Genomic DNA, 46,465 nt, shown 5'->3' on the forward strand with positions numbered 1-46,465 from the left:
CATAGGTATGACTCTCTTTATCAGCCAAGTAATCTCTTTTTTGGCACTGCTGGACTTTCGATGAAAGGAAATACTGTGTGCGCCGTAGGCGTGAAGAACGGTACAAGCTGGGTGCTGCTGGGGCAGCGGCAGTGAGCCGTTACGCTTTAGATGGCGTATGTTAAATAGGGTCATTCCGATCATCACTTCGTTGTTGTTGCTTGCAGGAGTCATGGACTCCTGCAAGCACGATTCCCCAACGTCATCCAAAACGTGTGACACATGCTGTGATACTTGCCACCACGATACCACGTCACATTCTAACGATACCACCTCGCACAATTTCACGTGGACTGAGTTCACAAACGTGAACGGCGAGAGCAATATGACCGGGTGCTGGGTCTTTGGGCCGAATGACATATACGCGATCAATGGTGACCTTCATCGGTTCGACGGAGCCGCCTGGACTCGTATCATTGTGCATGACACGAAGGGCCTAAGCTATGAATACGGACTGAGTGGCTGTTCCATTCTTGGATTCAGCGACAATGACATGTGGTTTATTGATGGAGGTCTAGCATTACACTACATCGGCAACGCCACGGTCGTTCGATACAACACCTATGCGGTTGCTCCAGTCGCAGCTCATTCCGCTTGGGGAACGTCCTCAACCGATCTCTTTGTCGTTGGCGATTCGGGCACCATCCTTCACTTCAACGGCACGACCTGGACGAAGATGAGTTCGCCGACGAAGAAGAATCTACAAGAGATCTCTGGAACGTCGGACAAGAGTATCTGGGCCTGCGGCTACAACAGTTCAACCGGCGGTTCAGTATTACTGCACTACGATGGTTCGTCGTGGAGTATCGACCCGCTCTCGAATAAACCTGTTTCTGCAACCGGTGGATTTTTGTCCGTTTGGACTGCCGATAGTGGGAATGGGCATACCGTCTCAGCAACCAGCGGCTCGATTGTTTATCGAAAAACAGATGATGGCGCCTGGCGAAATACTGATAGTGGCAAGGTTCCGAATTATGCTCTTGGCGGCTATGTCGGTCTGGGCCTAAGAGGGAATGGCTCCAACGATCTTTTCGCCGTCGGCCCGTGGGGTCTTGTCATTCACTGGAATGGCAAGTCGTGGTATCGTTACGATCAATACTTCCAGCCTAACAATAGCTCTTATATTACGGGTGGTGCCTCGGTTCACGGCAACACTGCTTGCGTCGTGGGCGTGAAGAACGGGACAAGCTGGGTGCTGGTGGGGCAACGGCAGTGAGCGGGCATCAGAGCGCCTTGACACATTTTATTAGAATTCATCGAAAAATTGCGATGCCGCAGGTGTCGAACCTTGTTATATAGGGTGAATGGGTGTCTCTTCTTTCAATGACGAATTACGAATTCCGTATGCTTTCGGCATGTTTGCGAAACGAAAACCGTGGCTATCTAAGAGACACCGCGACCGCTTCATGAAAAACAAACAAAAAGAATAATCATAATTATTTGCGCTGTCTGAGAGCCCACGCCTACTGCGCTTCGCCCCGCAGGAAATCCTCGATGCCACGGACGTGGGCCTCGGCGAGTTCATTCAGGAAATTCGGATCGCGGAGAGCTTGCTCCTGATCGGGGAACATGAGGTAGAGCGATTCGGTCAGCACGCAGGGCATCCAGGTCGGGCGGCAAATGGCAAGGCTCTTCTGCATCGCGCCAAGATTCGGAATGCCCGTCACCTCGGCAATCTCGCGATCGAGTGCCCATGCCAACCCAGCCGATTGGGGATGATAATAGAATGTTGACGTCCCGTAGTTCAGGAAAGGATTCGTCCCATCGGGGAAAGCATTGTTGTGGACGCTGATCATCAGATCGACATCCTCGCTCACAGCAAGCGCAGCACGCGCATCCAGCTCTTCGACTTGATTGACGTCGCTGACCATCCCGCTGAGTGTCGAGTGGGTCATCAGGACTTGCGCACCCTTCTTTGTGAGCAAATCGTGCAGTCGCGTTGCCTCCGCAAGATTCGCTTCGCGCTCGGTGAGTCCCGTTGGACCAATTGCGCCGCCCGGCGGATGTCCGGGATCGATCATGATGCGAAGCCCGCGCAATGGATTGTACCGGTCAAGTTCGGGTGGCCGGCGCAACCGCAGCACGAGCGAGCCATCATCGAGATAGAACGCTTTGTAACCCCATACCGGCTTTGCGGTCTGGACATCAAAGCCCGCATTGGTGCCGGTTGTCGAACTGGTCACGGCGAGAATTGCCGGATCGACTTCGGTAAAGATTTGCGATTGGCCTTCGGGCTTGCGATAGATGGTGACGCGAAGATGATTGCCTTCGGGCCCATGCGACTCGTTTATCAAAAATGGCGCATGCCCGGCCGGCATGACAATATCGATCCATCCATCGGTGGGACGTATGGCCATCATGCCCGCCGAAGTGGGAGCAGTGGCATGCAGATCGAGATTGGTATCGGCGACCCAAGCCGTCTCGCGCTCGGAGCCAAGTTCCAGCTTGTAGTACTTGCCCATCTTGCCGAGCACACGGAGCGCGGTGCCGCGCGGGAAAAACCACCGGCGATTGCCATCCGGCTCCGGCGCGCCAGGCGCGACATCGCTGCCAGTCTGGAGTGTATCGCTGCCCCGCACGACCCGCGCCCATACCGGACTTGGATATGCGTCGTAAGCGGTCTTCGCATGCTCCTCCAAACCCGCCGGAGCAGCTTTGGCAGGACTGTAGCCCAGGTCGAGCGATTGCCGGTCACTACCGCGCTCGGCAACCAGATGATACTGTCCATCATGTGGCATCGGCAGAAACGCGAGGAACGCGCCGTTCCTGGCAAGCGGCACCTCGACGCCATTGATCGCAAGTGTTGCATTGCCATTGCCCACAGTACCGAAGATGAAATTTGAGTCAACCGCCGGACGCACCTGTCCACTCGCGGGATACGCCACGCTGAGATGCAACGGCGCCTCCGGTGCTGGAGCGGGTGGCTGCGGGAGCTTCGTGGCAGTCGGTGGCGGTGGAATGGGGGAAGGCCGAGTGGTCGTCGTCTTGCGGGAGGGCGCGCAGCCAATCAAAAATAGGAAATATGAAGCATGAAATATGAAGAGGGCACGAATGGCAATGCGCGATGCGCTGGATCGACGGTCCTTATCATATTTCATACTTCGTGTTTCAAATTTGTGTCAGAATCCCGTCGTCTTATCGATCATGCCGCGCGCTTTGGCGAGCCGCTCAATGGTTTGGTAGAAAAAGTACGCGAACGTGGCACTAAGGATACCACTCACCAGCAAGATCATCGCGAGCGTTGCGTTCGAATACGATGCCAGTATCGGACTGATCGCGCCCGAGCCATTATCCATCTGCAAGATGCCACCGGTCAGTGCGCGGCGCATGCCTTCGAGCCAGTACGTGACCGGCATGGCAAGGCTCAGCTTGCGCAACACCGAGGGCAGAATATCCGGCGGGAAATAAACCGAGCAAACGAGCAGCAACATTCCAGCAAGGATCTCGCCGATGAACTCGCCATTGCGCGGTACAAGCAGGGCGAGCCCCGCAATGATGATGCCGAACGAAATCAGCACGATCATGCCAAGCGGGAAATACACGGCGAGCCATGCCCACTGCACGCTCCCAAAGCTCAAATGCAGACCAAGCAAAAGCGACCCAACGACGAGCAGGAAGAGGCAGGTCATGATGCCGATCAGCATTCTCGCCGTGGCGCGGCCGATCAGATACCAGTAGAGGCTGATCGGCGCGGTGTAAATGTATTTCAAGGTGCGGTAATGCTCGCGGTCTTCCAGGATTGTCCAGGACATATTCGCGATCGCCTGCATCGCGATGAGGTAGAGGGCGTTCGAAATGTATATATAATCGAAGAACCCGCCGCGTTGCGGTCCCGCGATAACGACATACATCAGGAGCAGCACGAGTGCTGTCGAAATCGGTCGCATCACCGCATAGATAAAGAAGACCAGCGGATCGGCCCAATTGCTCTCGACCTTCCAACCAAGCCAAGCAGCGACGCGATACGTCCGCCAGCGAGCATCTATCGTGGAGGAATTGGAGCCAAGAGATGTAAGAGACGTCTCGCTCATTGCCACCTCAAAGAGAGCGTTGCTTCAACGCGAGCCTTGTATTCCAGCCGTTGAAGTGCCACATATGCCAGAACAAGAAACATCACCCCGAGTCCAACGAGTATGAGTAGTTCGGTGCCAGGCGAGAACACACCGGGAATGTTGCTCGGTAGCAGGAGTTGCCGCATCGCATCGAGTCCAAAGCTGATTGGAAGCAGCGCGGAAACAAAGGCGATGATGCCCGGCACCGAGGAGAAGAGCTTGGAAAGCGGGAAGTTCATTCCAGTCAGAAAAAACGCAGGCTCATGGAATGCGAGCGCGAGGTGCCACGCTTCACGACCCCAATGGATAAAAAGCGAGCTGAGCGTCATGCCGAGTCCGTAGAGTGCGACAAGCGTTACGGCAAAGATCAGGAAGACCATCGGCAACTCCGCGGTCGAAAGCTGGACCTGGAACAGGAGCAAGCCCGCCGCCAGCGTAACAATTGCTCGCGATGAAGCCATGATGATGCCGCCATAACTCATGCCGACCAGTACGGCCATAAGTGGAGCAGGGGAGAGAACATAGAGTTGCAGCATGCCCTCCTTCTTCTCCCAGTGCAACTGCATCGCCATTGCCCAGACGACGTTCAGCCAGTATGCGGAGATGACCGCGCCCAGAATCACGAAGCCAACATAAGCCTGCGGAGCATGCAACGAGCGGTAGAGATAGACGAATGCCGTTGTGCTGATGATCGGCACCATCACTTCGAGGAATACCCACGAGGGCTCGCGCTTCATGCCCCAGATGCGTGGGGCCGCACGCGCACGGGCCGTTCGGAGAAACAGAACGAGTGGGCTGACCTTCGTCATTCTGCCACCTCCTCTTTCAGGCTCCGTCCGACGAGCTTCACGAATACATCTTCGAGCGTCGGTTCGTGTTTTGCCAGAGTGACGAGTCGCCCGCCAGTTGCGGCGAGCACACCAACGATTGCCGGCAATGCGGATTCTTCCTCCAAAATAAAATTCAGGGTATGGTGCGATAATTCAGGTGCGAAGGACTCGGTCAGCCGGACGACGCCGCGCGAGGCGCGCATTTCGGCGATGCCACTGGCATCGAGTCCGCCGGCAGTGATCTCGAAGATCGGCTGCCGCTGCAACATCCGCTTGAGGCTCTGCGGCGAGTCGCACGCGATGATTCTGCCATGATCGATAATCGCAATTCGGTCGCACAGTTCGTCGGCTTCTGCCATGTAGTGCGTGGTGAGCAGAACCGTCCGGTCGGGGTGCTCCCGCATCCACTCGCGCGTGAAGGATCGCGTGATACGAGCGATATTCACGTCGAGACCGAGTGTCGGCTCATCGAGGAAGAGCACGTTCGGCTCCGTGATAAATCCGCGGCAGAAATTCATTCGTTGCCGTTCGCCGGTCGAAAGTCCCGAAACGCGCGTATCGCACATGTGGCTGAGTTCAAGTTTCTCGAGCAGCGCATCGGCGCGCCTGTAGGCCTCTTTCGTCGGTACGCCATAGAACTGACTGAACATCCAGAGGTTCTCTCGGACCGTGAGTAGTCCATAGCCACTCGTCTCGCCGCCGGAGACCATGTTAATCCGTTCGCGGACCTGCTTGGCCTGCTGCACGACATCGAAGCCTTCGACGAGAGCCGTTCCGGAGGTTGGCGTGAGCAACGTGGTCAGTACTTTGATGAGCGTGGTTTTTCCCGCGCCGTTCGGACCGAGCAAGCCAAAGAGTTCGCCCTTCGGGACTTCGAGTGTTACTCCATCCAACGCAATGAGTTCGCGCGCCGATTCCTCGCTCGCAGCCTTCCGCTTTGGCGATTTCTTTTGGTAAATGCGACCGACCTGGTCTGTCTTGATTGCAAGAGGCGTGGCATTCATAGACCTGCAATTTACGTTGTAATCGGAACCTACCCGCTGGATTTGGCATAAGGTCAGCGAATGGCTCACACGCACGATACGGGCACCGGCATCAACCGCAACTTCAAGATTGCGCTCGCGCTGAACGTGGCAATCGTTGCGCTCCAGGCGACGTATGGCTTCCTCAGCCATTCGGTTGCGCTCATTGCGGACGCCGGACACAACCTGACGGACGTATTGAGTCTCGTCTTCGCACTGGGTGCGAATATGCTTGCCGCCCGGCCGCCAACCAAGATGCGGACCTACGGCTACCGCCGCACAACGATCCTCGCGGCGCTCCTGAATGCGGTGCTATTGCTGGTGACGACTGGCGCCATCCTTTACGGTGCGATTGAGAGATTGCGCGACCCGGTCCCCGTCGATGGTGGGATCGTCTCGATTGTCGCGGGCATCAGCATCGTACTGAATGGGCTTTCAGCGATTCTCTTTGCCCGCGGGCGTCATGACCTGAATGTTCGTGCCGCTTTCCTCCACATGGCGGGCGATGCTGGCGTTTCCGCGGGAGTTGTCGTTGCGGGACTGGTGATTGTTTGGACGGGTGCGCTCTGGGTCGATCCGATCATGAGCATGATCATTTCAGTTGTGATCCTGCTCGGAACCTGGAAGATTCTGCGCGAGTCGTTCAATCTTGCGGCGGATGCAGTGCCCGAACAGATCGATCCGGTGGTGATCGAAGCCTATCTCCGAAGCGTCGAAGGCGTCCGCGATATTCACGATCTGCACATCTGGGGGATGAGCACAACCCATGTTGTGCTCACCGCGCATCTCGTCATCCCCGAACGCACGGTGGAGGATTCACTCCTCTTCGATATTTCACACGAGTTGCAAGACCGATATGGTATCGATCATGCAACGCTGCAGGTCGAGCGTGGCTCGCTCGCCTGCGAACTCGAAGCGAGCCACGTAATTTAACGCGTAATCCAAGATGCAATGCCAGTGCATGCTTCCCAAAAAATGAACTGGTAAGCACCGGTTAGCAGAATTGCCCTCACGCCAAAGAGAATCTTCTTCTTTGCCGGGATGCATAGTGTTTCGGGAAAGTGCATCCAAAAGAGATAGATCGCGTAGATCTGGCATGGCAACTGAACAGCCCATTCAAGAACAGGAGTGATCGCGACGGACATCCCGAGCCAAGCAGTGTCCCCGCAAATACATAGAGCTTCAGTGCACCAAGAGAATCATTTTGGCCAAGATTCCGGGTTGCCATACTCGGCGTTTTGATTCAGGATAATTGCCTTGGCGTTTGAAATGTGTATGGTGCTTTGTTGGTAGTATGCAATCCCACGACGAATGTTCGGGTACCAAGAATACTCAATTTAAAGCGAGTCACCCATGACGGCCTCGCATCCGATACAGCCTGCGCGCAACCGCAATTTGTCCGGCGTGCCACGCATCGTGCCGGACGGTCCCGCGCACAAGATCAGGGACCGTGCCGCCGTAATACAGCTTCTCGTCTAACTCCTCTTCTGAAAGCGTGGCGATGGTGTTTCGCAGTTCTGTTCGATCGTGCTGCAGGTTCGCAAGCGCTTCTTCGACGGAATTGCTCTCCGGTGGGTGTGGATCCTCAGGCTTGTTAGGGCGCTGGCGGATAATATCCGCGTAGTGCCGATAGCAATGCGGCAGATGGACTATGTACCAGAGCACTGTTCCGGCGGGAGGGTGACCATCTTCGAGCGGCTCCTCCGAATATGCCGGATGTTGATAGCGCGCTTCTTCTTCGGTCAGATGCTTGAGGACGCTCTGGAGCGATTCCCACTCACGGTCCCACGCCGCATCATAGGCGGTGAGTAGTTCAATTTTTCGAGTCATGTGAGAGCAAGACCAGATGCAGGAAATTGGTACGGAATCGATCGGTGTTGTAGTTTACGCATGAAGACCCGGAAAGAGCTACAGAACGAATACAAGCAGATGAAGCCCCGCATGGGGATATTTGCGATCAGGAATATCACGAGTGGGCGTATCTATGTCGCTCGCGCAACGAACCTGGATCTCATCTGGAATGCCGAACGATTCAAACTCGACTCTGGCGGTCATCCAAACCGAGAACTGCAACAAGATTGGAATGCTTGCGGGTCAGATAACTTCAATTTTGAAGTTCTTTACGAGTTGAAGCCTTCCGACGATCCGGCAGTCGACGCGCGAAGCGAGTTATTGGCACTCGAAGCATTGACGATCGAGGATCTTCAGCCATTCGGTGAGAAGGGTTACAACCGAAAGCCCGAGATCCGTTCAGCATAGCTCCGACGGACATTTCGTCCATTCAAGCAAACGGAAAAATGCCATTCAGCGTTAAGCGCACTCCTTAAGAAAGACTACATGGGAAGAGCCTTCGAATTTCGCAAAGCACGCAAGTTTAAGCGCTGGGACAAAATGTCCAAGGCGTTTACGAAAATTGGCCGAGAGATCGCGATCGCCGTCCGGTTGGGTGGACCCGATCCAGAAGGGAATTCACGTCTGCGCATGGCGATCACCAATGCCAAAGGTGTGAACATGCCGAAAGATCGAATTGAAGGAGCCATCAAGCGAGCTTCCTCCAAAGATCAGGAGGCTTTTCAGGAGGTGGTGTACGAAGGATATGGACCTTCGGGTGTTCCGATCATCGTCGAATGTGCGACGGATAATCCGACGCGGACTGTGGCAAACGTCCGAAGTGCATTTACTCGGTCGGGCGGTCAATTGGCTACGACTGGATCGTTGGATTTCATGTTCGAAAGAAAAGGTGTCTTTAAATTCCCGAAGGACGGCTTGGATCTTGATGAATTAGAACTGGAGCTCATCGACTTTGGAGTAGAAGATCTTAGTGTAGAGGAAGGCGAAGTAACGCTTATTACTTCCTTTGCGGACTTCGTCCAAATGCAACGGGCTCTCGAAGAGCGCAAAGTACCAGTCTCTAGCGCGGAACTTCAGCGCCTACCAACTGTCTTCAAAGAACTTCCCGAAGAGGCCGAAGAGGCAGTATTCGAGTTGATCGACAAGCTCGAAGAGGATGATGACGTGCAGTCGGTATATCATAACCTCAAGTAGGAATAACATACCCGGCGAAACGACGTGCATCCTGGTTGCACGTTTCAACCCTCGGCGCGTAGTTTCCTTTTCTCGAATACAGGGATTTGATCCTCTGGGGAAGGAGCCTTGCCGCTAAAAGTGCTGTTAGCCCAACTCATGAATCGACGAAGCAGCCTTTTTCTCTTATTTGCAGGTCTTTTGTCAAGTTTCACGCCCGACCTTGTGCTGGGTCAAGTGGATCTTCTTGCTGGCAAGCACGCAGCAATCGGCAAATCTGCCGATAAGTTGTTTGCGCCAACGCGGGTGTCCGAGCGCCAACTCTTCTCATTTGACATCGCGCGTACGGTAAAGCTGATGGATGCAACCCCGGATGCATCGCACTGGTATGTCGTCGATGACTTCGCCCACTGGCAGCAGATCACGATTGATAGCCAACGGGTAGAGCATCCATTCCATGAAATCCCCAAAAGTGGGATTCGGCTGAGTCCAAAAGGGGATTACGTTATTTGGACGGGCTTGATGCGCGGTTTTACGCATCTGGGCTTCGATTCCACAACGGTGTATCTCTACAAAGACATGGCGCCCATTGGGCACTACGTCGCAGATTTTCCCGCGATTGAATTCTCACGCAGTGGCGATCGATGGGCAGTGCTGCTCCCCTATGCGTATGAGATGCAGACCGGCGACCGCGATTTTGTGATCGTCGATGGACTGCTCGCGCATAAAGGTGAGGTGTATCCGCACCAGTTCTCATTCTCGCATGATGAAAAACATTGGGCGTATCGTGCTACCGATGGACTCATCGAGAAGTTGATCACAGATAAATCTGACACAAGTATTTTTCTTTACAAGCGAGCGCCAGTCATGAACGGTCAGACTTGGGATGCTAGCATTTGGCGATTCACGCCGGATGTAATCTCGCCCCATGGTTTCCTCGAAGGGCGTGATTACGATTTTGGTTTCGCACACGTCGCGAAAGAGTATCATACAGCATATTCCTCGCTCGCGGCGGATACGGCGCGTCGCTTCATCAATTTCAACGATAAGAACCAAGGTCTATATCGCTGGATTGCCGACGTCCATATTGATGATTCTGGCAATCACATTGCGTATTTCGCGGCCAATCCTGCAGTGAAGCGGGTAAGCGACAGCGTCAACGATCGCACTGCTGTCCTGGTGTATGATGGTAATGTCTTCGCAGGGCCGCTTCCGGGAGCAGGCAGAATTTTTCTAAGCCCGAGCGGCAAGCATATTGCCTATACCACAAGTGCGGCCGGTTCTACCTTTTTTATCGATGGAAAGCTCATTGCGCGGACCAGTGAAATCATGGATTGCATCTGGTCGCCGGACGAATCTCACGTCGCATTCACCGGGATCGGGGAGCATGGCAAAGCCTTTGTTGTCGCAGGCGGGAAACGGTCGCCCCTCTACGAGCGTATCGGACGTATCGGATTCACCGCAGATGGCCGCGCAATTCAATATGTCGGAATTCGCACGAACAAGCTCTTAAAGGTTCGCCAGGCGTTCTAAACAATGTCGATATTTCTGTCAGCGGGCAGTCGCCGAAGGCCTGGGAAGAAGCCGGTCTTTGGTAGAAGTTGCCTGGTCGCTCCTTCATTGTTCCTTGCATTGATATCGATCAGCATTGCACACGTTCTGCTCGCAACGACGATCTTGGCGCAGGTTCATATCCACACGAAGATCACGCGGTATGTGCCGCCTCGCCCTGCATTTGCGGGCCTTCACGTCGGGCTTTCGAAAGATTCGGCTTTCATGCTGATGTCGCGCATTTCGACACGACGGGACACACTGCACGTGGACTCCATAATACTTTTGGAATCGGATTCGGTACAAATCCTGGGCTTGCCTGCCTATGTTGAGTTGCAGTTACTGCATGGTAGTGTTCGCACGGTGGTCATCAACTGGCATCCGCTTGCTGGCGAACGGTACACGAATCTTCGCGATAATCTGAGTGCGACACTTGAGCGCGCTTTTGGTCGTGGTGTTGTTCTTACGAATGGATCACTCACATATCACCGCTGGGAGACTGAAGATGGTACGAGCGAAGTCTCGCACTCGGATAAATACATGCGCATCTTCCTGAGGCTTGGGAAGCCAAGGGAATAACGCGGTGCTGCAGAACGCTCCTTTCTCCGAATCCTTTGCGGAGCCATCGGGTGTTTAATCGGCAAGGAGAATAGCTTGAACGTATTAGTAACCGGAGGAGCAGGCTTCATTGGATCGCACATCGCCGATGCGTTTGTCGAGCGCGGTGATGATGTTGTGGTGCTCGATAATTTGTCGGCAGGATCGTTGAACAATATTAATCCCCGCGCGCATTTTGTGCAAGGAGACATTACCGATGCCCAACTTGTCCGGCGGCTCTTCCGCGAGCATCGGTTCGAGATCGTGAATCATCACGCCGCGCAGCTCGATGTCCGCAAAAGCGTTGCCGATCCCGTCTTTGATTGCACCCAAAACATCATTGGGACACTGAATCTGCTCGAAGCCGCGCGCATCGAGGGCGGAGTAAAGCGATTTATGCAGGCTTCCACGGGCGGTGCCGTCTACGGCGAGCAGGACTATTTTCCGGCGGACGAGCAGCATCCGACGCGGCCAATCTCGCAGTACGGTGTCGCCAAGCGGAGTATCGAATTGTATCTTGGCTGCTATCAAGCACTTTATGGGATTGAATACGTCGCATTTCGTTATACGAATGTCTATGGCCCGCGCCAGAGCCCAAATGGCGAGGCCGGCGTTGTTGCGATCTTTACCGAGAAGCTTCTGAGCGGTGAGGAGGCGATCATCAATGGAGATGGCTCGCAGACGCGGGACTACGTCTTTGTGGGTGATGTGGTGCGTGCGCACATGTTGGCGTTAGATCAACTCCGAGGATCGGACATCCTCAACGTTTCCACTGCCACGGAAACCGATGTAAATCAGGTGTACGCCAACCTCTCCGAACTGACGACGGGTGGCCGGGCGAAGCCGCAACATGGTCCTGCAAAAGCAGGGGAACAGCAACGGAGTGTTTGCTCGTATGAGCACGCTCATGCAGTCCTCGGCTGGGAGCCGCAAGTGAGTTTGCTCGACGGGCTTCGAGAGACCGTAGCGTTTTTCGAGCGTAAGCACGTCACTAAATGACAAATGATCTTTCCCGTGTCGTCGCGCAGAATCCTTTGGAAATGCAAATGATTTCTCTTCGTTCGATTGCACTCGTCATTTATCATTTGTCATTCGTCGTTCTTATCGCGAGTTGCGCTTCGCAGCAACCGCCGCCCGGCGGACCTGCGGATACTACGCGACCGAAAATCGACACGACAATGCCGCACAATCGTCAGTTGAACGTGCCTCGGGATACGCGAATCTATTTCCGGTTTGATCGCGATGTCGATCGCGCTTCGTTCGCACAGGCATTCTCGATTCAGCCATATCTGACCGGTCAGGTAACATACCATTGGTCGGGGCATGATGAGGTCACGGTTAAACTTCCAGAGAAGCTCCGCGACTCCACAACTTACACAGTGCAACTCTCACGCGACCTGAAGTCGCAGCGAGGAAATAATCTGGCATTCCCGATACGGATCACTTTCTCCACGGGTCCTTTTATTGACACAGGTACACTTTCAGGTTTTTTACTCAATCCGATCTCCGGCCCATCGCCGAAGGCAAGTGAGGTATTCATATTTTCCTATGATATATCCACGCGCAATGCCGACACGCTTAATGTGTCTCACACCATGCCGGATCTTTTGACGCAGCCGAACGATCAGGGTATCTGGCAACTGCTGTCCATGAAGGTCGGCCATCGCTATCGTGTCTTTGCAGTAGAAGATGTCTATCGCAATCATTTATATGACGCGGGGGTAGATGCATTTGGAGTACCGACAGGGGATGCTATTCTCGATAGTGTGGCAAAAGGGAAGTTCTATATTCGCATGGCGCCCGCAAGTGACACCATCCGGCCGGAACTGCTGGATGCTGAGGCCCTCGATTCCTTTCACATTCGCGCTCATTTTTCGGAGGCAATTGATAGCAATGACGTAATAGCCTCAAACTTCACGCTGAATGGCAAACCACTTGCAGCGGCATATCGTGAGAGTCCCGACAAGAAGCCCGGACAAATTACATTGCTGACAACTTCACCGCTTGCGGTGAATCAGGACGATAGTGTGGCAGTCAGGAAAGGAAGCATTCACGATCTTTCCCATAACCCGATCAGCGACTCGGCATACACGGTGGACTTTACAACCCCTTCGTCTCTCCGGGTGATGCATCCACCAACATTCATTTCTATTGGCATTCGTGATAGTGCGGTCGATCAATCCACGATGCCGGTAATTCCAATTATCTTTAGCGATGTCGTTCGCCGGGATTCAATCGAGAGTGCGATTGCGCTTCTTGATAGCGGTAAGCACGCAATGCGCGCAAGGCTTCACTGGCTCGATGATTCACGAGTCTTGATATCCCCAACCGATAGTCTGCTTCCGAACCTACTCTACATGATCACACTCCGCACGCGTGGTATTCTGAGTCCGATTGCAGCCATTTCAGGACCGGTACGGGATACACTTTTTCGATGGCGATTTCGAACTATTCGAACGGGCGATCTCGCAAAACTCTCCGGTAAGATCGCGATTGAGGATTCGTTCTTCACTCAGAATCCCGCAGGCGCTCTCATCGTGCAGGCAATCAATACCAGTTCAAACGAATTGCGGCAGATTGCGCTGAAGCATGGTGAGCTTGAGTTTGTCTTTGAAGGCATGCGCGAAGCGACCTATCGGGTGCGCGCATTCTTCTCGCGCACCGGCGATCCGATATATGACGCCGGTTCGGTGCTGCCGTGGCGCTTCGGAGTCCCGACTGGTGATTATCCGCAGCTTGTCTCAGCACGAATGCGTTGGACCACAAAAAACATTGATTTTGAAGTGCGGTGAAGAGTCTTAAGCGTGCCCTAGGCTTGTATGCCACGACCGCCCTGGTCATTGGGTCCGTCGTTGGTTCGGGTATTTTTTCGTCGCCATCACAGATGGCGCGCGATCTTCCAAGCGCGCCGTATCTGATGGGAGTTTGGGTGCTCGCCGGCGTGCTCACGCTCTTCGGCGCTTTCACGCAGTGCGAGTTGGTCGGTCAAATGCCGAAGACCGGTGGGCTCTACGAGTACTTCCGCGAAGTCTATGGCGAAGGGCTCGGCTTCCTTTATGGTTGGGCAAACCTGATGATAGCCGGTTCCGGCGCTATTGCCGCCATCAGCTTCTTCTTTGCGCAGTATTTTGAGAACTTCATTGCACTGCCTCACTTCACGCATGCGCTCACTTCGCTTGGCCTCTCGGAAACGACTCCCTGGAACATCCCATTGCTCGGTGCTATTTATCCGTATCAATTCCTTGGACGTAAGATCGTTGCCGCCGGGCTCGTCGTGTTCCTGACTGCGCTCAACGTGCGCGGTGTCAAGTTGGGAGGGACGCTACAAAGCATCTCGACCACTGCGAAGCTGCTTGCGATCCTCGCCATCGTCGTAGTTGCTTTCATGGCAGGAGGTCACGTCGGCAGTACCAGCCACTGGAGTTCGGCTACGTCAACGCTCTCCGGATGGACACTTTTTGGCGCTGTCGCTCTGGCGATGTCGGGAGCGTTCTGGTCCTACGACGGATGGGGAAACGCGGCTTATATTGCCGACGAAGTGCGCGAGCCGAAACGGACCATTCCAAAGGCGATCATTCTCGGTACGCTCACATTTATCACCGTGTATTTCGTGGTGAATCTGGCGTACTTCTATATCCTTTCGGTCGAAGGCGTGGCGAACGCGCCTGGTGATCGTGTGGCCTCCCAAATGATGTTTGCCGTTGTCGGTGCCAGTGGGGCAGGAGTGATCGCACTGCTCATGATGCTCTCAGCGTTTGATACCACGAACTCCAGCGTCCTGACCAATGCGCGCGTCTATTATGCGATGGCCCGCAATCAGTTATTTTATCGGCCGGCGGCGACGGTCCATCCAAAATTCCAGACGCCGCACGTTGCGCTGATTTTGCAAGGTGTATGGTCTATCGTGTTGCTTGTAACCGGTTCATTCGATCTCATTACGAGCATGTACGTCTTTGTCAATTGGGTGCTTTATGTGCTGATGGCTGTGGCCGTCTTTGTGTTGCGAGCGCGCTCGGCCAAGATGGCCGAGCCACGCGATAGGCCATTCTCGGTCCCTGGCTATCCTTATGTTCCGGCAATCTTCATCCTGTTTGCGAGCGCGTATGTAATCATTACGCTTGTGTCCGATATCCAGGCTTACAATGCGGGCACGCAGCCGCTCATCCATAGCGTAACGGGACTCGTGCTTGTACTGACGGGGTTGCCATTTTATTTCTTCTGGCGCACGAAGCGGCGTGCTCTCAACTCTGAACGTGATTCGCGCTCGGGTTCTTGAGCAAGATGGGCGAATGGCGCCGTACCCCCGGAGCTGTTTATGCTCCAATAGGGCCCATCGGGAACAGGAGAGAAATACTAATCACATAATGCAATTTGGGTTGTATCTAAAAGATAAAGCTCTCGGGAACGGGCAAGCCTTCGCAATTGCTGAAAGAAGTCAAAAATGCAACCAATAGACCTCCTTGCAATAGCCGCGCACCCCGATGACGCTGAAATCGGCTGTGGCGGCACATTGCTCCTCGCGAAGCGCGACGGTAAACGGACCGGCATCGTCGATCTCACCCGTGGCGAGTTATCGACTCGCGGAACACTCGAATCGCGCGCGAAAGAGACGGAAGCCGCTTCGAGAGTTCTTGGTCTTGATTATCGGAAGAATCTTGGGATGCCCGATGGCAATATCGAGCTTTCGCGGGACAACGTTGCCACGCTCGTAGCTGAGATTCGCAAAACGCGGCCAACGATTGTGCTTGCACCGCCGCCAAAGGAGCGGCATCCAGACCACGAAGCCGCGAGCGAACTCGCGCACCGTGCGTGTTTTTATTCCGGACTGGCAAAGTATCCTGTGGATGGCGAACCGCATCGACCTCTGCTTGTATTGAATTACATCCAGACGTATTCGCTCGAGCCGCGGATCATTGTCGATGTATCGGAGGTGTTTGAGGACCGCATGCGAGCCATCGAGGCATACGGCACACAGTTTGGCGGCAAAGATGCAAAACCCGTTGACCAAAGCCTTGTGCCAGAACCGGAGACATTCTTGTCTCAAGGTGGATTTGTTGATTGGCTGCGCGCGCGGAGTGGGGCCTGGGGACTGATGATCGGGGCAAAATATGGAGAAGCATTCTCATCGCCCGAACCGCTTGGCACCAAGGACCTGTTCAATCTGGTAACGAAAACGATTGCGTAGTCTTCTTTTAATTGTAGTTCTCGCCATGCTGGCTGCCGGCTGCTCGTCACCAGTCGAGCGGAAGCCGTTTACGTGTCCTCCTCCTCCTGAGCCACTTTGCGCGCCAGGCAAGTTCGATAAGATGCTGCTTGACACGATGTTCCATGGCCTGGGGCATATTCAATCGCATATCACCGAGCTCCCTTCACCGATCAATAGTCAGGCGCATGACTATTCCATTGCATTTGTGCCTTCACCGAATGGAATGGTTGCGATCGTTACCAGCGACCGTTCGGATGCTGCGCGCGATGCTGTCGTAACCCGAGTACAGCGCCTCTTTGCTTCACGTTTCATCAATACCACTCACTTCGGTGAGCTTCGACCGGTTCAAACCGGCTCGTTTTCGGCCCCGATCGGTGCAGGTGTTTATTCGAAGGCCGACGGCCTGTTCTATTTCTCCGCCAAGGCCGCGAACGGCGATCCGGACGATTACGATCTTTTTACTGGCAAGCTTGAATTCAGCGGCGAAGATGTCGAATTGAGAGAGATTCAGCCGATTCCATCGTTGAATTCTGTGAGTCATTTCGAGAGCCAGCCTGCACTAAGTCCCGATGGACTGAATATTTATTTTGTGAGCGACCGACCCGGCGGCAGTGGTGGAACGGATATCTGGCACGCATCGCGACGCTCGAGTTCGTCTCAGGAATGGTCACCTCCACAGCCACTGGCGCCGCCTATTAATTCGGAGTGCGACGAAATGTCACCATATATTTCGCCCGACGACCCGAACACGCTTTACTTTGCCTCGAACGGCCACGAGACTGTTGGAGGATATGATCTCTTTAAGTCCGAGATCAAACGAGGAGTGTTTTCGGATCCACAAAATCTTGGGAAACCGATTAACTCTGCCTGTGATGAGACATTCCCGGTCCAACTGAATGATACCGCATTGTTTTGGTCTTCGAATGTGCCAAGCAATCAAGCCGGATTCAACTTGTTCGCGATCACACGTACCACTCTCGCTGGCCCGGTTGTAAAAGGTCACATTACAGAGGCGCCTAAGCCTGAGATAGGGCGTCTGAAAATTGACACGATGGCAGCACCGCGCGGACCTGTCAGTCTTGAAGTCCACGTGACCCGTGGAGCAGATTACAGACCAGCCGTTGGTTCGGACGTCTTCATTAAACGGGATTCTGGCACGCTGTTCCGCGGCGCCGTGCCCGCGAACGGCGCGATCCTCTTCAAAGTGCTTCCCAATCAGGAATATGATGCCGGAGCAGAATCCGAAGAAGCATTCTTCGATGTGAAGCATGTCGATTTACGCGGCTTGCACGATACGACCGTTCGAGTCGATCTGCACCTGCCGGATACGCTTGTCCTCCGAATCAATTTTCCCTTCGATGATTATCAGCACCCGTATGAATTCGTGATCGATGAGAACGGACAGCCATCGAATATGACCTGGCGGCAGGCGCTCGATCTGACCGCCCATGCTGCATTGCGCTCGCAGGAGCGGCTGAAGGAACTGCTATTGATTGGTCACACCGATTCGCTTGGTACCGATTCCTATAACGATCGTCTTGGGCTTCGGCGCGCAACTTTTATTGCCGATGAATTGCAGGCGCGTGGCGTGCCAAAGCGGCTGCTCCAGGTTGCATCGAAGGGGCGGGTACAGCCGGTCGCAACGCGCCCCGGTGAGGACGATGAGCTGTTCCGTTTGCGATCGCGACGGGTCGAATTTATCAAGGTATTCAAATGAGTCAAGTGAGGATCCGATTGCGAGGAGTTCTGGTCGCCGCGTGTATCGCGGGGATCTCGCTTGCGCTTTCCGGCTGCTCGCTTACAAAGTGGATTACTCGTACCGAAACGGATACCTACACGATCACCGACCGCGACACCACAGTCGTGGAGTCGATGCGCAACGTCCCAGGAACGACATCCGATAGCAGTCATGTCGCAGTAAGCTCGCGTAATGTCGAGGTCTTTGCCCATGCAAACTCCTTCGACTCCGTTGCCAAACGCGACTACCCGAATTTCCTGCGACTCGGACTTATCGAGGTGGCGGCGCTCTACAGTTCGGGTCGGAGCAACAGTGCATCGGGCCTGCTGGGTGCGTACGCTGCTGCGGATGAGGACCAATCCCGCTACCCACTCTGGCGAAGTGAATTGGTACGAATCGCGCCGGTTGAGGTCCGGCTGCGGTGGTTCAATGATGCACCCAACTGGACACTTGGCTGGAGTGCATTCGAGCACTGGGCGATGGGGGATACTCTGAGCCACAGTTTTGTGAGTATTGCCGGAGCCAATTACTACGTCCGTCGTCGGTTTTATCTTCGCGATCAAATTCCATACGTCATCTTCAATCCGTATCTCGGCGTCAGTGCCTTCCCGAGCGCGTATGTCAATCTGGGAGCAGAGTTTCATGTGGGCTCGCTGGGTGGACTGAACCTTCGAGCATACGCCGGCGTCATCAGCGGATTTCTTTGGGCCGATCCAACATGGGGCGGGACCTATCCCTACGCTGGTCTTGGCGTGAGTGCACTTGATTTTACCAATCGGGTCGAAGAAACCGAACGGGAATGGAAGTACTATACCCGATCAACCATCGGCGCTACGATCGTGGATGGATCGACGAACTTCTCGACCTGGGTTCAGGGCCGGTTTGCAACTGTGCAATTTCCGCTGCCGATGGGGAATTACCATGCCTGGGTCGGTACCTCGCTTGTGGAGTACATGGACTTTATCACCAAATCGGCTGGTGCGACGACCGACGCCGAAGGGGTTGGCATTTTGCCTATCAGCGTAGGCTATCGGCAGTATCTTGGATCGGAAAATTATATGGTCGAACCATTCCTCGAAGGTAGTTACTACCCATCGAGTTATTTCAATTTAGGAGCTCGACTAAAGATCATTGCATCGAGTGGAATTAGCTTTGGTGGAGTCGCTGGGTATGCAAGTGGATCGCCGGGCAATTTTGCGCCACAGGAGCAGAATTTTAGTAACGTCTACTGGGGATTGTCCCTGAGTCTCGGCGATTGGAATTACTCGCCGGAAAAAATTCGCGAGTTACGAGCGATCGAAATACCATCGACGATGAAATGAGAGTACGCGCACTGAACCGGATGATGGAATCTGCACGGCCATTGGCCGCGCTGGCCTGCGCATCCTTGTTGTTCTCGGCTTGCGCCATCACAAGAACTGAGACCGACTATTGGACGATCACCGACCGCGATACGACATCGCATATCATTGAGCGTCTCGACACAGGAGCATTTGGAAATAACGGTGTGATCTTTCCTTCGGCGCGCACGACGGACATTAATCGCCATACGGTCCAACATGATTCTACGTACGATCGCAAGTACCCGAATTTTCTGAGAGCCGGCGGGTTGGAGACTGCGGGTTTGATTGGATCGTCATCCAGCAACGGACTGGGCTTCGGGATGTTCGGACTTTATTCGATGTTTTCCACAGATCAATTCTTCCAGGCGCACAAGAGCAATAGCCTTTTTAAGGGTGAGTTGTTGCGGCTTTCACCTATGGAATATTGGCTTCGGTGGTTTGGCGACGCTCCAGACTGGACAATTGGATGGACGCCAGTGGAGTTCCTTGCCGGTGATGAAAAGACTTCCAACCAATTCATCAGTGCCGCAGCAAATCTCTACTTGCGGCATCGGACTTATCTTAGAAGTCAAATCCCTTATCTAATTCTTTCGCCGTTCGTTGGCGTCAGTGCCCTGCCGTCGGCCTATATCAATGCAGGTGCCGAGCTCACGCTTGGATCCTATGGAGGATTGAGTGCACGGCTCTATGCGGGCCTCGCTGGCGGAATTGCCTGGTGGATACCCACGACCTCGAATCCAAGTCCGGCGCCCGTGAGTGTATTTCCGTACATTGGGGTTGGAATGAGCATCATGGATTTCATCAATAAACCCGATGAAACCGAGCGTGAGTGGAAATCCATGATTCACTCAGCTATCAATATCAATATCTTTGAAGTTACGCTCACAAAGAACCAGCTCAGTGGATTAGATTCCAGTTTCTTTAATGACAATATCCCATTCCAGGGATTGCAAGTTAGACTTGCCAATGTGCAATTTCCTCTGCCGATTTTGAACGATCATTTTTGGGCTGGTACTTCGCTTCTAAGCTGGGTCGCACTTGGCTTTAGTGGACAAGGTCTCGGCGTGTTGCCGTTAGAAATAGGGTACCGCCAGTATCTATTCGGCGCTGAGGATCTGGTGCTGGAGCCATTCTTTGAGTGGAGCTATTATCCATCAAGCTTTATCAATGTTGGCGCTCGTCTAAAACTAGACACCTATTCGACGGAGAACATTGGGATTACGTTTGGATATGCCACTGGCACCCCGGGAGCCTTGGTTCCATCCTCACTCAATTCGACGTACGTTCAGAATGCTCTAGCATTCGGCTCAACTTACATCGGCGTCTCCATATATTTGGGTGATTGGAATAAGTCGCCGGAGACGATCCGGGCTTTGCATGCAACTGCGCAATAAGATGAAAACTCGTGCATTTTTGCTCGCACTGCTCGGGCTCATGTTTGAAAGCGGCTGCAAGCCCTATGATTTCTCTATGGGCAGCGATCACATTGTGGCGTGCAAGGTACTCACGCAGCTTTCAAGCGTCCAGCAGGGGCACACCTATACGACGCTGCATGGCGGCGGTGCGATCAACATCAATTATTTTGGTGCCACGCAGTACTTGTTCACGACCGATATTCGGTTGGTCCATGGGACTGGATTCCGGGTTCTGATTCGGCCCGATGTTGAACAGCGAAATGTGTTGGATTCGGGTATGATTTTGACGGTCACAGAACATGGTACGACGCTTGACTCCGCTCATAATATTGTTCTTGAGCGATCGGATGTCCGCATGGCCGAGGGAACACAGCTTCCACTCTCAATTCTCTCGGAGAACAACTACTCGCAGGTTGTTCTCGGCTGTGACACTCTCACCAAAGGCTGGAGCCGTAGGATGGAATCCGACGACATCGTCATTCAGGCACTTCCTGGCAGTGAAGTGCAGGTAATCCAACCAGATTGGTCCGACGTGCCGGACCGATAGTGCGAAGCGGGATTCCAGGGATTAACATGGGTATTTGGACGAATTCTCGGATTGATTCTGAGAGTGGATTAAGATTTGAACCCAAAGAAGAAGGGCATGCTTGGCGCATGCCCTTCTTCCACCAAAATCAGATGCCGTTCTTAGAAATTCAGCGTCAGCTTCGGCGAGACCATCACGTAATCTTTCCATTCCCACGGGTATGGATCACGTCCGATGACCGTCGCATATTTTGCCTCGATCTGAAGCCATGAGAATAACTTGACCCATGCATCGGTCAGCAGTTCGTTCGAGTATTGGACACTCACGCCATATTCATCGCCGGCATCCGAAGAGTGCACATAACCGAGCTTAATAAACGGCTCCCAAAAATCCTTACGATCGACGATGTTTAGATCGGTATTGTTTGGGTCCTTCGGATTAGCCGGAGCAGCACCGACCGTTACCGGCTGTATGCCATGCATTCCGCCACCGACCTGAACGTATGCGCCGCGGAACATCTGGTCTGGCAGGCGATAGGAGAGGTAGGCATGTGTCGAGATCGCGAGATAGTATAAGCTATCAATCGCGCCCCTCGTGGAAATCCCACCAGATCCGGTTCGGTACTGCGGTTGGGTTGCGTAATCCGGGAAGTTCGAAAGGTTCGGAGTGAAGGAATTACGGAATTCAAGCCCAAAATGCAGCTTGCCCGATTGCTCCGATAGAAGCCCAAGGTCCTGCTTCACTTCAGCCGCGAATGCCATCGCGCCGGTGAGCTTGCGTTCGCGAATCTGTAAGCCTTGCGAGAGCACGAATGGTTGAACGCCGGAATTCCCAAGTGGCCACTCAATGCCAAGCCGGAAATCCGTCGTGCCACGACGGATAATGCCGTAGGTCCCAATCGTGCCCGGAAGCCAGAATGGATAGCCGATGTAGTCATCACCAACGTTGATTCCAAAGCCGAAACCGGATTTGAAGATAATGTCGCCACCAAAAAGTGAAGCATCCATTGCGACAAATTGTACCTTCTGCTGGGAAGGTTCGGTCGAAATCAGCGTATACTCATAGCCATCGCGAGAGTTGATCTTCTCATAGAGAGAGCCTTGGTCGCTTCCGAAAATCTGATGGAGTTTGGGTTCGCCAAATACCTTGATTGTATCGATAACGAGGCGAAGGAGCGCCATATCATTATCGTTGATCGGAGGTTTTTGGGTTACCGTCATCTCGGCGACAGAGTTCGGTGCTATGCGGTAGCCGCCCTTGCGAAGGGCGCTGATCACGCGGCTTCGGATCGTACGATCGGTGATGATCCATTGGATCAGTTCACTTTGACGGGCGGTGTCAATCACCTCAATAGAGCTCAATATGCGTGTCAAAGCCTCGTTTTCTGCCTCAGCTCTTCGGATCGAGTCCGCAAGCGATTCCTGCGGTGCCGTGGGGGACGAAATCTGATTTGTTGGCGAACCGCCCTGCTGGGCCCGTACCGCGTTCGGAGCCGCCGCACAGAGCGCGACTGTCAGTAGTCCCAGAAATAGGATCATCGTAAGTCTCGTCATGGTCATGAAGTATGCTATGATGGATTGAATGGCTCTGGGAATTAGAAATAAATACGCGGAGTGACTTCGAAGAAGTACGGCGGTTCGTATGGTTTGGCATCACGAACGAGTGGCGCGGTGTAACTCGCTTCAATTCGCAGGTGGTCGGGTATGAGTTCTAACCAGCCACCAAACGTGAAGAGGTGGTCGTATTGGAAGTTCAAGCCAAACTTGTTTGAAAGCTGATTGACCAATTCAATGGCTACGTGTGGAGTGAACGGCGTCGAGACATTCGCTTTCCCCTGGTAGATGAGGTCTTGCAGCTTACCGCCTTGATTGGCGCCATAGCCCCAACTGGCCGCTTCCGTATCAGAGGCGGGAATCCAGCTCAGCTTCACCTGGTGGATACCAACGCCGGCTGAGAACTGGATGAAGTTCGTCTGATTGAGCTGGACGATGAATGGAATATACATCTGCCCTATAAACGCGGTGCGGAAGAACGTCTTGGAGCCCGGCACAATCTTGCCAACCTTATCATCGGTGCCATCAAGGCCGCTGTAAATAATGCTCGAATTATATCCGCCGGCCGGGATGACGCTGAAATTGAACGCCATCGGCATGTTGAAGGCGCTGAAGAAGTCGATACCGGAGAAATATGCTGCCAACGACCCGCCCCAAAAGCCGGATAGCTTTCGGGCCTGGAAAATTTGACCTTGATCGCGCCCGAGATTTGCTGGGAAATCAAGCCCAAGCTTGAAATCGCTGCCACTCCCGATTTGATTGCGCATATTGAGCCACAGGCGCGCCTCACCACTCGACCAGAAGGGAAGTCCCACTTCAGGATTTCCGAGTTGAAGCTCAACTTCGTTTTGTCGCGAGATATTGACACCGAGGTGATCGATCGAGAGATCGATCCTGGGTTGATATCGGAAAGCACGCGAACTCAAAACTTCCGGGGCTAAGCTGGCGCTGGCGTCGGCCTCAGGCGGCAGAGCCGTTTGGGTCGTGTCAACGGTAGCTTGCATGTCCTCATCAAAAGTCGGAAGCTGCAACATGCGAGCTTGCTCATTAACGATGACTCGCTTTGAATATGGGCCGGTAAACATCTCATGGAAGATGTAGCGCTCGTCCGAACTCTTGATGAGTTGCGCACCGCGCGGTGCGATATCGCCCGGCAATTCAACGAGTTCACCTTGAATCGCGTTGATATTATCATCGAGGGCTGGCTGATGTTGCATGACCGAAATCACCTCACGGCCTTTGAATGCCACCGGAACAGACGCATTGGTATTCGATCGCTTACGACCACCACCGAAGAAGATGTCTTCCCCGCCGCCCGATGTATCGACATTCACATGCTTGCCCATGAACAGGATATGAAACGGCTCGTACCGATCACCCTTCGTCGGAGCGGCGAACACGTACACGTTATCGATATCGAAGTTCTTGAGCTGTTTATCCTTATACTTATCCTGATAGACCTTGATGATCTGATTCTTTAAATCGTCATCGGTAATTTTCCATGCGGTGACATTCGTGAACGCATATGAGGACCCTTTATCGTCCATGGCGCTGAGTTCACGATACATCCGCTCGTTCTTCAGGGTCAACGCATGAAGTTTTTCCTCAGCGGTTTGAGCATGAGCCGTGATGGAAAAGAAGGTGGCAGCGACTACGAGTGCCGCATGTAACCGGATTCTGTACTGAGGCTGTCGTTTCATTCTTGTTTCGGTTTGCAATTCTCTGATCAACTCGTTTTGGGTGAAGGAAGAAGGGACCCTCCCGTCCAGAAGACGGGAGGGTCTGGATATTCGTTAGTGAATTCCGCCTCCACCGCCACCACCTGGTCCGCGGCCCTTCACTTGGGCCTTCGGGTAGACCGTGATCTGGGTGGTATGGGTCTGTCCGGTGATCGGGTCGGAGATTGTCAGATCAATTAACTTGCCATCTTTGGCCTTGATCGTATTCACCTTCCCTGTCGCCTTCGCATCGAAGAAATATTGATTCCCTTTACCCTGCTCCTTCTTCGCGGTCACGTCAAAATAGCCATCCGACTCAACGTTAAGATGATCGGAGCCGATTTCAACGTACCGTGCCCCAGAGATCGTATCGTAGGCAGCCTTGATTTGCAAAGCATCGCCAGCCGTCATTCCGTCGTTATTTGCCACGGCCACGAAGGGTGTTGGAGCGATCTTGAAGGTCTGATCATCAATGACAACGAAGTCCTTCATAAAGCTCGACTTAAAGTATGCTTTCACTTCGAGCGATTTACCCTCGTCCTTCATAAACTCGGGTGTATACTCGATGCTTGGCTCCTCTCGCGTGGCGACTTTATTGCCTGCCAGGTACAGTTCAGTCCGATAGATACCGTCGAGATTCGCGATCTTCTCGTTGGCCTTGAAGGTCACGCGGGTATATGGTGTCGCCTCGTTCTTCTTGTTCGCAGGGAAGTAAGGCGCGGCAACGGCCTTCTGCAACTTATTGACGACGACCGGGAAATCGGTTGTTGCCAAATCGTTAGCTCCGCCACCACGGTGGGCTTCACCCTTGATATGAACGGTGTAGCTTTGGCCGACGGTCGAAGCATCCGGTTTCCAGACCCAATAGTATATGGAATCGACCTGCTTGATTTCGCCAGGGCCATCGACTTTCACCATCGTGACACCGCGTGGGCCGGTGAGGGGCGCTTTCTTTACGTTAATCCGATTCCACAATTCGATACCGGAGAATGCGGCCATTGGACTAAACTCAGGTGTGAGTTCGACCTTATCAACCGGGTTCTCCTTCACATTTACGACGAACTCGTTCGAACCAATATTGGTCGCAAAGTTCTCGTAGAGTCCGGTGAGCAGCGAATCGATGTAGCCGCGCAAGGTGACGTTCTCGGTAATACCGTCCTTTACTTCCGATAGCTCCCGTACTGTCAAGTGAACCGCGCCAATTTTGACGGTATCGTCCGGCGAATGCTGGGCCGAAACACCGACGATCTGATTCGTCTTCGCGTCGAAATGGAGAGTGTATTCACCCTGGCCGTACATCGGCTTGAAGTTGTACGTATAAATATAATCGTGACCATCGACCCGGTAGGGATACTTCACAGAGTCCTTCGCAATATTCAGCACAGTCATCTCAGCCTTATTACGAAGGATATGCAAGTCGAGATCTTTGACGGTATCGCGTGTGGGATCGGCAACGCGGACCCGGACATTGAAATTACGTCCGTCTTTCTCGTTCGGATCGCCAATAATCATGCTCTGGTCCGAGGTCGAGCTAACGCTCGTCGCAGACCCGCGCAGTGAATTCAGGATCGTCTCAGCAATGAGCTGAATCTGCTTGCGCTTTGCCTCGAGCGCGAGCTTCTCCTTGCGAAGTTCATCTTCTGCGTCATCGCGTTCCACGATGATGATCAGCAGTTCGAGAAGAACGGCAAGGTAAAGAATAAAATAGACTTTACCGGCGCCTCCACCTTTTGACATGTGCTATCCTTTACAGTAGTTACGGTTACTCAGTTTTTACACTCATCGTTGGCAACAGGTGACGAGTGCTGAGTAAAGAGTGGAGATCCCAGTCTCGCTACTCGCTCGTTGTTACTCGTCCACCGATCAGCCGCTCGACCATTTTCGAAATTTGGTCGAGTTCCACGTTCACCTCGTCACCAGTTTTCAAATTCTGGATGTTCGTATGACGAAAGGTATGAGGAATAATAGCGATCTTGACAGTCCGCTGTTGAATCGCGGCGACAGTCAGGCTGATGCCGTCGATGGCGATCGAGCCCATCGGGACGACGTAGCGTTCGGCGCCGGGAGGAAGTCCGAACAGGAATTCCCAACTGCCATTCATCTCGCGGATTTCGAGCACGCGGGCAATGCCATCAACGTGACCGGTGACCAAGTGGCCGCCAAGTCTCGTGATCGGAGTCGCAGCACGTTCGAGATTGATCCTCGTACCTATTGTCAAAGAACCCAGGGTCGTCTTTTCCAGCGTCTCCCGTACACAAGTGACCTCAAAAAAGGGCGGTGTGACGCGTTCCGCAGTCAAGCACACCCCATTTACGGCAATGGAATCGCCGATTTTGAGTCCATTTTGCAGGATTTTGGGTTCAGACTCACTCTGCCGCCCCTCTTCCAGGAATACGCATTCTGCCTTTATTTTTAGACATTGTGACGTCCCTGATATGATTCGGTCAACGACTGTGCCGAGTTCTTCAATGAGGCCAGTGAACATAGACGGTAAGAGTTCGACGAACGGTAAGGATTAGGAGAATAGAATGAAGTATGGGACAAGGCGTGAGTCTTCTTTGATCATGGACCCCGAAAGGCGCATTGCGATTCTCTTAGTTCCGAAGAGGTACATCACGGGATTCCGAGCCTGCTTTCATCCAATTCCACGATCAAGAAAAAATTCACGACTTTTATGAAGATATAGGACTTTTACAGTCCGACATCATGTTAGAGTACTCAGGTATGCTCAGACTATCAAAACGGGTCGAATATGGACTTGTCGCGCTGCAACATCTTGCGCGGCGTGGCGGAGTTTCCACGGTCCGCGAGATGGCGGACGTGAATGGGATCTCCTATGACTTGCTGGCCAAGATCATGCAAGATCTGAAGCGAGATGGGATGATTTGCTCGTACCAGGGCGTACGGGGCGGATATACTCTCATGCTCGCGCCGCAAGAGATCACGCTCACGCGCGTCGTGAACGCGCTCGAGCAGGAGAACTCGATAACCTCCTGTACCTCGACGTCAGATGGTGAGAGTTGTCCTCGGGAGCCTGTTTGCACGATCAAGGGTCCGATGCACTTGTTGCAAGGGACGATGGAGCAGGCGCTAAACTCCGTCACGCTCGCAAAATTATTGTAGAATTTTCGAAATGGTCAAACTTCCTATCTATTTGGATAACAATGCGACGACTCGCATGGACGAGCGAGTCTTCGAAGCGATGCGCCCGTACTTTGTCGAGCATTTCGGCAATGCCGCGAGTCGCAATCATGCCTTTGGCTGGAAGGCGGAGGAGGCAGTAGATTGGGCGCGCGAGACGATTGCACGTTCGATCGGCGCGGATCCGAAGGAGATTGTCTTTACCAGCGGAGCGACCGAGTCCGATAATCTTGCGATCAAAGGAATCGCGGAGATGTATGCCTCGAAAGGCGATCATATCATCACGCTCACGACCGAACACAAGGCGGTGCTTGACACGTGCAAGTCGCTTGAGCGGAAGGGGCATCGCGTTAGTTACCTGCCGGTTTCGCGCGAAGGCTTTATCGATCTTGACTTACTCCGAGATGCCATAACGGATAAGACCGTACTCGTTACGATCATGCACGCCAACAATGAAGTCGGTGTGATTCAGGACATCGAGGCGATTGGAAAGCTCTGCCACGAGAAGGGCGTAATCTTCCACACCGATTCCACGCAGTCGGTCGGCAAAGTGCCGTTCGATGTTCAGCGAATGAATGTTGATCTGGCCTCGATCTCCGGACACAAGATTTACGGGCCCAAGGGCGTGGGGGCACTCTATGTACGCAAGAAGAGTCCACGCGTGAAGCTTGCTTCGCAGATGGATGGCGGTGGTCATGAGCGTGGGATGCGTAGCGGTACGCTCAACGTCCCTGGAATCGTCGGGCTCGCCAAGGCGCTGGAGATTTGCATCGAGGATATGGAGTCCGATACCAAGAGAATTGCAGCGATGCGCGACAAGATGTGGATGGATTTTCAAGCCGAGCTTGACGAGATCTATATCAACGGACCGGACCCGATCGAGAAGCCGGAATGGCGACTGCCGGGAAATCTCAACGTGAGTTTTGCATTCGTCGAAGGCGAAGCACTCATGATGGGCATCAAAGATATTGCGGTATCCTCTGGCTCCGCTTGTACATCTGCCAGTCTGGAGCCAAGTTATGTGCTCAAGGCGCTCGGCGTTGGCGAGGATTTGGCGCACACATCGATTCGTTTCGGAATCGGGCGGTTCAACACTCAGGAGGAATGTGACTACACAGTGAAAGATGTCGTGCAATCTGTACGGCATTTGCGCGAGATGTCACCACTTTATGAGATGGCAAAGGCCGGCATTGATTTGACGAAGATCGAGTGGGCGGCACACTAAAAGGGTAAAGACTGGGCGATGAGGGATGAAGGCATCATCGAGCAATATTTCAGAAATCCAGAAGTACTTCTGAGTTTCATGCGACGCACTCGGAAGCCAGTCTTTCATAAGTCGAACATTTTTATTCGGGATATTCAGCACGCAATTCAGGATTACTTCGAGACGAATGGGCCTGGACCCGTGTCAAGACCCGAAGCGGAACGAATGGCAACAGAAGTCGTAAGCTTGTATATCGGTTCAGGAATATTGAGGCAGGTAGACAATCAGGCCTTTACCTTGAACCTCCAGGAATTCGGGACGCCTGATAGCGGGACATACGCCATGCTTACAATCGAGGGCGGACCGATGCCGCGCTTGGCAACAAGCAATAGTGCGGCGCCGGTCGGTGTCGCAATCTGCGCAAAATAGGTTTTCTTGTTAGATATATTATGGCATACTCAGAAAAGGTAATCGAGCACTATCAACATCCTCGCAATGTCGGGACTCTTGACCCGAACGATCCGAACGTCGGTACGGGCCTTGTCGGCGCTCCGGAGTGCGGAGACGTTATGCGGTTGCAGCTACGAATCAATCCTGAAACCGGGACCATCGAGGATGCAAAGTTCAAAACGTTCGGTTGTGGAAGCGCAATCGCATCGAGTTCGCTTGCGACCGAGATGATCAAAGGCAAGTCAGTCGATGAGGCGTACGCGATCAAAAATACTGTGATCGTAAAGGAGCTAAACTTGCCCCCGGTGAAGATTCATTGCTCGGTCCTGGCTGAGGATGCGATCAAAGCCGCGATTGAAGATTTTAAGAAGAAGCGCTCGGCAGTAGCAGCGGAAGCTGTTGCTGTCGCGTAAATATGATTAAGGAGAAAAAGCTATGGCAGATCTAATGACCATGCCCTCGTTAGAGGAGACGACCGTTGAAAAGGCATTCGAGAATATCGAAAGTGAAATCTCGCTGACGGAAAAAGCAGCCAGCGAGGTCCGAAAGATCATGGAAGCAAACAAGATTCCTGAGACCTACGGCCTGCGCGTTGGCGTGAAGGGTGGAGGATGTTCAGGCCTTTCGTATTCCCTGGGCTTTGACAGTGAACAGCGGGAGAACGATCGGCTCCTCTCGATCGACGGTATTCGACTGTTCGTCGATCCCAAATCCCTCTTCTATCTTGCTGGCACGCAACTCGATTTTACGGACGGACTTAACGGCCGCGGGTTTGTGTTTAATAACCCGAACGCATCCAAAACGTGCGGCTGCGGCAGTTCGTTTGGAGCGTAGCTGGTTACGTGTAACGAATAACGGGTAACGAGCCGTTAATGACGGCTCGTTGTTCAGCGCCTCGTTACTCGTTACGCAATCACTCGTTACTCTCACATGACCGACCACTTTCAGATCTTCGGTATCGACCGCACGTTCGCTGTCAACCGTGAAATGCTCGAGGCGCGATTTCACGAACTGCAGTCGAGATCGCATCCCGATCGGCACGTTCAAAGCGAAGTGGAGACCAGAGACCGCGCGCTCAGTGAGTCGAGTGAAATCAATGCGGCGTATCGGACCTTGCGTGAACAACTTCCCCGTGCTCGGCATCTGGTTGAACTGTATGGTTTCCCTGTCGGCGAGCAAAAGAATGTTCCGCCCGCGTTGCTGATGACTGTGATGGATGCGCAGGAAAAGATTATGGAGCGAGAACAGGCTACAAGCCGTGATGCCAAGATGCGAAACCGGGAGGAATTGGAAGCAATTGCGGATGAACTGCAAATGCGACGTGAAGCGCTGGATGAGGAACGTCACAATCTCGCAAATCACTGGGATCGCAATCTGCATGAGCAAAATGGCGGCCCGCTGAGCAACGCCGATCAGGAGTTGCTCGGACGAATGTCGCAACTCCTTGCCGAACGCGCTTACCTTGAAACGCTCCACTGGTCGGTCCAGGCTGCCCAGCAAGGCAAGCCGGCATTTATTCAACATTAAGCGATGGCGGATTCTCACATACTCGCAAGTTTTCAGGAAGCGCAAACAGCGCTTGCTGATTTCCTCGCAGATGCAAAGCAGCTGTCCCACGTGGAAGCCTTTGTCGATTTACTCGTTGAGACATTTCAGGCCGGAGGAAAAGTCTATTCCGCGGGGAATGGTGGCAGCCATTGTGATGCCATGCACTTTGCGGAAGAGTGGACTGGCCGCTATCGCAAAGACCGCAAGCCCATGCCAGCGCTGGCATTCTCCGATCCATCCCACATTACCTGTACTTCTAACGACTACGGTTTCGAGCATATCTTTGAGCGCATGGTCGATGCCTTTGGTGCTGCAGGGGATGTGTTTGTTGCGATTACCACTTCGGGTAACAGCCAGAATTTGATTTTGGCCGCAGAGGCCGCGAAACGCAAGGGTATGAAGATTGTCGGGCTGCTCGGCAAGGGCGGCGGCGCGATAAGCGCTCTATGCGATATTCCTATCGTGGTGCCGGGTCACACGAGTGACCGCATCCAGGAACTGCACATAAAGATCATACATATTACGATCGAATGTGCCGAGCGAAGGCTCTTTCCAGAGTTATATTGATCTAAAATTCCAGATTTGCCAATGCCGTTAGAAATTCAACTGCCGGGACAATCGAATGCTGGTGCAGGCCATGTGGTCGGCATCGATCTTGGCACAACGAATTCCCTCGTTGCCTACGTCGATTCGGGCCGTGCGCGAATTATTTCTGGCGAGGATGGTCCACTTGTGCCATCCGTCGTTACGCTGGATGATTATGGTGCAGTCACGGCCGTTGGTAAGAAGGCTCGAGAGATGGCCATGCGCGATGCGTCACATACGGTTTATTCCGTCAAGCGGTTGATGGGCAAATCATTTCAGGATGTCAAGAAGGAATCGGGCATGCTTTCATACCGGCTCGTGCCGGCAGATGAGGGTCTGGTACGCATTCAAATTGGCAGCAAACTCTATACGCCGATCGAGCTTTCTAGTTATGTCCTGCTCGAACTCAAGAAACGAGCGGAGACCCACCTGGGGGAACCTGTGACGCGTGCGGTTATCACTGTCCCAGCATACTTCAATGATGCTCAGCGTCATGCCACGAAAGATGCCGGTCGTCTTGCGGGATTGGATGTCCTTCGGATCGTCAACGAGCCCACGGCGGCAGCGCTTGCCTACGGACTCGACCGAAAGAATGATGGCACGGTCGCTGTCTATGATCTTGGTGGTGGTACGTTCGACATCTCGATTCTGAAGATCAAGAACGGCATTTTCGAAGTACTCTCGACGAATGGCGATACCTATTTAGGCGGCGATGATATCGATCGCCGGCTCATGGAGCTTTTTATCACGCAGATCCAGCACATGGTAGCGGGGTTCACGCCGACCCCGGAGCAATTGCAGAAAATCCGAAATGTTGCTGAGCAAACTAAGATCGCTCTCTCCTCGGCAGGACACGTGATGGTCGAGTTGGATTTGCCCGAGGCGGGTGTCGCGTATCGTCGAAACCTGACACTTCCAGAATTCGAGCGGATTGCAAAGTCGGTAATCGAGCGCACACGCAAGCCATGCGAAGATGCGATGAGCGATGCCAAACTAAACCCCGAAGAAATCGATGAAGTCGTGCTGGTGGGTGGCGCGACCCGAATGCCGATGGTCAAAGCGCTTGTACGCGAAATCTTCGAACGGACGCCGCACGATGAACTCAATCCGGAAGAGACTGTGGCGTTAGGTGCTGCGATTCAGGCCAATGTATTGGCCGGACACACGAAAGATGTTTTGCTCCTGGATGTCACTCCGCTCTCGCTCGGCATTGAGACGATGGGTGGCATGATGAGCACGATCATTCCACGAAATACAACGATTCCCACAAAGGTTACCGAGAACTATACCACGTTCGCGGACAATCAAACGGGGGTCGAGATCAATGTCTTCCAGGGCGAGCGCGATTTCGTCCGGGACAATCGGCATTTAGCAGGCTTTACTCTGAAAGGAATTCCTCCAATGACGGCCGGTGCCGCGAAGGTGGAGGTTACCTTCCTCATTGATGCCGACGGTATTCTTCAGGTGCACGCTCGTGAGACGCACACTGGAATCGAGCAGGAAGTCGAGGTCAAGCCATCGTATGGTTTAACCGATGAAGAAATCGAACGGATGCTGCGAGAATCGATCGAGCAGGCTCCGGCGGATATTGCCGCCCGCAGGCTCGTCGAAGCAAAGACGGAAGCACAGCGACTTCTCGCCGCGACCGAGAAAGTATTGGGACAGTTGCGTAGGGGCCAGCTAAGTATTTCCGCCGCCAAATTAAAGCAGATCGATGTGGCGAGCGTAATCGACGCGCTTTACTCTCTGCGGCGTGCAGTCAATTCCAACGTGCCCGCAGAGATCATCAAGCAACAAGACATTTTGGAGCATGCCACGGAGCCGTTGGCACACGAAATTATGAATGCGACTGTCTCCGAAGCACTGACCGGCAGGACGCTCGAGCAAGTCTAACCATTTCTAGTCTATCACATTTCTTTTACTCACATGAAGGCTACCGAATTCACACTGAAGAAACGTCCGTATTCGGACGAAGAAGCGAAGTCGTTGCTCAGTAAAGTTGTCGATGCGGAAACGACCGATTGGCACTATAATACCCATCACAAGGGCTATGTCGATAAGCTCAACGAGATCGAGAAGGCCTTGCTCGAGGCCGATCCCGCAAAGGCGAATGGAAACTACTCGCAATTTGGCGAGCTCAAGCGTCGATGGACTTGGAATCACTCCGGTACGATCTTGCATGACGTTTATTGGGAGAACCTGGGTGGTGATGGGGACCCGGCGAATGCCGTCGAATTGAAGGATCAGATTAGCCGCGATTTTGGCTCGTTCGAAGAATGGAAGACAGATTTCAAAGCCACCTCGCTGGCTGCGAAGCTCTCAGGCTGGGGCCTGCTCGTATTTGACACGCTCGGCTCTGGACAACTTAAGAACGTACTTGTCGATGAGCATCACTATGGAGCGGTCTGGGGAGCAATTCCGCTCATTGCTTGTGATGTATTCGAACATGCCTACTATCACAAGGATGGTCCGAAGCGCGCGGCATACATCGACAATTTCATCAACAACCTTCACTGGGGCCGAGTCAACCAACGCTTCCTGAAGTATCTCGCACGATAGAATTATGGTGAATGAAGAATGATGAATGATGAAAGAAGAACCTCTTCTGGATCATTGTTCATCATTCATCATTCACATTTCAACACTTATCATTGGCAACCGTTACCTTCCAGCCCATAGGCATCACATGCGAAGCGCTCATTGGGGAGAGTTTCCTCGATGTCGCGCTTGCGCATAATATCGACCTACAACACAATTGCGGTGGCGTCTGCGCATGCTCAACCTGTCACGTGAAGGTCAAACAGGGCATGGACTTGCTGCCGGAGATGGAGGATGACGAGGCCGATCAATTGGATGAAGCCGAGGGGCTGGCGCTTGAATCCCGCTTGGGATGCCAGTGCAAGATTCAAGATGATTTTGACTACGTAGTGGAAATTCCGCAGCTCAATCCTGCAATTGCGAAGCTATTTCACGAGGGAGCGCATTAGGAAGATTTTGACGCATGTATTGGACAGACTTAGAGGATATTGCAGAAGCTCTGATGGAAGCGCATCCCGATGTCGATCCGCTTGCGGTGCGATTCACCGATCTGCTTAAGTGGATTGGCGATCTCCCAGGGTTCGAGGACGAAATTCATGCTTCGAATGAAAAGAAACTCGAAGCCGTCCAAATGGCATGGTATGAACTCACTATGGAACAATGATCGCGCCGCCAACGGCTGTCGCAATCATGATCATGTTAGGCTAATTTCCAGATTGATTTACGGGATTTCACGGTTTGGGTTAAGGTGACTACCCGACGGCTGATGTTGAATGATAAGTTTTCACCATCCAGGTAGTTTGGAATCCACAAATATCGCATGACGTAATAGGTTGTATCATGTCTGAATCTCAACGCATTCCTGTATTTCCGCTGGGGATTGTGCTCTTTCCGGAGAGCCGGGTTCCGTTGCACATTTTCGAAGATCGGTACAAAAAGCTCATCGAGCAGGCCGTTAAGGAGCATTCGCCGTTCGGCATTAATTATGTTGAAGAAGACCGGCTTCACGCGGTCGGATGCTCGGCACGAGTTGTCGAGGTGCTGGACCGCCGGCCCGATGGCGAAATGGATATTATTACGGAGGGAGAACGGCGTTATGAAGTGCTCGATCTGGAACAGAACGGCCCGGACCGGATATCCTTCGCAACCGTGCGTTGGCTTGATGACGAGCCTGAAGAACGCGATTCCAGGTTAGCGGGGGAAACGATCCATCTGTTCAACGAATTGACCGAGCTTGCCTACAAAGGGACAATTCCACCCCTGGACGAATCGGTTTGGAACGCAGAGAGCCGGTTTCCATCGTTTAAAATCGCGCAAAAATCTGGGCTGGAAGCCCCACAGCGGCAGGCCTTGCTTTCCGTAACTAGCGAGAACGAGCGACTTTCCATGCTCCGTGAGTTTTTGACACAACTATTGCCGAAAGTCAAAGAGTTTGAAACGGTCCAGGACCTCATCCGAAATGACGGATATATTGTCAACTGGAACAAAAAGCCGCCTGAAGGCGATACAGGCGCGGCAGAATAACTATTAACGAGCCACGCATGAACAAGAAGACGAAGAAAGTCAATAAGAAGCACAAAAAGGCAGTCGAGCGCGTCAAACGCAAAACGCGCGAAATGAAGGCCGCCTCGAAGTCCGTGCGCCGCACACCGCGTGCGCCCAAGAAGGCAGTCGCTGCGCCGGCAGAAGCGTAAAGTATGTTTGAGGAGGATGACTGGATCATCCTCCGCCATTTCGTCCGAACCGAATGCCTTCGCTAACTGCGTTGCTCGGTACGTCCGGGCCCATTATCATGGGCATTCTCAACGTCACGCCCGATTCTTTCAGCGATGGTGGCGCATATCTCGATGCCCGGTCGGCGTTGGATCACGCACTTCAGATGATTGCAGATGGTGCGGAGATCATCGATATTGGTGGTGAGTCCACTCGGCCGGCAGGGCAGACATACGGAGCCGGGGCTTCCAAGGTACCACTTGAGGAGGAGCTGAGACGCGTTCTTCCGGTCATCCACGAGTTGCGTTCGAATCATGACAACGTCTTGATCTCAGTCGATACCCAAAGATCTGCTATCGCAAACGCGGCGATGCAATCCGGAGCCGACCTCATCAATGACGTGAGCGGAGGAACAGCCGATCCGGAAATGTTCGCCACGGCTGCAAGGCACAAGGCGCCCATCGTACTTATGCATGGTCACGGCCCGCGATTCCGGAAAACGAAAACTGAAGACTACGCATACGCGGATGTAGTCTCCGAAGTCCGATCGTACCTCGAAGAGCGCATTCTGCTCGCACATTCAGCTGGGATTGAGACTGTTTTGGCAGATGTCGGCATCGGATTTGCCAAGGGCTATGAAGATAACTTGAAGCTTCTTAAGCATCACGATGCATTTGGTTCGCTTGATGTTCCGTTACTGCTCGGTGTGTCTCGGAAATCAACCATCGGTAGAGCCATGGGGAATAATCCATGGCCAAAGCAGCGTGTGACCGGTAGCATCGCGGCCGCCTGCTATGGTATGTTGCATGGAGCGAAAATCATTCGCACCCACGATGTGAAGGAGACAACGCAAGCGCTCTCGGTCATACGCGAAATTCTAGACCGATAAACCATGAAATCGCACCGCAAAGAACTTTGGATGCACGTGCCCACGGAGTGGGGCTATGTCAATATTACGAACGAGGTCCAGCAGGCGATCGGCGAGAGCGGCATTCGCGAAGGGTTGGCCCTCGTCAACTCGATGCACATAACAGCATCAATCTTCATCAACGATGACGAACGCGGCCTGCATAAGGATTTCGAGCGATGGCTGGAGCACCTGGCTCCGCATGAGCCGATCTCGCAGTACGATCACAACAAGACGGGTGAGGACAATGCCGATGCGCATCTCAAGCGCCAGATCATGGGTCGGGAAGTCGTTGTGGCGATTACCGGCGGCCAGCTCGATTTTGGTCCGTGGGAGCAAATCTTCTACGGCGAATTCGATGGCCGACGCCGCAAGCGAGTGCTGATTAAGATTATCGGGGAATAGCTATTCGTGAGGTGTGTTGACTTCACCCAATTGCTTACTGAGCGAAACTAGCCATGCTCCCATGGCCGAAACGAATAAAACAATGATGAAGGCGGGGATAAACGTGGAATAGACCAAAGCATAGGCTTGGTCAACAATCCATCGTTCGTTCGAGCCTTCGATGCCGTATTTGATGTTTAAAAGAGCCCCAAGGAAGGCTAGCATTAGAGTGGGGAGGAGTACAAACCCCACTATCATTTGAGTTCTGGCAATGCGCCGAAGTCGCCGGAGCCGAGGGTCACCCATAACTGGTCTCCCGAATGCCTCAGAGTCCCATAATACTCAGCTCGCGCAGAATGGCTGAGATCTCCGGGTGTTTCATCAACTCTTCGTAAAGCCAACTCGATTCGGATTTGGCCGTCTCGAGGTGCTGTGCGGCCCGTTGGCGGTCACCGGATAATAAGGCCTCGCGCAAATCACCGACACGCTCGACATCCTGATGGCTGATGCGCCGGCCAATTTGCTCATGTAAAGCGCCGAAGGCACCAAGGATGCGTTCGCGTTGCTCATCGACATGAGCAGGCTCTCGTCGCTTTGCGTCGTCCTGATTCTCGAATACTTCTTGATCGCTCATTAGAGTCGTCTGCCCAATTACTTAGTTATTACGAGGCGCCGCGTTTCGACACCTTCATCGCTCATCAACTCAACATAATAAGTGCCGGATGCGAGCCGCGCCGCATCGAATTCAAACGAAGATGCGCCAGAAGCGGCTGTTCCATCGTAAATTACCAGCGCAATTCGTCCAGTTGGGTCAACCGCGCGGAGCCGAATTTTGCGGGGCTCGGCAAGCGTCACAGAAATCCTTGTCACGTCATGCGCCGGATTCGGGCTGACAGAGAAGCTGTGTGCGATAGCGGCCGATCTATTTACTCCTTGGTTGAGACCCGCCTCCGTTGTAACATAAGTTGTGAATACGCCTTCGCCTTGCGTTGCAACTGCAACATAGCCATCGGATTGTCTGGCGTCGATGTTTTCGACGGTGATGCGGCCAATCGTCGATAATCCTTCCGGCGACCAAACGGTGCTGCCGGAAATATCGCTGGTGGAAAACAGCCCGACGCTCGTTCCAACGAGGTAAAGGGTTTCACCGCCATGATGCACGATCGTCACCCAGCGGGTAGAAGGGCCGTCGCCCGAACCATCAGCATTCGTCTCGAGATTGCCGGAAATATTTCGCCAATGGATTCCTCCATCATCGGACGCAAAGAGGCTGACCACATGATAGTTGGAGAAGCATGCGACAATCTTATCGGCATTCTCGGGATCGACCGCGACGCAGGATATAAACGCGTTGTTCGGAAAGATCGAACCCGTGATCTCGACTGCCGCGGGGTTGACACCGTCGGCTCCGTCGACACGATAAAGATGTCCATCGCTGGTGCCGAAATAGAGCCGATGCGCCGGAATAACTGACATTCCGAGAGCGGTGATAAAAGTCCCATCGGCGACGAAGCACTGGGTGAGTTGAGCCCAATTTGTCGAGGTGCTCGTGAAGGGCGGAACGCCATTAATGTCGGAATTGCGCCAGAGGTGATTATTCTCCACGTAAAAAAACTGATCCTGGTCGGCAGGATCCAGCATAAATGGCGTGACAAATTGCGGCTGCGAAATACCTTCCGGCTGTAAACTCCACCAAAGGTTGGAGTCGATCGACTCCCGGTATGCATAGCCGAACTGCGAGGCAACAATGACGGACTGACTGTCCATCGCGCAATAGCAACCATCCCCACCGCCAACCATTTGCCAATTCCCCGTATCTCCGGGAGAATGATACCAGGAGCCCTGGTCCTGGAAGCCGCCCACAATCGAGGTATCGTGGTCTCGATACCGATCGATGGCAACCACATAAATGATGCTTGCGGGATCACCGGTATTCAGATTTGCCCATGTAATGGGATGATTTGGGTCCTGATCGGCGAGGCAATCCTGCGTGAAGTAAATTCCGCCATCGTTGGCGGAATACATCTTGCTCGGATTATTCGAACAAAATGCCACATCATGATTGTCCGGATGATGGTTCGGGTATGATTGCTCGACGTTCTGATCGTAGTTGTATCCGCCAACCCATTCGACGTTAGAGGAATTGGAAAAGCCATCCGGAGATCGATATAGGTTGGTCCCACCAAAAAAGACTACGTCAGGATTCAGAGGATGGACCTTCAGCGCAACAGCATAGCCGCCAAGCGTGCTGGCACCGGCGACATCTCCCTGGACTGGGGGCAATTCGGAAGAGCGGTCTTCCCACTTCCCACCTGTTCCGGAGCCGTCACCGGAAACGTACGTGTATTTGAAAAACACCGGATAATTGCCAGCCCCATCATTCGAGCCGGCAACATAGACTACCGTTTCATCGGAAGGCGCGATAGCGATTTTGAGTCGTTGCGTCGCCGTGGGCCAAGTCATTGGGGTGATATTCTTCCAGTTTACTCCATCGATGGATCGCCAAACGCCTGCGGTTGTCGGTGTTGCGCCGTCCAGGGTATACTGGCTGAGATACGCATAGAGAATTCCGGTCGGAGTGATCTCAACGTCCGTGCAAAACGACCGGTGAGCAGGGTCGCCAAGCACATGTGACCAAGACGTACCGCCATTGGTTGAGCGCATAATCGCGCCAAAGCCGGCGGCATACACGATGTCCTGCGCAGACTTCGAATTATCGGTGACGACGTTCCAGACACCATCGAATACGCTGTCGAGCGTCGTGCCTGTCTGGTCTTGCGTCGAGGGGAGCACGAAGAATTTCTTGCCACCATCGGTCGATTTGTAGATGCCGTTGCCAATATCCGTCGTGCGCCAGCGTGGGGGACCAACAACAGTAGTACGGCGATCTGTCGTGCTCAGCAATTCACCTGTGCCACAGTACCATGTATTGGTCTTGCCCGCGCGACGATCCTGCACGAGCGACATGATGTCCTTGAGTTCGTCGGGGGCAGTAGATCGATTCCAACTCATGCCACTATCGGTGCTGCGCCACACGCCACCCTGTGCGGTTGCGATCAAGACGTTGGCATTGTTGGCAACATCTACTCCGATCGCCTGCGTGCGTCCGCCGGCATTGAACGGTCCCACCGACTGCCAGTCTTTGGTATGAATCGAAGTGCTTGCATCGGCCATGGCATCGCCTTGCGGCCCTCGGACCAGTGTGCGGGCATAAGCAAGTTCGCGGACATGAATGCCTCGTGGAATTTCGCCAGTGGCCGGGTCGCGTAACCGAAGCCACTCCCAATAATTCTTTGCGGCGAGATTCTCCGTCAGCGGCTCGCAATGCATCAGATGCTTCTCCGCAGAGCGGTGAAAACTGGCCGTCGTATACAGAATGGCACCGAGCGAGAAGGAATACAGTGCGAGCAGGATCTTACTCATCATCAGATCAACGCAAGTGAATATATTTGAGAATCACAATTCCGGACTCCGTTTGAACACGAATGTAGTAAACTCCATTCGGTTGTGAGCGGAGAGCTTCTGAGATCGGAATGGAGGCGCGCGGCTCAGCTACAGTCCGTTCCACCTTGAAGCATTCGATGCCGAGCACATCGCACAGGCTGACGACGACGTGCGAGCCGGCCGCACTATTCAGTTGAATGTTGCCGGATGCATCAATCGAGGCGACCTGACCGGATTTCGATCCAGGGCTGACACCTTCGAATGTGATCACGAAATCGTCTGAAATCGATGAACACTGATAGGCACTTGAAACCGTCACCGTGTACGTCCCGCTGCGGGTAACGATGTAACTTGATTGGGTCGCCCCGGGGATTGCTATGCCATTACGATTCCACTGGTTGTTGGCCGGCGAACTCGAATAGAGCGTATTGCCGGCACGTGTGACAGCAGGGACGGGTGGTGCAGCACGGGACGTCACCCGGGCGGCTGCCGCGATTGCTGAGCATCCGTTCGCGCCGAAGGTCGTTGCGGTATAGAAGCCTGTCGCATGCACAACAATGGAGCGTGTTGTATCGCCTGTGGACCATCGGCATCCGACGCCGCCCGAGACTGTGAGCTTGAGCGAATCGGTTTCGCACAGGTCGATGGCGCCGCTGGGCGTGATCGTTGCTGTAGGAGCGGGGAAGACAGCGAGATTAAAGCCATTATCCGCTGTAACAATCGCTGGAGATGTTGCCATCACCCGAATTCGATACTTCGAGCCGGAATGCAGCTTCGGCGGAATCGCGGCCATGATTATGCATGAGCCAGTGCCATTGCGGAAGCCAATGTGGGTGGGAGCCGCGAACCTGCCGAGCGAATCCGAAAGTTGGACATCGTATGTATTCGAAAGGAAGAGATCTCCATCGACTCGAATCGCCACTGGCACCGAATCTCCAGGACAGAGTGTAACCTCATCCGGAAGTGAGAAGGAGAGGTCCTGAACCGTAAGCTCGGCGACGAAGCCATTTTCACTCGCCTTTGGAGTCATCTTCATTCCATCGAAATAGGACAGGCCCCGAATGTCGCCAGCGATGAACAATCCCTGTGATGTATCGACCGTCAGCGAGGGTGCGAAGATACCTCCCGCATTTTGCGCATCGTACCATGATGTAACCCAACGTGCTCGGAGCGCAGTGTCCAGCTTGAGAATATAGAACGTCCCGCCGTGACTTCGGACCGTATCGATCACGAGATTTGTCGTCAGCCGACCGACCAAATAGATATTCCCAATCACATCGGCAGCGATCGAAGAGACGCCGAGCACCGTACCCGCATTTCGGAGATACTTCACTGCGGCGCCGTCACTCGAAATGCGTGCAGCCATGACCGTCGGGCCGTTGCCGCCGAAAATATATCCATAGGAGTAGCAGAGCGTGCCCGGCCCAATGGAATCGAGTGCCATCGCCCATCGCGAGTTTCCGGCGCTATCGTAACTGGCCGCAAACCCAAACGCTTGATTGTTCTTCGAGGGCTTAATCGAGATACCGGCAATCGTCGCGGATGTCACGTAGCTTCCGCCGATGTATATGTTCTCCGCCGAGTCCAGGCACAGGCTCCGCGCGGTAGCCGTGTCGGTTCGGATCCAACGGATGCTGCCGTTCGTATCGAGTCGCATCGTGTGCATCCCAAGCGGAATGGGGTACACGGCCGAATCCATATCCATCAAGATTGCACCGCGAGAATTCGCGGTAACATAGAGCGACCGGCCGGATGGGCTCACGGCAATTCCGTTCGCGGAAATCGTCGAGGCATTTTGCGTAGTAATATTCCAGACAAGATGACCCGTGGGATCGAACTTCGCAATGAAGAGGCGAAGCGTTAGGGGTGGGGTGATGCCGTATGATATACTATCAGCCAGGACACCGGTGACATAGACGTTGCCGCTTTTATCGACACCAATTGCCGAAGGTTGGGCCCGGTTGACTGACTGAATCTGCGCGGCCCAAAGCAGCGTACCCATTCGCGAATACTTCCCGATGACCACATCGTTGACACCATGTGCGGAAAGCGTAACGCCACCGAAGTTGACGATGCCGCTGAACGTCCCGGTGAAGTATGAGTTGCCTTGCCCATCGGCGGCGATTGCGTAGGTCGCGCCGCCCAGCGTGTTGCCTTGCAAGTTTACCCATGTGAAGGTATGCACCTGAGCGCCGCCGGTGCTCTCGAGGGCCGTGGCCAGAACAAAAACGAGAAAGAGTCTGCGAAAGGACATGTATGAAAACCTAACAATCCATTTTACCTGGGCAAAATTCCTCGCTTACTACTCTCATCCTGAATTACTCCCCCTCCTATGCAGCGAAGTAGAATAACATGCTCCTCCTCCTATGAAGCGAAGCGGAATAGGAGGGGGCTGGGGGGTGGTTCCCCCCTCCGTTTCAAAGATAAAGAAACTCCCCCTCCTTTTCAAGGAGGGGGTAGGGGGTGGTTATTCCCCGCTGGCATCCCGCTTGAGGCACTCAACACCATGATTCGCAAGACTCAAGGACGGCGCGAGCGTGGGCGCTCGATACCGTCTCTATTCCCGCAAGAAGAACCCCAAGACCGGCAAGCGCCGGAACCTCCGTGGATGATCGGTCATCTACTGCACATTCAAAACACGCGAAGCCGCCGAAAAGCACGAACGGGAGGTGCAATATTTTAAGCGACTCAACAACGGCCGGACGCCAGTTCAATAATCGATTGGTACACCTAGTACCTCAAAAGAAATTAAGATGGTAAAACTTATCCTTAATCGTCTCCTCATGAAAATGCCACGACGGCAAATCTGCGACTAAATGCCCATCGACAATAGGGGAGCCGTACTTGGAAGGAAGCATCTCAAGAATCAGCAAGGTGAACGCGATGTGGTAGTGTCCTTCTCGAAGCCGTAATGGACACACGTAACCCCCATTAGGTGCATATTCAGAAGAAAGGAACGTCCAGATTGCGGAGTCATGTGAGATTGAATCTGAGATAGTCAGCGTACCTGACACAGCTGTATCGTTGACAGTCTTCACCGTGAGGTGAAACGGAGGCCAGTACTGGAGTTTTGGAAGTGGCTCTAATTCATGGGGGTGGTTCGATCTAAATGTTCGAACCTCTCTAAAGTATTGCTGCTCCATACTGTCCCATTGCGACAGAGACAGTTGGCTGAAATTGCCACGAAAATCATAAATGGTGGACTGGCAAGAGGATAGGAGCGGAAGCCCACTTATGGCGATGACTCTTATAAGCGAGATCAATTTCATCTTTACTCACTCGATTACTTACAGCCGACGGTATTGATCATCTTAAGATATGTTCCATACCAATCTGGCGGAGCTACCAATGGTATGCCCGTTCTCTTCGCTGCAACAAAGCGCTCAATCTCCAGCTCTTGGAGAGTCTCTGCCGCTGCTTTTCTGTCAGCTGCGGTCTTTGCATCCCGATAGTTCTTCGCAGCATCACAGGCCTGCTTCTTGTACGTCGTATTTAGAAAGAATTCGTCTGCTTCCCATTGGGTTGTGTTGACGATATCGGGAGTAAGATCTTTGTCAACAGCAATGCCTAATGCTCCAGCGAGAAGGGCGAGCAAAATTCCCTGCGTGGCAGGGTCCATGAGCATCTCCCATAGGTCCGACCAAGAAAGTTGCGTAACCTCCTCAGCCGTCCAGTTACTTTGTCCGATCTTTAGGAAATCTGCCTTTGACAGATAGTCCATCACGTCGTCGGGGAGTGGTACAGGCGTCGGGTGATAGCCTGCATCTGAGGGCATCGTCGCTGTATAACGAAGATCTGGAGGGGCCAAGGGGTGAAGGAGCGGTACAGGATGGAGCTTCGGGATGTATTTTGTCACATCCGGTATGTTTATATTGGGCGCTGGTCTTTGTATCCTGACTCCTCGTGACTCGCTGCTAGTTGGCGGGTTCTTAATGGCGGTGCCGCTTGAACTTACAGGACCTTGTCGCAAATTGCGCACATTGGGAGCACGCTTTGCCGGAGGCTGTGAGAAGACACCAGTGTTCCTGGTAACAGGTGTTGCGGTCGGTAGCGGTCCGGTGAAGGGGCCATGTTTCGATGCGCCGGTAAAAATCCACCGCTTCATGTGCTGAAGTCTTCCAGGATTCATTGTGTACCCATCTGCGAGCGCATTCCACTGTTTCTGAGATCCGGCACAGGGCATCTGCCCCGGCGGCATTCCAAACATCTTGATGGCATCGGCCTCCAGCCAACCTAAATCCAAGTCGTTGATATCAGCGTCATGCTTCGCGTTAAGGTAAAAAAGGAGGTTCTTGAGATCGACCTTTCCGAAATTGTTAAAGATGTCGAAAAGAACATCCGCGAAATCGGGGTCGACGTGAAGAGTACCTGGGTGTGCCCCCAGCCATTGGCATAGGACGTAATCGACCGTGCTTGCCTCATCCATGCCCATCTTGTTAGCATCATTGAGCCATTTCTGAAAAAAAGTCGGATTATCCTGCGGATCCCCTTCGCTAAAGTATTGATTGAAAGCGTCCCAAATTGCCCCGTCAGTTTGTATTCGCTCCCACAGTTGCTGTAGTTTTGGATCCTTAAAGTGCCATGACAAATTGGCACGAAGGTCATCCAGTGGCCCACCTCTTCCGGTCGTGGGCGGCAAGTTGTGCCAAGACAACATATCGCAGGGATCCGCAGGCTTGAGCGGACCGTACGTAGGGTCCTTCTCTGTGTTCTGGAAATTACCAGTATTTTCTGAAGTTTGATCTCGAAATAAAAGCGGCTCAAGTGACGAAGATCCCGGCGTGAGGTCTGGGAGGTAATTCTGATTTGTAGTACCGTCGGGATTAGTCGGATTCCATGGTGTATTCGAAACAGGTGAAGTGCCGCCCGGCGTTGTTGGGGCAGGCGTTGCAGAGACACCATCCCCCGATGGATACAGAATAGGATTCCATTCCCCGGGATCGAATGGACCGCAATCTGGTGGACATCCCATGACGTATCAGAGTTTATAGTACAATCCAGTCCATTTCATACAGACTCCAATTTCCAGCAATGTCCAGGATACGGAGCGCGACGCTGAAGCGGCCGGTCCGGAGCACAGTGACCTGAAGATCGCGCGCGGTGCCGCCGTAAGTCGGCGCAGTTGGGAATGCAAATGCTGGGATCGTGCCGTTGGAACCGGCGGTGAAGTCGCCGCTCGTGACAGAGTTATCGCGGAAGCTAAATTGTATGTCGTGCGCGGTGGTGCCGCCAGTCCAATCGAGCGGAATGTGATTGAGGAAGGCAGACCCTGCTTTAAGGAACATGATCTTCTCGACAGCGAGCGGAAATCCGGTGCTCGGGGCAGTCATAAGATGCAGCGAATTCCACGCAGCAGCCTGCTCAATCGAATCGTAGTCATAAGTATTCGGCACCGATACGCTTCCAATGACGCTGGGGCTTTGGGTCACGATGAGTGGGGGATTAGCCCACACTCCAGCATGCAGCCACAAAGTGCTGCGAGTAAAAGTAGCTGCCTGCTGAACGCCGGCATTATCTTCGAGGCTGATCGTTTGCACGATCGCTCGCGGGTCCATGGTCGGCATGACGGGAAAGTCAAACCAGGATTGCGGAGTGTTTCCATTCATGAGTGACAAAAAGATTAGTTGAAAAATAGTTGCAGTATGCCTGTCTTTAGGACAGGCATAGGCCCGCTTATAAAAAGTTCCTGAAGGTAAAACTTACGCGTACCAAATCTCTCCGGTTTTTCACAGCGTGCACCAGGATGTCCTTGCATCCCGCAAAAGATCGAGACGTGATTTTGCCGGAATCATTTACTGTCACTTCCCGCGCTAAAGCGTTAGATTACAGAGATTATTCTTACACATCCTTCTCGATCCTTTACGATCTCTCCCTCTCTCAATCTCAAGAGCTTACTCTCAATCCCTCAAATAATTTTCGCGGTCCCGCAAAAAATCG

General features: G+C 53.3%; 47 protein-coding genes and 1 pseudogene. 31 read left to right on the top strand and 17 right to left on the bottom strand.

Annotated elements, in window-relative coordinates; translation table 11 throughout:
• Nucleotides 1-157 precede the first annotated feature (157 nt).
• Nucleotides 158-1,255 carry a hypothetical protein gene (locus tag Q8902_15150; protein ID MDP4200896.1) on the top strand — a complete coding sequence of 366 codons (1,098 nt, stop codon included), beginning with the start codon at nt 158-160 and terminating at the stop codon, nt 1,253-1,255.
• A gap of 247 nt (nt 1,256-1,502) precedes the next feature.
• Here Q8902_15150 and Q8902_15155 read toward each other — a convergent pair whose 3' ends face one another.
• Genes Q8902_15155 through Q8902_15170 form a run of 4 tightly spaced genes read right to left on the bottom strand, consistent with a single transcriptional unit; the run spans nt 1,503 to nt 5,925 of the window.
• Nucleotides 1,503-3,137 carry an N-acetylmuramoyl-L-alanine amidase gene (locus tag Q8902_15155; protein MDP4200897.1) on the bottom strand — a complete coding sequence of 545 codons (1,635 nt, stop codon included), beginning with the start codon at nt 3,135-3,137 and terminating at the stop codon, nt 1,503-1,505.
• Between the two features lie 21 nt (nt 3,138-3,158).
• Nucleotides 3,159-4,070: an ABC transporter permease gene (locus Q8902_15160; GenBank protein MDP4200898.1), complete on the bottom strand. Its 912-nt coding sequence runs from the start codon at nt 4,068-4,070 to the stop codon at nt 3,159-3,161.
• A complete protein-coding gene (locus Q8902_15165) occupies nt 4,067-4,900 on the bottom strand; it encodes an ABC transporter permease (protein ID MDP4200899.1) in 834 nt (277 codons plus the stop codon). Before Q8902_15165 ends, Q8902_15160 begins: the two co-directional genes overlap by 4 nt.
• Entirely contained in the window at nt 4,897-5,925 is a 1,029-nt protein-coding gene (locus Q8902_15170; protein MDP4200900.1) for an ATP-binding cassette domain-containing protein, read from the bottom strand. The genes Q8902_15165 and Q8902_15170 overlap by 4 nt, the downstream gene beginning before the upstream one ends.
• 60 nt (nt 5,926-5,985) lie before the next feature.
• Here Q8902_15170 and Q8902_15175 point away from each other — a divergent pair, with 60 nt between their 5' ends.
• Nucleotides 5,986-6,876, top strand: coding sequence for a cation diffusion facilitator family transporter (locus Q8902_15175; protein MDP4200901.1), 891 nt, complete (start codon nt 5,986-5,988; stop codon nt 6,874-6,876).
• On the opposite strand, the gene Q8902_15180 is transcribed toward Q8902_15175, so the two are convergent.
• Both Q8902_15180 and Q8902_15185 read right to left on the bottom strand, forming a co-directional pair.
• Nucleotides 6,873-7,088 (bottom strand): hypothetical protein, encoded by a 216-nt coding sequence (locus tag Q8902_15180; protein ID MDP4200902.1) that lies wholly within the window; start codon nt 7,086-7,088, stop codon nt 6,873-6,875. The genes Q8902_15175 and Q8902_15180 overlap by 4 nt on opposite strands.
• Nucleotides 7,089-7,290: 202 nt before the next feature.
• Nucleotides 7,291-7,773 carry a DinB family protein gene (locus tag Q8902_15185; protein ID MDP4200903.1) on the bottom strand — a complete coding sequence of 161 codons (483 nt, stop codon included), beginning with the start codon at nt 7,771-7,773 and terminating at the stop codon, nt 7,291-7,293.
• A 60-nt stretch (nt 7,774-7,833) separates the two neighbouring features.
• On the opposite strand from Q8902_15185, the gene Q8902_15190 reads away from it, so the two are divergent.
• From Q8902_15190 to Q8902_15245, 12 genes are all read left to right on the top strand, one after another.
• Nucleotides 7,834-8,202, top strand: coding sequence for a GIY-YIG nuclease family protein (locus tag Q8902_15190; protein ID MDP4200904.1), 369 nt, complete (start codon nt 7,834-7,836; stop codon nt 8,200-8,202).
• Nucleotides 8,203-8,280: 78 nt separating this feature from the next.
• The gene (locus Q8902_15195) at nt 8,281-8,988 is read left to right on the top strand and encodes a YebC/PmpR family DNA-binding transcriptional regulator (GenBank protein MDP4200905.1); all 708 of its coding nucleotides are present in this window, start codon (nt 8,281-8,283) and stop codon (nt 8,986-8,988) included.
• A 138-nt stretch (nt 8,989-9,126) separates the two neighbouring features.
• Nucleotides 9,127-10,500, top strand: coding sequence for a hypothetical protein (locus tag Q8902_15200; protein ID MDP4200906.1), 1,374 nt, complete (start codon nt 9,127-9,129; stop codon nt 10,498-10,500).
• A 99-nt stretch (nt 10,501-10,599) separates the two neighbouring features.
• Nucleotides 10,600-11,097: a hypothetical protein gene (locus tag Q8902_15205; GenBank protein ID MDP4200907.1), complete on the top strand. Its 498-nt coding sequence runs from the start codon at nt 10,600-10,602 to the stop codon at nt 11,095-11,097.
• A gap of 75 nt (nt 11,098-11,172) precedes the next feature.
• Entirely contained in the window at nt 11,173-12,114 is a 942-nt protein-coding gene (locus tag Q8902_15210; protein MDP4200908.1) for an SDR family NAD(P)-dependent oxidoreductase, read from the top strand.
• Entirely contained in the window at nt 12,111-13,907 is a 1,797-nt protein-coding gene (locus Q8902_15215; GenBank protein MDP4200909.1) for an Ig-like domain-containing protein, read from the top strand. Before Q8902_15210 ends, Q8902_15215 begins: the two co-directional genes overlap by 4 nt.
• Nucleotides 13,904-15,391, top strand: a complete 1,488-nt coding sequence (locus Q8902_15220; protein MDP4200910.1) for an amino acid permease — start codon at nt 13,904-13,906, stop codon at nt 15,389-15,391. The genes Q8902_15215 and Q8902_15220 overlap by 4 nt, the downstream gene beginning before the upstream one ends.
• A gap of 165 nt (nt 15,392-15,556) precedes the next feature.
• On the top strand, nt 15,557-16,300 hold the full coding sequence (gene bshB1, locus Q8902_15225; protein MDP4200911.1) for a bacillithiol biosynthesis deacetylase BshB1: 744 nt from the start codon (nt 15,557-15,559) through the stop codon (nt 16,298-16,300).
• Nucleotides 16,293-18,038, top strand: coding sequence for an OmpA family protein (locus tag Q8902_15230; protein MDP4200912.1), 1,746 nt, complete (start codon nt 16,293-16,295; stop codon nt 18,036-18,038). Before bshB1 ends, Q8902_15230 begins: the two co-directional genes overlap by 8 nt.
• Complete coding sequence (locus Q8902_15235) at nt 18,035-19,381, top strand: hypothetical protein (GenBank protein ID MDP4200913.1); 1,347 nt, start codon at nt 18,035-18,037, stop codon at nt 19,379-19,381. Before Q8902_15230 ends, Q8902_15235 begins: the two co-directional genes overlap by 4 nt.
• The gene (locus Q8902_15240) at nt 19,378-20,796 is read left to right on the top strand and encodes a hypothetical protein (GenBank protein MDP4200914.1); all 1,419 of its coding nucleotides are present in this window, start codon (nt 19,378-19,380) and stop codon (nt 20,794-20,796) included. Before Q8902_15235 ends, Q8902_15240 begins: the two co-directional genes overlap by 4 nt.
• A gap of 1 nt (nt 20,797) precedes the next feature.
• Nucleotides 20,798-21,364 (top strand): hypothetical protein, encoded by a 567-nt coding sequence (locus Q8902_15245; protein MDP4200915.1) that lies wholly within the window; start codon nt 20,798-20,800, stop codon nt 21,362-21,364.
• A 140-nt stretch (nt 21,365-21,504) separates the two neighbouring features.
• Here the strand turns inward: Q8902_15245 and Q8902_15250 are convergent, their stop codons facing one another.
• The 4 genes from Q8902_15250 to Q8902_15265 all read right to left on the bottom strand — a co-directional run bounded on the left by Q8902_15250 (nt 21,505) and on the right by Q8902_15265 (nt 27,099).
• Complete coding sequence (locus tag Q8902_15250; GenBank protein ID MDP4200916.1) at nt 21,505-22,896, bottom strand: hypothetical protein; 1,392 nt, start codon at nt 22,894-22,896, stop codon at nt 21,505-21,507.
• Between the two features lie 41 nt (nt 22,897-22,937).
• Nucleotides 22,938-24,596 (bottom strand): hypothetical protein, encoded by a 1,659-nt coding sequence (locus Q8902_15255; protein ID MDP4200917.1) that lies wholly within the window; start codon nt 24,594-24,596, stop codon nt 22,938-22,940.
• Between the two features lie 93 nt (nt 24,597-24,689).
• Nucleotides 24,690-26,351, bottom strand: a complete 1,662-nt coding sequence (locus Q8902_15260; GenBank protein ID MDP4200918.1) for a hypothetical protein — start codon at nt 26,349-26,351, stop codon at nt 24,690-24,692.
• A 97-nt stretch (nt 26,352-26,448) separates the two neighbouring features.
• Entirely contained in the window at nt 26,449-27,099 is a 651-nt protein-coding gene (locus Q8902_15265) for a riboflavin synthase (GenBank protein ID MDP4200919.1), read from the bottom strand.
• A gap of 239 nt (nt 27,100-27,338) precedes the next feature.
• On the opposite strand from Q8902_15265, the gene Q8902_15270 reads away from it, so the two are divergent.
• From Q8902_15270 to Q8902_15340, 15 genes are all read left to right on the top strand, one after another.
• On the top strand, nt 27,339-27,737 hold the full coding sequence (locus Q8902_15270; GenBank protein ID MDP4200920.1) for an Rrf2 family transcriptional regulator: 399 nt from the start codon (nt 27,339-27,341) through the stop codon (nt 27,735-27,737).
• A gap of 10 nt (nt 27,738-27,747) precedes the next feature.
• Complete coding sequence (locus Q8902_15275) at nt 27,748-28,980, top strand: IscS subfamily cysteine desulfurase (GenBank protein MDP4200921.1); 1,233 nt, start codon at nt 27,748-27,750, stop codon at nt 28,978-28,980.
• A 78-nt stretch (nt 28,981-29,058) separates the two neighbouring features.
• Nucleotides 29,059-29,388: a hypothetical protein gene (locus Q8902_15280; GenBank protein ID MDP4200922.1), complete on the top strand. Its 330-nt coding sequence runs from the start codon at nt 29,059-29,061 to the stop codon at nt 29,386-29,388.
• Between the two features lie 20 nt (nt 29,389-29,408).
• Nucleotides 29,409-29,822: a Fe-S cluster assembly scaffold IscU gene (gene iscU, locus Q8902_15285; GenBank protein MDP4200923.1), complete on the top strand. Its 414-nt coding sequence runs from the start codon at nt 29,409-29,411 to the stop codon at nt 29,820-29,822.
• Nucleotides 29,823-29,862: 40 nt separating this feature from the next.
• Complete coding sequence (erpA, locus tag Q8902_15290) at nt 29,863-30,243, top strand: iron-sulfur cluster insertion protein ErpA (protein MDP4200924.1); 381 nt, start codon at nt 29,863-29,865, stop codon at nt 30,241-30,243.
• Between the two features lie 96 nt (nt 30,244-30,339).
• Nucleotides 30,340-30,936, top strand: coding sequence for a Fe-S protein assembly co-chaperone HscB (gene hscB / locus Q8902_15295; protein MDP4200925.1), 597 nt, complete (start codon nt 30,340-30,342; stop codon nt 30,934-30,936).
• Between the two features lie 3 nt (nt 30,937-30,939).
• Nucleotides 30,940-31,524: an SIS domain-containing protein gene (locus Q8902_15300; GenBank protein ID MDP4200926.1), complete on the top strand. Its 585-nt coding sequence runs from the start codon at nt 30,940-30,942 to the stop codon at nt 31,522-31,524.
• A 21-nt stretch (nt 31,525-31,545) separates the two neighbouring features.
• Nucleotides 31,546-33,435, top strand: a complete 1,890-nt coding sequence (gene hscA, locus Q8902_15305) for a Fe-S protein assembly chaperone HscA (GenBank protein MDP4200927.1) — start codon at nt 31,546-31,548, stop codon at nt 33,433-33,435.
• 33 nt (nt 33,436-33,468) lie between these two features.
• A complete protein-coding gene (locus Q8902_15310) occupies nt 33,469-34,101 on the top strand; it encodes a superoxide dismutase (GenBank protein ID MDP4200928.1) in 633 nt (210 codons plus the stop codon).
• A gap of 92 nt (nt 34,102-34,193) precedes the next feature.
• The gene (locus Q8902_15315; protein MDP4200929.1) at nt 34,194-34,529 is read left to right on the top strand and encodes a 2Fe-2S iron-sulfur cluster-binding protein; all 336 of its coding nucleotides are present in this window, start codon (nt 34,194-34,196) and stop codon (nt 34,527-34,529) included.
• A 14-nt stretch (nt 34,530-34,543) separates the two neighbouring features.
• Nucleotides 34,544-34,744 carry a Fe-S cluster assembly protein IscX gene (gene iscX, locus Q8902_15320; protein ID MDP4200930.1) on the top strand — a complete coding sequence of 67 codons (201 nt, stop codon included), beginning with the start codon at nt 34,544-34,546 and terminating at the stop codon, nt 34,742-34,744.
• A 176-nt stretch (nt 34,745-34,920) separates the two neighbouring features.
• On the top strand, nt 34,921-35,604 hold the full coding sequence (locus tag Q8902_15325; GenBank protein ID MDP4200931.1) for an LON peptidase substrate-binding domain-containing protein: 684 nt from the start codon (nt 34,921-34,923) through the stop codon (nt 35,602-35,604).
• A 17-nt stretch (nt 35,605-35,621) separates the two neighbouring features.
• The gene (locus tag Q8902_15330; protein ID MDP4200932.1) at nt 35,622-35,774 is read left to right on the top strand and encodes a hypothetical protein; all 153 of its coding nucleotides are present in this window, start codon (nt 35,622-35,624) and stop codon (nt 35,772-35,774) included.
• 53 nt (nt 35,775-35,827) lie between these two features.
• Nucleotides 35,828-36,682, top strand: coding sequence for a dihydropteroate synthase (gene folP, locus Q8902_15335; protein ID MDP4200933.1), 855 nt, complete (start codon nt 35,828-35,830; stop codon nt 36,680-36,682).
• A gap of 3 nt (nt 36,683-36,685) precedes the next feature.
• Nucleotides 36,686-37,105, top strand: a complete 420-nt coding sequence (locus tag Q8902_15340) for a secondary thiamine-phosphate synthase enzyme YjbQ (protein ID MDP4200934.1) — start codon at nt 36,686-36,688, stop codon at nt 37,103-37,105.
• Here Q8902_15340 and Q8902_15345 read toward each other — a convergent pair whose 3' ends face one another.
• The 4 genes from Q8902_15345 to Q8902_15360 form a co-directional block, all read right to left on the bottom strand.
• Nucleotides 37,106-37,309: a hypothetical protein gene (locus Q8902_15345; protein MDP4200935.1), complete on the bottom strand. Its 204-nt coding sequence runs from the start codon at nt 37,307-37,309 to the stop codon at nt 37,106-37,108. It abuts the gene before it with no gap.
• Between the two features lie 100 nt (nt 37,310-37,409).
• Entirely contained in the window at nt 37,410-37,718 is a 309-nt protein-coding gene (locus Q8902_15350; protein MDP4200936.1) for a hypothetical protein, read from the bottom strand.
• A 17-nt stretch (nt 37,719-37,735) separates the two neighbouring features.
• The gene (locus Q8902_15355; protein ID MDP4200937.1) at nt 37,736-40,510 is read right to left on the bottom strand and encodes a T9SS type A sorting domain-containing protein; all 2,775 of its coding nucleotides are present in this window, start codon (nt 40,508-40,510) and stop codon (nt 37,736-37,738) included.
• Nucleotides 40,511-40,514: 4 nt separating this feature from the next.
• On the bottom strand, nt 40,515-42,782 hold the full coding sequence (locus tag Q8902_15360; GenBank protein MDP4200938.1) for a hypothetical protein: 2,268 nt from the start codon (nt 42,780-42,782) through the stop codon (nt 40,515-40,517).
• A gap of 283 nt (nt 42,783-43,065) precedes the next feature.
• On the opposite strand from Q8902_15360, the pseudogene Q8902_15365 reads away from it, so the two are divergent.
• Nucleotides 43,066-43,245, top strand: a pseudogene (locus Q8902_15365) (hypothetical protein).
• Nucleotides 43,246-43,266: 21 nt separating this feature from the next.
• Here Q8902_15365 and Q8902_15370 read toward each other — a convergent pair.
• From Q8902_15370 to Q8902_15380, 3 genes are all read right to left on the bottom strand, one after another.
• The gene (locus Q8902_15370; GenBank protein ID MDP4200939.1) at nt 43,267-43,566 is read right to left on the bottom strand and encodes a hypothetical protein; all 300 of its coding nucleotides are present in this window, start codon (nt 43,564-43,566) and stop codon (nt 43,267-43,269) included.
• A 245-nt stretch (nt 43,567-43,811) separates the two neighbouring features.
• On the bottom strand, nt 43,812-45,167 hold the full coding sequence (locus Q8902_15375) for a hypothetical protein (protein MDP4200940.1): 1,356 nt from the start codon (nt 45,165-45,167) through the stop codon (nt 43,812-43,814).
• A 346-nt stretch (nt 45,168-45,513) separates the two neighbouring features.
• Entirely contained in the window at nt 45,514-46,134 is a 621-nt protein-coding gene (locus tag Q8902_15380) for a hypothetical protein (protein ID MDP4200941.1), read from the bottom strand.
• 137 nt (nt 46,135-46,271) lie between these two features.
• On the opposite strand from Q8902_15380, the gene Q8902_15385 reads away from it, so the two are divergent.
• A partial coding sequence (locus tag Q8902_15385; protein MDP4200942.1) for a hypothetical protein occupies nt 46,272-46,465 on the top strand: 194 nt, incomplete at its 3' end.

It is taken from the genome of Bacteroidota bacterium (assembly GCA_030706745.1).
Classification (GTDB): Bacteria; Bacteroidota; Ignavibacteria; order Palsa-1295; family Palsa-1295; genus PALSA-1295.

Bases quoted from the DNA above. Each gene is read 5' to 3' on its own strand.
- Q8902_15355 (MDP4200937.1), bottom strand. From the start codon at position 40,510: ATGATGAGTAAGATCCTGCTCGCACTGTATTCCTTCTCGCTCGGTGCC.
- Q8902_15200 (MDP4200906.1), top strand. From the start codon at position 9,127: ATGAATCGACGAAGCAGCCTTTTTCTCTTATTTGCAGGTCTTTTGTCA.
- Q8902_15300 (MDP4200926.1), top strand. From the start codon at position 30,940: ATGGCGGATTCTCACATACTCGCAAGTTTTCAGGAAGCGCAAACAGCG.
- Q8902_15275 (MDP4200921.1), top strand. From the start codon at position 27,748: ATGGTCAAACTTCCTATCTATTTGGATAACAATGCGACGACTCGCATG.
- Q8902_15245 (MDP4200915.1), top strand. From the start codon at position 20,798: ATGAAAACTCGTGCATTTTTGCTCGCACTGCTCGGGCTCATGTTTGAA.
- Q8902_15215 (MDP4200909.1), top strand. From the start codon at position 12,111: ATGACAAATGATCTTTCCCGTGTCGTCGCGCAGAATCCTTTGGAAATG.
- Q8902_15175 (MDP4200901.1), top strand. From the start codon at position 5,986: ATGGCTCACACGCACGATACGGGCACCGGCATCAACCGCAACTTCAAG.
- Q8902_15265 (MDP4200919.1), bottom strand. From the start codon at position 27,099: ATGTTCACTGGCCTCATTGAAGAACTCGGCACAGTCGTTGACCGAATC.
- Q8902_15380 (MDP4200941.1), bottom strand. From the start codon at position 46,134: ATGAATGGAAACACTCCGCAATCCTGGTTTGACTTTCCCGTCATGCCG.
- folP (MDP4200933.1), top strand. From the start codon at position 35,828: ATGCCTTCGCTAACTGCGTTGCTCGGTACGTCCGGGCCCATTATCATG.
- Q8902_15340 (MDP4200934.1), top strand. From the start codon at position 36,686: ATGAAATCGCACCGCAAAGAACTTTGGATGCACGTGCCCACGGAGTGG.
- Q8902_15170 (MDP4200900.1), bottom strand. From the start codon at position 5,925: ATGAATGCCACGCCTCTTGCAATCAAGACAGACCAGGTCGGTCGCATT.
- iscU (MDP4200923.1), top strand. From the start codon at position 29,409: ATGGCATACTCAGAAAAGGTAATCGAGCACTATCAACATCCTCGCAAT.
- hscA (MDP4200927.1), top strand. From the start codon at position 31,546: ATGCCGTTAGAAATTCAACTGCCGGGACAATCGAATGCTGGTGCAGGC.
- Q8902_15270 (MDP4200920.1), top strand. From the start codon at position 27,339: ATGCTCAGACTATCAAAACGGGTCGAATATGGACTTGTCGCGCTGCAA.
- Q8902_15280 (MDP4200922.1), top strand. From the start codon at position 29,059: ATGCGACGCACTCGGAAGCCAGTCTTTCATAAGTCGAACATTTTTATT.
- Q8902_15250 (MDP4200916.1), bottom strand. From the start codon at position 22,896: ATGACGAGACTTACGATGATCCTATTTCTGGGACTACTGACAGTCGCG.
- Q8902_15240 (MDP4200914.1), top strand. From the start codon at position 19,378: ATGAGAGTACGCGCACTGAACCGGATGATGGAATCTGCACGGCCATTG.
- iscX (MDP4200930.1), top strand. From the start codon at position 34,544: ATGTATTGGACAGACTTAGAGGATATTGCAGAAGCTCTGATGGAAGCG.
- Q8902_15150 (MDP4200896.1), top strand. From the start codon at position 158: ATGTTAAATAGGGTCATTCCGATCATCACTTCGTTGTTGTTGCTTGCA.
- Q8902_15255 (MDP4200917.1), bottom strand. From the start codon at position 24,596: ATGAAACGACAGCCTCAGTACAGAATCCGGTTACATGCGGCACTCGTA.
- Q8902_15360 (MDP4200938.1), bottom strand. From the start codon at position 42,782: ATGTCCTTTCGCAGACTCTTTCTCGTTTTTGTTCTGGCCACGGCCCTC.
- Q8902_15350 (MDP4200936.1), bottom strand. From the start codon at position 37,718: ATGAGCGATCAAGAAGTATTCGAGAATCAGGACGACGCAAAGCGACGA.
- Q8902_15260 (MDP4200918.1), bottom strand. From the start codon at position 26,351: ATGTCAAAAGGTGGAGGCGCCGGTAAAGTCTATTTTATTCTTTACCTT.
- Q8902_15165 (MDP4200899.1), bottom strand. From the start codon at position 4,900: ATGACGAAGGTCAGCCCACTCGTTCTGTTTCTCCGAACGGCCCGTGCG.
- Q8902_15235 (MDP4200913.1), top strand. From the start codon at position 18,035: ATGAGTCAAGTGAGGATCCGATTGCGAGGAGTTCTGGTCGCCGCGTGT.
- Q8902_15345 (MDP4200935.1), bottom strand. From the start codon at position 37,309: ATGCTAGCCTTCCTTGGGGCTCTTTTAAACATCAAATACGGCATCGAA.
- bshB1 (MDP4200911.1), top strand. From the start codon at position 15,557: ATGCAACCAATAGACCTCCTTGCAATAGCCGCGCACCCCGATGACGCT.
- Q8902_15330 (MDP4200932.1), top strand. From the start codon at position 35,622: ATGAACAAGAAGACGAAGAAAGTCAATAAGAAGCACAAAAAGGCAGTC.
- Q8902_15195 (MDP4200905.1), top strand. From the start codon at position 8,281: ATGGGAAGAGCCTTCGAATTTCGCAAAGCACGCAAGTTTAAGCGCTGG.
- Q8902_15185 (MDP4200903.1), bottom strand. From the start codon at position 7,773: ATGACTCGAAAAATTGAACTACTCACCGCCTATGATGCGGCGTGGGAC.
- Q8902_15155 (MDP4200897.1), bottom strand. From the start codon at position 3,137: ATGAAATATGATAAGGACCGTCGATCCAGCGCATCGCGCATTGCCATT.
- Q8902_15190 (MDP4200904.1), top strand. From the start codon at position 7,834: ATGAAGACCCGGAAAGAGCTACAGAACGAATACAAGCAGATGAAGCCC.
- erpA (MDP4200924.1), top strand. From the start codon at position 29,863: ATGCCCTCGTTAGAGGAGACGACCGTTGAAAAGGCATTCGAGAATATC.
- hscB (MDP4200925.1), top strand. From the start codon at position 30,340: ATGACCGACCACTTTCAGATCTTCGGTATCGACCGCACGTTCGCTGTC.
- Q8902_15160 (MDP4200898.1), bottom strand. From the start codon at position 4,070: ATGAGCGAGACGTCTCTTACATCTCTTGGCTCCAATTCCTCCACGATA.
- Q8902_15325 (MDP4200931.1), top strand. From the start codon at position 34,921: ATGTCTGAATCTCAACGCATTCCTGTATTTCCGCTGGGGATTGTGCTC.
- Q8902_15180 (MDP4200902.1), bottom strand. From the start codon at position 7,088: ATGTCCGTCGCGATCACTCCTGTTCTTGAATGGGCTGTTCAGTTGCCA.
- Q8902_15310 (MDP4200928.1), top strand. From the start codon at position 33,469: ATGAAGGCTACCGAATTCACACTGAAGAAACGTCCGTATTCGGACGAA.